General features: G+C 61.1%; 55 protein-coding genes and 7 pseudogenes (2 of these 62 cut by a window edge). 38 read left to right on the top strand and 24 right to left on the bottom strand.

Annotation, left to right across the window (positions count from 1 at the left end):
• The 11 genes from IB263_RS31935 to nuoG form a co-directional block, all read left to right on the top strand.
• Positions 1-17: the end of a hypothetical protein gene (locus tag IB263_RS31935; RefSeq protein WP_029742542.1), read on the top strand. It extends 238 nt beyond the left edge of the window; only the last 17 of its 255 coding nucleotides appear in the window; its start codon lies beyond the left edge, outside the window; the stop codon is at positions 15-17.
• Positions 10-1,785, top strand: coding sequence for a Na(+)/H(+) antiporter subunit D (locus IB263_RS31930; RefSeq protein ID WP_192439502.1), 1,776 nt, complete (start codon positions 10-12; stop codon positions 1,783-1,785). Before IB263_RS31935 ends, IB263_RS31930 begins: the two co-directional genes overlap by 8 nt.
• A gap of 8 nt (positions 1,786-1,793) precedes the next feature.
• The gene (locus tag IB263_RS31925; RefSeq protein WP_192439501.1) at positions 1,794-3,269 is read left to right on the top strand and encodes an NADH-quinone oxidoreductase subunit M; all 1,476 of its coding nucleotides are present in this window, start codon (positions 1,794-1,796) and stop codon (positions 3,267-3,269) included.
• Positions 3,266-4,705, top strand: coding sequence for an NADH-quinone oxidoreductase subunit N (locus tag IB263_RS31920; protein ID WP_192439500.1), 1,440 nt, complete (start codon positions 3,266-3,268; stop codon positions 4,703-4,705). Before IB263_RS31925 ends, IB263_RS31920 begins: the two co-directional genes overlap by 4 nt.
• A 151-nt stretch (positions 4,706-4,856) precedes the next feature.
• A complete protein-coding gene (locus IB263_RS31915; protein ID WP_029742550.1) occupies positions 4,857-5,222 on the top strand; it encodes an NADH-quinone oxidoreductase subunit A in 366 nt (121 codons plus the stop codon).
• Positions 5,210-5,713 carry an NADH-quinone oxidoreductase subunit B family protein gene (locus IB263_RS31910; protein WP_034796776.1) on the top strand — a complete coding sequence of 168 codons (504 nt, stop codon included), beginning with the start codon at positions 5,210-5,212 and terminating at the stop codon, positions 5,711-5,713. Before IB263_RS31915 ends, IB263_RS31910 begins: the two co-directional genes overlap by 13 nt.
• Positions 5,710-6,246, top strand: coding sequence for an NADH-quinone oxidoreductase subunit C (locus IB263_RS31905; protein WP_113135616.1), 537 nt, complete (start codon positions 5,710-5,712; stop codon positions 6,244-6,246). The genes IB263_RS31910 and IB263_RS31905 overlap by 4 nt, the downstream gene beginning before the upstream one ends.
• Before the next feature lie 82 nt (positions 6,247-6,328).
• Positions 6,329-7,543 carry an NADH dehydrogenase (quinone) subunit D gene (gene nuoD, locus IB263_RS31900; RefSeq protein WP_192439499.1) on the top strand — a complete coding sequence of 405 codons (1,215 nt, stop codon included), beginning with the start codon at positions 6,329-6,331 and terminating at the stop codon, positions 7,541-7,543.
• A gap of 16 nt (positions 7,544-7,559) precedes the next feature.
• A complete protein-coding gene (nuoE, locus tag IB263_RS31895; RefSeq protein ID WP_192439512.1) occupies positions 7,560-8,072 on the top strand; it encodes an NADH-quinone oxidoreductase subunit NuoE in 513 nt (170 codons plus the stop codon).
• A 2-nt stretch (positions 8,073-8,074) separates the two neighbouring features.
• Positions 8,075-9,340, top strand: a complete 1,266-nt coding sequence (gene nuoF / locus IB263_RS31890; protein WP_192439498.1) for an NADH-quinone oxidoreductase subunit NuoF — start codon at positions 8,075-8,077, stop codon at positions 9,338-9,340.
• Positions 9,341-9,368: 28 nt separating this feature from the next.
• Complete coding sequence (gene nuoG, locus IB263_RS31885) at positions 9,369-11,945, top strand: NADH-quinone oxidoreductase subunit NuoG (RefSeq protein WP_192439497.1); 2,577 nt, start codon at positions 9,369-9,371, stop codon at positions 11,943-11,945.
• 60 nt (positions 11,946-12,005) lie between these two features.
• Here the strand turns inward: nuoG and IB263_RS31880 are convergent, their stop codons facing one another.
• From IB263_RS31880 to nuoH, 3 genes are all read right to left on the bottom strand, one after another.
• Positions 12,006-12,446 carry a CBS domain-containing protein gene (locus IB263_RS31880; RefSeq protein WP_029742557.1) on the bottom strand — a complete coding sequence of 147 codons (441 nt, stop codon included), beginning with the start codon at positions 12,444-12,446 and terminating at the stop codon, positions 12,006-12,008.
• 37 nt (positions 12,447-12,483) lie between these two features.
• The gene (locus IB263_RS31875) at positions 12,484-13,050 is read right to left on the bottom strand and encodes an NADH-quinone oxidoreductase subunit I (RefSeq protein WP_192439496.1); all 567 of its coding nucleotides are present in this window, start codon (positions 13,048-13,050) and stop codon (positions 12,484-12,486) included.
• Positions 13,051-13,182: 132 nt separating this feature from the next.
• Positions 13,183-14,169: an NADH-quinone oxidoreductase subunit NuoH gene (nuoH, locus tag IB263_RS31870; protein WP_192439495.1), complete on the bottom strand. Its 987-nt coding sequence runs from the start codon at positions 14,167-14,169 to the stop codon at positions 13,183-13,185.
• 107 nt (positions 14,170-14,276) lie between these two features.
• Between nuoH and IB263_RS31865 the strand changes: the two genes are divergently transcribed.
• Together IB263_RS31865 and IB263_RS34860 are read left to right on the top strand one after the other, a co-directional pair.
• Positions 14,277-14,480, top strand: a complete 204-nt coding sequence (locus tag IB263_RS31865) for a hypothetical protein (RefSeq protein ID WP_143556375.1) — start codon at positions 14,277-14,279, stop codon at positions 14,478-14,480.
• 139 nt (positions 14,481-14,619) lie between these two features.
• A complete protein-coding gene (locus tag IB263_RS34860; RefSeq protein WP_192439494.1) occupies positions 14,620-15,090 on the top strand; it encodes a biotin/lipoyl-containing protein in 471 nt (156 codons plus the stop codon).
• A gap of 290 nt (positions 15,091-15,380) precedes the next feature.
• On the opposite strand, the pseudogene IB263_RS31855 reads toward IB263_RS34860, so the two are convergent.
• Positions 15,381-15,559: pseudogene (locus IB263_RS31855) on the bottom strand (IS110 family transposase); the annotation flags it as partial.
• Between the two features lie 174 nt (positions 15,560-15,733).
• Between IB263_RS31855 and IB263_RS31850 the strand changes: the two are divergent.
• The 3 genes and pseudogenes from IB263_RS31850 to IB263_RS31840 all read left to right on the top strand — a co-directional run.
• Positions 15,734-15,961, top strand: a complete 228-nt coding sequence (locus IB263_RS31850; RefSeq protein ID WP_246802735.1) for a type II toxin-antitoxin system HigB family toxin — start codon at positions 15,734-15,736, stop codon at positions 15,959-15,961.
• Positions 15,962-15,978: 17 nt separating this feature from the next.
• Positions 15,979-16,359 carry a type II toxin-antitoxin system HigA family antitoxin gene (locus IB263_RS31845; RefSeq protein ID WP_089045263.1) on the top strand — a complete coding sequence of 127 codons (381 nt, stop codon included), beginning with the start codon at positions 15,979-15,981 and terminating at the stop codon, positions 16,357-16,359.
• 345 nt (positions 16,360-16,704) lie between these two features.
• A pseudogene (locus IB263_RS31840) lies at positions 16,705-17,031 on the top strand (molybdopterin cofactor-binding domain-containing protein); the annotation flags it as partial.
• A gap of 101 nt (positions 17,032-17,132) precedes the next feature.
• Here the strand turns inward: IB263_RS31840 and IB263_RS31835 are convergent.
• Both IB263_RS31835 and IB263_RS31830 read right to left on the bottom strand, forming a co-directional pair.
• Positions 17,133-17,279 (bottom strand): hypothetical protein, encoded by a 147-nt coding sequence (locus IB263_RS31835; RefSeq protein ID WP_246713249.1) that lies wholly within the window; start codon positions 17,277-17,279, stop codon positions 17,133-17,135.
• Positions 17,280-17,314: 35 nt separating this feature from the next.
• A complete protein-coding gene (locus IB263_RS31830) occupies positions 17,315-18,286 on the bottom strand; it encodes an MBL fold metallo-hydrolase (RefSeq protein WP_089045264.1) in 972 nt (323 codons plus the stop codon).
• 137 nt (positions 18,287-18,423) lie between these two features.
• Between IB263_RS31830 and IB263_RS31825 the strand changes: the two genes are divergently transcribed.
• Positions 18,424-19,320: a LysR family transcriptional regulator gene (locus tag IB263_RS31825; protein ID WP_192439493.1), complete on the top strand. Its 897-nt coding sequence runs from the start codon at positions 18,424-18,426 to the stop codon at positions 19,318-19,320.
• 218 nt (positions 19,321-19,538) lie between these two features.
• Here IB263_RS31825 and IB263_RS31820 read toward each other — a convergent pair whose 3' ends face one another.
• The 5 genes and pseudogenes from IB263_RS31820 to IB263_RS31795 all read right to left on the bottom strand — a co-directional run bounded on the left by IB263_RS31820 (position 19,539) and on the right by IB263_RS31795 (position 25,190).
• Positions 19,539-19,865 (bottom strand): hypothetical protein, encoded by a 327-nt coding sequence (locus IB263_RS31820; RefSeq protein ID WP_089045265.1) that lies wholly within the window; start codon positions 19,863-19,865, stop codon positions 19,539-19,541.
• Positions 19,866-19,924: 59 nt separating this feature from the next.
• Positions 19,925-20,605: a type 1 glutamine amidotransferase domain-containing protein gene (locus IB263_RS31815; RefSeq protein WP_029742572.1), complete on the bottom strand. Its 681-nt coding sequence runs from the start codon at positions 20,603-20,605 to the stop codon at positions 19,925-19,927.
• A gap of 216 nt (positions 20,606-20,821) precedes the next feature.
• Positions 20,822-22,048, bottom strand: a complete 1,227-nt coding sequence (locus IB263_RS31810; RefSeq protein ID WP_089045266.1) for an alanine racemase — start codon at positions 22,046-22,048, stop codon at positions 20,822-20,824.
• A gap of 41 nt (positions 22,049-22,089) precedes the next feature.
• Positions 22,090-23,969 (bottom strand): annotated as a pseudogene (locus IB263_RS34855) (ABC transporter ATP-binding protein).
• A gap of 267 nt (positions 23,970-24,236) precedes the next feature.
• Complete coding sequence (locus tag IB263_RS31795) at positions 24,237-25,190, bottom strand: LysR family transcriptional regulator (RefSeq protein WP_029742574.1); 954 nt, start codon at positions 25,188-25,190, stop codon at positions 24,237-24,239.
• A 123-nt stretch (positions 25,191-25,313) separates the two neighbouring features.
• Here IB263_RS31795 and IB263_RS31790 point away from each other — a divergent pair, with 123 nt between their 5' ends.
• From IB263_RS31790 to IB263_RS31740, 11 genes and pseudogenes are all read left to right on the top strand, one after another.
• The gene (locus IB263_RS31790; protein ID WP_060607567.1) at positions 25,314-27,242 is read left to right on the top strand and encodes an ABC transporter substrate-binding protein; all 1,929 of its coding nucleotides are present in this window, start codon (positions 25,314-25,316) and stop codon (positions 27,240-27,242) included.
• Between the two features lie 77 nt (positions 27,243-27,319).
• Positions 27,320-28,357, top strand: coding sequence for an ABC transporter permease (locus IB263_RS31785; protein WP_371814286.1), 1,038 nt, complete (start codon positions 27,320-27,322; stop codon positions 28,355-28,357).
• Positions 28,354-29,226, top strand: coding sequence for an ABC transporter permease (locus IB263_RS31780; protein WP_192439491.1), 873 nt, complete (start codon positions 28,354-28,356; stop codon positions 29,224-29,226). Before IB263_RS31785 ends, IB263_RS31780 begins: the two co-directional genes overlap by 4 nt.
• A 33-nt stretch (positions 29,227-29,259) precedes the next feature.
• Positions 29,260-30,936 carry a serine hydrolase gene (locus tag IB263_RS31775; RefSeq protein ID WP_192439490.1) on the top strand — a complete coding sequence of 559 codons (1,677 nt, stop codon included), beginning with the start codon at positions 29,260-29,262 and terminating at the stop codon, positions 30,934-30,936.
• Between the two features lie 2 nt (positions 30,937-30,938).
• Positions 30,939-32,033, top strand: coding sequence for a pyridoxal phosphate-dependent aminotransferase family protein (locus IB263_RS31770; protein WP_192439489.1), 1,095 nt, complete (start codon positions 30,939-30,941; stop codon positions 32,031-32,033).
• 371 nt (positions 32,034-32,404) lie between these two features.
• On the top strand, positions 32,405-33,205 hold the full coding sequence (locus tag IB263_RS31765; RefSeq protein WP_192439488.1) for a M55 family metallopeptidase: 801 nt from the start codon (positions 32,405-32,407) through the stop codon (positions 33,203-33,205).
• 187 nt (positions 33,206-33,392) lie between these two features.
• Positions 33,393-34,079: a reverse transcriptase domain-containing protein gene (locus IB263_RS31760; RefSeq protein WP_246811138.1), complete on the top strand. Its 687-nt coding sequence runs from the start codon at positions 33,393-33,395 to the stop codon at positions 34,077-34,079.
• 57 nt (positions 34,080-34,136) lie between these two features.
• A pseudogene (gene repC / locus IB263_RS31755) lies at positions 34,137-34,381 on the top strand (replication initiation protein RepC); the annotation flags it as partial.
• Positions 34,382-34,515: 134 nt separating this feature from the next.
• Complete coding sequence (locus IB263_RS31750; RefSeq protein ID WP_192439510.1) at positions 34,516-34,905, top strand: antitoxin Xre/MbcA/ParS toxin-binding domain-containing protein; 390 nt, start codon at positions 34,516-34,518, stop codon at positions 34,903-34,905.
• Positions 34,902-35,420: an RES family NAD+ phosphorylase gene (locus IB263_RS31745; RefSeq protein WP_082572912.1), complete on the top strand. Its 519-nt coding sequence runs from the start codon at positions 34,902-34,904 to the stop codon at positions 35,418-35,420. The genes IB263_RS31750 and IB263_RS31745 overlap by 4 nt, the downstream gene beginning before the upstream one ends.
• A gap of 244 nt (positions 35,421-35,664) precedes the next feature.
• Positions 35,665-35,871 carry a cold-shock protein gene (locus IB263_RS31740; protein ID WP_029742584.1) on the top strand — a complete coding sequence of 69 codons (207 nt, stop codon included), beginning with the start codon at positions 35,665-35,667 and terminating at the stop codon, positions 35,869-35,871.
• A 126-nt stretch (positions 35,872-35,997) separates the two neighbouring features.
• On the opposite strand, the pseudogene IB263_RS31735 reads toward IB263_RS31740, so the two are convergent.
• Positions 35,998-36,291, bottom strand: a pseudogene (locus IB263_RS31735) (transposase); the annotation flags it as partial.
• A gap of 7 nt (positions 36,292-36,298) precedes the next feature.
• Between IB263_RS31735 and IB263_RS31730 the strand changes: the two are divergent.
• The 3 genes and pseudogenes from IB263_RS31730 to IB263_RS31720 form a co-directional block, all read left to right on the top strand.
• Positions 36,299-36,442: pseudogene (locus IB263_RS31730) on the top strand (IS256 family transposase); the annotation flags it as partial.
• 168 nt (positions 36,443-36,610) lie between these two features.
• Positions 36,611-37,312, top strand: a complete 702-nt coding sequence (locus IB263_RS31725) for a DUF938 domain-containing protein (RefSeq protein ID WP_192358035.1) — start codon at positions 36,611-36,613, stop codon at positions 37,310-37,312.
• Positions 37,313-37,434: 122 nt separating this feature from the next.
• A complete protein-coding gene (locus IB263_RS31720; protein ID WP_113188837.1) occupies positions 37,435-38,586 on the top strand; it encodes a sulfite oxidase in 1,152 nt (383 codons plus the stop codon).
• 38 nt (positions 38,587-38,624) lie between these two features.
• Here the strand turns inward: IB263_RS31720 and IB263_RS34850 are convergent.
• A pseudogene (locus tag IB263_RS34850) lies at positions 38,625-39,075 on the bottom strand (pyrroline-5-carboxylate reductase); the annotation flags it as partial.
• 109 nt (positions 39,076-39,184) lie between these two features.
• Between IB263_RS34850 and IB263_RS31710 the strand changes: the two are divergent.
• From IB263_RS31710 to IB263_RS31685, 6 genes are all read left to right on the top strand, one after another.
• Complete coding sequence (locus tag IB263_RS31710) at positions 39,185-40,183, top strand: LacI family DNA-binding transcriptional regulator (RefSeq protein ID WP_192439487.1); 999 nt, start codon at positions 39,185-39,187, stop codon at positions 40,181-40,183.
• A gap of 41 nt (positions 40,184-40,224) precedes the next feature.
• Positions 40,225-41,529, top strand: a complete 1,305-nt coding sequence (locus IB263_RS31705; RefSeq protein ID WP_246811136.1) for a sugar ABC transporter substrate-binding protein — start codon at positions 40,225-40,227, stop codon at positions 41,527-41,529.
• Between the two features lie 73 nt (positions 41,530-41,602).
• Positions 41,603-42,535 carry a carbohydrate ABC transporter permease gene (locus IB263_RS31700; RefSeq protein ID WP_192439486.1) on the top strand — a complete coding sequence of 311 codons (933 nt, stop codon included), beginning with the start codon at positions 41,603-41,605 and terminating at the stop codon, positions 42,533-42,535.
• The gene (locus tag IB263_RS31695) at positions 42,528-43,421 is read left to right on the top strand and encodes a carbohydrate ABC transporter permease (RefSeq protein ID WP_034800691.1); all 894 of its coding nucleotides are present in this window, start codon (positions 42,528-42,530) and stop codon (positions 43,419-43,421) included. The genes IB263_RS31700 and IB263_RS31695 overlap by 8 nt, the downstream gene beginning before the upstream one ends.
• Positions 43,422-43,423: 2 nt before the next feature.
• Positions 43,424-45,130 (top strand): GH32 C-terminal domain-containing protein, encoded by a 1,707-nt coding sequence (locus IB263_RS31690; RefSeq protein ID WP_192439485.1) that lies wholly within the window; start codon positions 43,424-43,426, stop codon positions 45,128-45,130.
• Between the two features lie 13 nt (positions 45,131-45,143).
• Positions 45,144-46,190, top strand: a complete 1,047-nt coding sequence (locus IB263_RS31685) for an ABC transporter ATP-binding protein (protein ID WP_060529609.1) — start codon at positions 45,144-45,146, stop codon at positions 46,188-46,190.
• A 531-nt stretch (positions 46,191-46,721) separates the two neighbouring features.
• Here the strand turns inward: IB263_RS31685 and IB263_RS31680 are convergent.
• From IB263_RS31680 to rocF, 5 genes are all read right to left on the bottom strand, one after another.
• Positions 46,722-47,015 carry a hypothetical protein gene (locus tag IB263_RS31680; protein ID WP_060517231.1) on the bottom strand — a complete coding sequence of 98 codons (294 nt, stop codon included), beginning with the start codon at positions 47,013-47,015 and terminating at the stop codon, positions 46,722-46,724.
• Between the two features lie 212 nt (positions 47,016-47,227).
• Positions 47,228-47,638, bottom strand: coding sequence for a type II toxin-antitoxin system VapC family toxin (locus IB263_RS31675; RefSeq protein ID WP_192439484.1), 411 nt, complete (start codon positions 47,636-47,638; stop codon positions 47,228-47,230).
• Positions 47,635-47,868, bottom strand: coding sequence for an AbrB/MazE/SpoVT family DNA-binding domain-containing protein (locus tag IB263_RS31670; protein WP_060644268.1), 234 nt, complete (start codon positions 47,866-47,868; stop codon positions 47,635-47,637). Before IB263_RS31670 ends, IB263_RS31675 begins: the two co-directional genes overlap by 4 nt.
• Before the next feature lie 190 nt (positions 47,869-48,058).
• Positions 48,059-49,120: an ornithine cyclodeaminase gene (gene ocd, locus IB263_RS31665; protein WP_034800695.1), complete on the bottom strand. Its 1,062-nt coding sequence runs from the start codon at positions 49,118-49,120 to the stop codon at positions 48,059-48,061.
• A 28-nt stretch (positions 49,121-49,148) separates the two neighbouring features.
• Entirely contained in the window at positions 49,149-50,069 is a 921-nt protein-coding gene (gene rocF / locus IB263_RS31660; protein ID WP_034800696.1) for an arginase, read from the bottom strand.
• Positions 50,070-50,187: 118 nt separating this feature from the next.
• Here rocF and IB263_RS31655 point away from each other — a divergent pair, with 118 nt between their 5' ends.
• Positions 50,188-50,625 (top strand): Lrp/AsnC family transcriptional regulator, encoded by a 438-nt coding sequence (locus IB263_RS31655; RefSeq protein ID WP_060517223.1) that lies wholly within the window; start codon positions 50,188-50,190, stop codon positions 50,623-50,625.
• A gap of 271 nt (positions 50,626-50,896) precedes the next feature.
• On the opposite strand, the gene IB263_RS31650 is transcribed toward IB263_RS31655, so the two are convergent.
• From IB263_RS31650 to IB263_RS31625, 6 genes are all read right to left on the bottom strand, one after another.
• Entirely contained in the window at positions 50,897-51,658 is a 762-nt protein-coding gene (locus IB263_RS31650; RefSeq protein ID WP_192439483.1) for an amino acid ABC transporter ATP-binding protein, read from the bottom strand.
• A gap of 62 nt (positions 51,659-51,720) precedes the next feature.
• On the bottom strand, positions 51,721-52,401 hold the full coding sequence (locus IB263_RS31645; RefSeq protein WP_192439482.1) for an ABC transporter permease: 681 nt from the start codon (positions 52,399-52,401) through the stop codon (positions 51,721-51,723).
• Between the two features lie 4 nt (positions 52,402-52,405).
• Entirely contained in the window at positions 52,406-53,077 is a 672-nt protein-coding gene (locus tag IB263_RS31640; RefSeq protein WP_060517218.1) for an ABC transporter permease, read from the bottom strand.
• Entirely contained in the window at positions 53,074-54,456 is a 1,383-nt protein-coding gene (locus IB263_RS31635) for a M20/M25/M40 family metallo-hydrolase (RefSeq protein ID WP_192439481.1), read from the bottom strand. Before IB263_RS31635 ends, IB263_RS31640 begins: the two co-directional genes overlap by 4 nt.
• A 61-nt stretch (positions 54,457-54,517) precedes the next feature.
• On the bottom strand, positions 54,518-55,297 hold the full coding sequence (locus tag IB263_RS31630; RefSeq protein ID WP_034803209.1) for a transporter substrate-binding domain-containing protein: 780 nt from the start codon (positions 55,295-55,297) through the stop codon (positions 54,518-54,520).
• Between the two features lie 46 nt (positions 55,298-55,343).
• Positions 55,344-56,203, bottom strand: partial view of an aminotransferase gene (locus IB263_RS31625; protein ID WP_192439480.1) — the 3' portion only. 274 nt of this gene lie beyond the right edge of the window; the window shows 860 of its 1,134 coding nt (coding positions 275-1,134); the start codon falls outside the window, past its right edge — the gene reads right to left on this strand; its stop codon occupies positions 55,344-55,346.

Genomic DNA, 56,203 nt, shown 5'->3' with positions numbered 1-56,203 from the left:
AGGACTACTATGATTGACTTCGTCCATCCCGGCATCCTGTTCATTCTCGGCGCCGTGCCAATCCCGTTCCTGAAGGGATCGGTCCGCAAGGTCTTTCTCGTGCTCGTTCCTGCTCTGGCCATCGTCGCGGTGTTGACGATGGAGCCAGGCAGTTATGGCGCGGCGCGCGTCTTCGGGCAGGAAATCCTGTTTGCAAAGGTCGACAAGCTCAGCATCGTCTTTGCCACCGTCTTCACCATCATGGCGCTGATCGGCATGGTTTACGCGCTGCATCTGCCGCGGGCAGGTCAGCATGTGGCGGCCTTCGTCTATGTCGGCAGTGCGCTCGGTGTGGTGTTTGCCGGTGACTATCTGACCCTCTACCTCTTCTGGGAGGGCATGGCGTTCGCCTCTGCCTATCTGGTCTTCGCGCAAGGGGGCGAACGCGCGATCCGTGCGGCCTTCCGCTATCTGATGGTGCACGTCACGGGCGGCGTCGCTCTGCTTGGTGGCATCGTGCTCCACGGGTTCGCCGCCGGTTCGTTGCTCTTCGGTCCGATCGCCGGAGGCGGTGCCGCGGGAGCAATGGATATTGGCGGCTATCTGATCCTTGCGGGCTTTTTGTTGAATGCCGCGGTGCCGCCGCTGAACGCCTGGCTGACGGACGCCTATCCCGAAGCGACCGTTACAGGGGCGGTGTTCATGAGCGCCTTCACCACCAAGACGGCCGTCTACGTGCTGGCGCGCGCATTCCCGGGGACCGAGCTTCTCGTCTGGCTCGGTGCTGTGATGGCACTCTACGGCGTCATCTACGCGGTGCTTGAGAACGACTGTCGGCGGCTGCTTGCCTATCACATCGTCAGCCAGGTGGGTTACATGGTGGCGGGCATCGGGATCGGCACTGAAATGGCGGTAAATGGAGCCACCAGCCACGCCTTCGCACACATCCTTTACAAGGCGCTTCTCTTCATGGGGGCAGGGGCGGTGATTGAGGTCACCGGACGGCGGAAACTGACCGAGCTCGGCGGGCTCTACAAAACCATGCCGCTGACGGTCGCGCTCTATATGGTTGGCGCCTTCGCGATCTCAGCCTTTCCGTTCTTCTCGGGTTTCGTCACCAAGTCGATGGTGATCGCCGCCGCCGGTCAGGATCACAGGGCACTCGTGGTTCTGGTACTCACGATGGCATCGGCAGGCACGTTCCTGCACACGGGCCTCAAGCTACCGTACTACATGTTTTTCGGGCCTGATCGAAAGCTGGAGGCGCGCGAGCCGCCCAGTAACATGCTGGTTGCGATGGGTATGGCGGCACTGCTTTGCATCGCGATTGGTGTGTTCCCGGGACCGCTCTATGCGCTCCTTCCCTATCCGGTCGCCTTCGAGCCCTATACGGGCGCGCATGTCACCGAGAGCCTCAGTCTGCTGATGTTTACCGCACTGGGCTTCGTGCTCTTCCTGAAAGCGCTCGATCCGGAAAATACCATCAGCATCGATACGGACTGGTTCTACCGCAAGGGCGCGCGAGCCTTCCTGTGGCTCGCCGAGAAACCGCTGGCGCGATACGAAAAGGCAGTGAGCAATGTGTCCGACGCTCTGGTCCTGCCGCTCCTGCACGGGACGGCGCGCGCCGGACTGCGGGTGGATCTAAATGGCGTCGATGCGGCGGTGAACGGGCTTGCCCGCGCCATCCTTGCTGGCGGCGGCGCGTTGCGGCGGTTGCAGACCGGCATGGTCACCCACTACGCGCTGGCGATGATCGCCGGCGTGATCGCGGCGATCACTGTTTTTGCCGTCGTGTGGCAGTAGGGGGTGTGATGGCGTTCCCGCTGCTCAGCCTGATCGTCTTCATACCTGCCGCCGGGGCGGCGGTCGTGATGCTTCTGCGCAGCGACGAGGCGGTGCGGTGGGCAGCGCTCGGCTTCACCTTGCTCGACGTGGCGCTCGCCATTGCGATGCTGTCCGGTTTTAATACCGCAAGCTCAGAGATGCAGTTCGTCGAGAAGCACCCGTGGGTGCCGGAGCTTAGCATAACCTTTGCGCTCGGCGTCGACGGGATCAGCGCGCTCTTCGTGTTCCTGACCGCGCTTTTGGGCTCTGTCTCGGTGCTCGCCTCATGGGTCGCCATCGACCGCAAAGTGAAGCAGTTCATGGTCTGCCTGCTCGCCATGCAGACCCTGATGTTGGGTGTATTCACGGCGCTCGACCTGTTTCTGTTCTATGTCTGCTGGGAGGCGATGCTGATCCCGATGTATCTGATCATCGGGGTCTGGGGCGGCGATGGCCGGGTCTATGCGGCGTTCAAGTTCTTCCTCTACACCCTGGCGGGCAGCCTCCTGTTCCTGATCGGCGTCATCGTTCTTTACTTCGAGGGTGGCAGGACGTTCGACATCCTCGCCTTGATGGCACTCGACCTGCCGTTCGACATTCAATCCTGGCTGTTTTTTGCCTTCCTCGTCGCATTCGCGGTCAAGGTGCCGATGGTCCCGCTCCATACCTGGCTGCCGGACGCCCATGTGCAGGCTCCGACGGCCGGCAGCATCATCCTCGCCGGTGTACTCCTGAAGATGGGGGCCTATGGATTTCTGAGGTTCTCGCTGCCGATGTTGCCGGAGGCTTCAGTCTATTATTCGACCTTGATGATGGCTCTCTCGGCACTCGCGATCGTTTATGGCGGGCTGCTTGCCTTGGCGCAGGACGACTTGAAGAAGCTGGTGGCCTATTCCAGCATCAGCCATATGGGCTTCGTGACGCTTGGGATTTTCGCCCTCAACCCGCTCGGGCTTCAAGGCAGCATCCTGCAGATGTTCAATCACGGCGTGACGACCGGCGCGCTCTTTCTGTTCGTCGGCCTGATCTACGAGCGGACGCACACCCGCAGCATCGCCGACTATGGCGGCTTGATGAAGGTGGCTCCCGTTTACACCGGATGTCTGGCGCTGTTCGTGCTGTCGTCGATGGCGTTGCCGGGAACGAACGCGTTCGTGGGCGAGTTGCTGGTGCTATCGGGCGGGTTTGCGGCCAACCTCACCCTTGGCGCAGTCGCCGTATTGGGCGCGTTGCTGAGCGCGGCCTATCTGCTTGGCATGTATCGGAAAGTCGCTCTTGGTCCGCCGACCGTCGGCGCGCGGTTCAAGGTTCGTGACGTCAACGGCCGCGAACTGGTGGCGATCCTGCCGCTTGCCGTCTTCGTGCTTTGGGTCGGGTTCTACCCCAAGCCCTTTCTCGCCATCATCGACAGCTCGGTCACGCATCTTTTGCAGCAGGTCCACGACAGGGGGAACGGCCCATGACCGCCGCAGCGCTCCTTGCGTCGATCCTTGTAAGCCTGCCCGAAATCATCGTGATTGTCGGGTCCTCAATCCTGTTGATTGGCGGGCAACTCTTGCCGAAGGGAAAGGACGCTCTTCTTGTCTGGGCGTCGATCGGTGTGGTGCTGGTCGCTGCGGTGGCGACATTCACGCTGTCAGGAGGGGCCGAGCCGGCCTATGCGGGCATGTTCGTGGCCGACCCCTTCTCCATCTTCTTCAAATCGCTGTTCTACCTGTCGATCCTGCTCACGTTCCTGCTCTCGCGAAATTATGCCGATATCGAAGGGATCGGCGGCAGCGAATACTATGTGCTGCTGCTGCTTGCGCTTGCCGGCATGATGATCATGGCGTCTGCGACCGATCTCCTGTCGATCTATGTCGGCCTCGAACTGATGGTGCTGTGCACCTACGTGCTGACCGGCTTCCTTCGGCGTGAACAACGCTCAAACGAGGCGGCGCTCAAATACGTCATCCTTGGCGCCGTCTCGACCGGGATTTTTCTTTACGGCGTCTCGCTGGTCTATGGCCTTACCGGTACGACGCAACTGGACCGGATGGCGGCGGCAGTCAGCAATGATCCGCTCGATCCGGGTTTGCTTTTGGCGGTGGTCTTCATTGTCGCCGGACTGGTCTTCAAGATCGGCGCAGTGCCGTTCCACATGTGGGTGCCGGATGTCTACGAGGGTGCCCCGACGACGATTACCGCCTTCATGTCTGTCGGGCCCAAGGCGGCAGGCTTCGCGGTGATCCTCAGGGTGTTCCTCAACCCGTTGGTCGCAAGCTCCAACGTCTGGATCATATTGGCCGTTATCGCGGTGGTGACGATGGCGCTCGGAAGTTTCGTGGCGCTGGTGCAGGATAACTTCAAGCGCCTGCTCGCCTATTCCAGCATCGCCCATGCCGGCTTTGCCATTTTGGGCATCGTGGCCGGCGGTGCAGACGGGATCGCCAGCGTGATGCTCTACCTTCTGATTTACACCTTCATGAACCTCGGCATCTTCGGCGCCGTCATCATGATGCGCAACGGCAATTTCTCGGGTGAAGTCATTGAGGACTATTCCGGCTTCGCCAAGCTGCATCCGGGGCTGGCGCTGTTGATGTTGCTCTATCTGTTTTCGCTGGCGGGCATTCCACCGACAGCAGGCTTCTTTGCAAAGTTCTACGTGCTGGTCGCGCTCGTCGAGCGTGGTTTCGTCCTTTTGGCCGTGATTGCGGTGCTCCTGAGCGCCGTCGCCGCCTATTTCTACATTCGCATCGTGATGGTGATGTTCATGCGCGAACCGGTGCGGGCGTTCGAGCCAGCCCTGACGCCCCTGGTCGGTGCCGCACTCGCCGTCACCGCCGCCGGCACGATTGGCATCGGCCTGTTTCCGGCGTGGTTTCTGAAGCTCGCCCAGCAGTCGGCCTTCGGCGGCTGAGCGATCGCATTTGCATTGGCCTATCCGACAGAATAAACTAGCAGTTTAGGAAAGGAATGCCCTTAGCCGCCTACTGGGCGGCCGCGTTACCGGCCCGAAAGAGCCGATCGCGGCTTGAGCAACGCCCCCGATGGTGACCGGGCTGCGCGATATGTCTGCAGCGGATTTCCTGCCGGTTCTTTTCATGATCGCCGGAATTGTTCTGGTGGTGGGGGCGACGCTTTTTGTTTCCTCGCTACTGCGGCCGTCCAATCCCTATCCCGAAAAGAACATGCCCTATGAATGCGGCATGGACCCGGCAGGCGAGGCAGCCGGGGGACGCTTCAGGGTCCAGTTCTTCATCCTCGCGATCCTCCTGGTCGTCTTCGATGTCGAGGCGATGTTTCTCTTCCCCTGGGCAGTCGTCCTCAAAGAGATTGGTCTCGTCGCTTATCTCGAAATGTTCGTCTTCATCGTGCTGCTTCTCGTGGGTTTTGCCTACGCCTGGCTGAAGGGAGCGCTGGAATGGGAGGAGTAGGAAACACGATCCAGGATAGCGTACTGTTCACCACGGCCGAGAGCGTCATCAATTGGAGCCGAAGGTCGGCCCTGTGGCCCGAGACCTTCGGCATCGCCTGCTGTGCCATCGAAATGATCTCGGCGGGGTGCGCGCGCTACGACCTCGACCGGTTCGGCGTGGTGTTTCGCCCTTCGCCGCGGCAGTCCGATGTGATGATCATCGCCGGCACGGTGACCCGGAAGTTCGCGCCCGTCGTGCGCCGGCTTTACGATCAGATGCCGGAGCCGCGCTGGGTGATCGCCATGGGGACCTGCGCCATTTCAGGGGGCGTCTACAACACCTATGCGGTGGTGCAAGGGTCTGAAACCTTTGTGCCAGTCGATGTCCATGTGCCCGGCTGTCCGCCACGGCCCGAGGCGCTGATGCATGGCTTCCTGCTATTGCAAGAAAAGATCAAGAAGTCCCGCGCGCTCGCCGGAACACCTCTCGATCGGGTGGGGGCATCATGAGTGTCGAACCGTCTCTCAATCGCGCCTTGATCCTGGAGCGCTTCGGGGAAGCGATCGAGGATCTCGGAACTGCGCATGGCATTGATGTCTTTGTCGTTCCACCCGAAAAGATCGTCGAGTTCTGCCGGTTCCTGAAGGACCAGCCCGAGTTCAGGTTCAACTTCCTTTCCGACATCTGCGGCGTTGACCATTATCCCGAAACGCCGCGCTTTGAGGCGGTGTACCATCTCTATTCGCTGCCCAACCGGTGGCGTGTCCGCATCAAGTGTCGGCTTGGCGATCCGCCCGAGGTTGCCTCGGTCACCGGGGTCTGGCGCACGGCCAACTGGCATGAGCGCGAGGCCTGGGACATGTATGGCATCCGGTTCCAGGGGCATCCCGATTTGCGCCGGATCTATATGTGGGAGGGCTTCGAGGGCTTTCCCCAGCGCAAGGACTTCCCGCTTAAGGGGTACAAGGACAAGCTGAACCCCTTTGGGGCCGAAGGTCCGCCGCCGACCCAGCCCGACCTCGCCACGCGGAACATTCCATAGGAGGAAAGGTGCGGGCGGTTTCCTTTTGGACCGATCCGAAATCACATGAACCACGGAGACCGATCGATACCGGAAAGTTGAGATGACCGAAGTCACCGAGCTCACGAGGCCGGAAGGAGAAGCGCTCAACAGCAAGGAAGTGCTTCTCAATCTCGGACCCCAACACCCCAGCACCCATGGGGTCCTCCGGCTCGTGCTCGAACTGGACGGCGAGTATGTCAAGCGGGTGGACCCCCATATCGGCTACCTGCATCGCGGCACGGAAAAACTGGCAGAAAGCTTTACCTATACGCAGATTTTCCCGCTGACCGATCGGCTCGACTACCTCTGCCCGCCCTCGAACAACCTGGCCTTCGCGCTCGCGGTGGAGAAGCTGCTCGGCATCGAGGCCCCGATCCGGGCGCAATATATCCGCGTGATGATGGCGGAACTCGCGCGCATCTCCGGTCATCTTTTGATCACCGGCGCGCTGCCGATGGATCTCGGCGCCATGACCGCGCTGCTTTACGTCATGCGCGAGCGCGAAATGATCATGGATCTCCTCGAAATGGTCACCGGTGCGCGCATGCACACCTCCTTCTGCCGGGTCGGTGGGGTGCGCGAGGACCTGCCTGACGGGTTCTTCGCAAAGATCAGGGAGTTCTGCGACATCTTCCCAAACCGGATCCGCGACTATGAGCGGCTGCTCGAAGACAACCGGGTGTTCCTCAAACGCACCCAAGGGATCGGCGTCATCACCGCCGAAGACGCCATTGATCTCGGGCTCAGCGGTCCGAACCTGCGTGCTTCCGGTGTCGACTGGGACATCCGTCGTGACGAGCCCTACGAGATCTACGACCGGATCGATTTCAATGTGATCACGCGCGACGAAGGCGATTGTTATGCGCGCTGGCGCTGCCGGGTCGATGAGATGCGCGAAAGCATGCGGATCATCGAACAATGCATTGAGCAGATGCCCGAGGGGCCGTTCCAGGTCGACATGCCAACGATTGCCTTCCCCGTCGACAAGGAACGGGTGCATTGCTCGATGGAGGCCCTGATCCAGCATTTCGACCTGTCGGCCTATGGCTTCAGCGTGCCGAAGGGCGAGGTCTATTCGGCAATCGAAGCGCCCAAGGGGGAGCTCGGCTTCTACATCATCAGCGACGGGTCGCCGAAACCGTTCCGCATGAAGGTCCGGGCACCCTCGTTCGTCAACCTTCAAGGGGTCTTCGGCGTCACGAACGCCCGCTATCTGGCGGACATGATCGCCGTGCTCGGCAGCCTCGATCCTGTGATGGCGGAGGTCGACAAGTAGCGGAGATTTGGACGTGATGGCGATGCGCGAGAAGATCGAACAGGCGGCGGCGCGGTATCCCGACCAGCGCTCGGCGATCATGCCCGCACTTTTGATCGCGCAGCGCGAACATGGCCATCTGCCCGGCCCGGTGCTGCAAGAGGTCGCCGACATCCTCGGCGTCGAACGGATCTGGGTCTACGAGCTCGCAACCTTCTACACGCTCTTCCATACCGAGCCAGTGGGCAAGTTCCACCTGCAGCTCTGCGACAATGTCTCCTGCATGCTGCGGCGATCCGAAGATCTGCTGACGCATATGGAGGACGTCCTTAGAATCAAGAAGGGCGGCACGACCCCCGATGGGTTGTTCACGCTCTCGACCGTCGAATGCCTCGGCGCCTGTGAAATGGCTCCGGTCATGCAGGTCGGCGACGACTATCACGGCAATCTCGACATCGAGCGGATCGACGCACTGCTTGCCCGGCTGCGCGCCATGGTGCCTGACACGGCCGGCGCCGATCTCGCTGCCGTCGAACGGCAGGGGGAATAACCATGTACGAACCGGTTCTTCTGAAGAATGTGAACGTGCAGGATGGGCATCTTCTTTCCACCTATGAGGCCGGCGGCGGCTACCGAGGGCTTGCGAAAGCCCTCAAGGAACATACGCCCGACGAGATCATCGATCTTATCAAGCGGTCGAACCTGCGTGGCCGGGGCGGAGCAGGGTTTCCGACCGGCATGAAGTGGAGTTTCGTCCCCAAGCGGGCCGACAAGCCGAAATATCTCTGCTGTAACGCCGACGAAGGGGAACCTGGCACCTTCAAGGACCGTATCGTCATGGAGCGCGACCCGCACCAGTTGGTCGAAGGCATGGCGATCAGCGCCTATGCGATCGGGGCAGAGGTCGCCTATGTCTATGTTCGCGGCGAGTATGTGCTGGCGATCAGGCGGCTGGAACAGGCGATCGCCGAGGCCAAAGCCAAAGGCTATCTCGGAACGCGGATACTCGGCTCGGACTTCAATTTCGTCGTCCACGTCCATTGCGGTGCTGGTGCCTACATCTGTGGCGAAGAGACTGCGATGCTTGACTCGCTCGAGGGCAAGAGGGCGCAACCGCGCCTGAAACCGCCGTTCCCGGCGGTTGCGGGGCTCTATGCCAGCCCGACCGTCATCAACAATGTCGAGACGCTGGTCTGCGTACCGCATATCGTGGCGCGGGGCCCTGACTGGTTCCGAGGTATTGGACCGGAGAAGAGTCCCGGCCCGAAGCTCTATTGCGTAAGCGGGCAGGTGCGCATGCCCGGCCTCTACGAGCTTCCGATGGGGATACCGCTTCGAGAACTGGTCGAGGACCATGCCGGCGGGCCGCCGGCCGGTCGCAAGATCAAGGCGGTAATACCAGGTGGTGTTTCCGCACCGGTGATCCCGGAGCCGGGGCTTGACGTCGGAATGGACTTTGACTCGCTTGCTGCTGCCGGCACGATGCTGGGTTCGGCAGGCGTGATCGTCGTCGACGACACGACCTGCATGGTCAAGGTCGCCACCCGCATCATCGAGTTCTTTCACCACGAGTCCTGCGGCAAGTGCACACCCTGCCGCGAGGGGTTGAACTGGGTTGTGAAAGTGCTGCGCCGGATCGAGGCGGGCGAGGGCGCTCCCGGCGACATGGAGCAGCTGGACATGCTCTGCAAAGGCATTTTCGGCAATACGTTTTGTGCTTTGGGTGACGGTGCTGCGATGGGGTTGCGGGCCTCGCTTGCGCATTTCCGCGAGGAGTTCGTCGCCCATATCGAGGAGCGGAAGTGTCCGTTCCACTGAGGAGCGTTCTAGCGCGGGCGAGTAGGTCATGGTGAGCGTTACGATCAATGGGCAAACACTGGAAGTTGCGGCAGGCTCGACTGTGTTGCAGGCCGCTCAGCGATTGGGCATCGAAATTCCGACCTTCTGCTACCTGAAGCGCCTGCCGCCGCTTGCCTCCTGCCGCATGTGTCTCATCGAGATCGAGGGACTGCGGCGGCTACAGCCGTCCTGCGCCACAGCCGTCACTGAAGGCATGGTCGTGCGAACGGACACGCCGCTGATTGATGAAACACGTTCGTCCATGCTCGACATGCTGCTTGCCAACCACCCGCTCGACTGTCCGATCTGCGACAAGGGCGGCGAGTGTGAGCTTCAGGACATGGTGATGGCCTATGGCCCGGGGAGAAGTCGCTTTCATGATCCCAAGCGCGTTTTCCATTCTCGCGACATTCGCCTGAGCCCGGTCGTCATCATGAACGTCAACCGCTGTATCCAGTGCCAGCGCTGCGTGCGCATGTGCGAGGAGGTCGTTGGCGCGGTCGCCCTTGGCACCGTCGAGAAAGGCATGGATACGGCCGTCACCGGCTTTGAGGGCAGCCTTGCCAGTTGCGACCAGTGTGGCAACTGCATCGAAGTCTGTCCGGTCGGCGCGCTGATGAGCTTTCCCTATCGCTATAAGGCTCGGCCCTGGGATCTCGCCGAGGTCGACACGATCTGTCCGCATTGCGGCACGGGATGTCAGCTGACCGTTGGCGCGCGCAAGGGCGAATTCATGCGTGTCCGGTCCAAGGAGGAACACGGCGTCAACCGCGAAACGCTCTGCGCACGCGGCCGTTTCGGCCTCGACTTCATCGAAGGGCATGATCGGATCAAACGCCCGATGATCCGCCGCGACGGCACCCTTGTGCCGGTTTCCTGGGACGAAGCAGGAGACTATCTGCGCCGGCGGTTAGCAGCGGTCGAAAGCAAGGCTTCCGGCGGAGTTGTCTCGCCGCGCCTGCCCAATGAAGTGCTCTATCAGTTCCAGAAGCTCATGCGCACCGTCTTTGCGACCAACAACATCGACTGCTCGTCGCGCTGGTCCACACCCTTCGACGCGCTTGCCCCGCTGATGGCAGGCTACGCCCGTGCACCTTTGACGGAGGTGATCGGCGTCGACCGCGTGCTTGTCATTGCGGGCAACGTGACCGAGGAAAACCCGGTTACCGAGTATCTGCTGCGGGATGCCGCCAGGCGGCGCGGGACTGGATTACTGATGATCTCGACGCGACCGTCCCGCCTCGACGCCGATGCTAAGGCTGTGGTTCGTGTGCCGCCCGGCGGAGAGGCCGCGAGCCTTGCAGCCGTGGTTGCCGGACTTGCTGCGGCCGCCGGCGAGAAACTGTCAGGTGACGCTCTTGCAGAGATCAAAGTGGCAGTCGGCGGCCCGGTGGCTGGCAATGGCGGCGATGGACCGGATCGTCTGGCCGCAGCACTTAACGAAGGCGGCACTGTCACCGTGCTTGTCGGTGTCGACCTCCTGAGATTGTCAGACGCGCGGGGAGCGTTGCAGCAGCTCACCAATCTCTTGCAACTGCTTCGCCTCCTCGGCAAGACCCCAGCATTGCAGTTCCTCTTCGACCGCGCCAACCAGCTGGGCGCCTTTGATATGGGGGCTCTGGCGGGCGGTTTGCCGGGGCTGCAGCCGGTTGTCGACGAAACGGCGCGCGCCGCGCTTGCCCGGAACTGGGCCGCCGAAATCCCTGATGGGCCGGGTGCTGATCTCGACGCGATGCTGGATCTCTGCGCCGCTGGGCAGATGGGCGCGCTCTACCTTGTCGGAACCGACCCCCTGATCGCCTATCCGGACAGAGAGTTCGTGGCGCGGGCCCTTGGTGCTGCTGATCTCTTGATCGTCCAGGACAGTTTCCTTAACGAGACGGCCGCACTGGCCGAGGTCGTCTTGCCAGCGGCGGGCTACGGTGAAGAGCCCGGCAGCTTTACCAACAACGAGGGTCGCATCCAAAAGGTCGCCAAGTTCCGGGAACCAGTCTTTGAGGCGCGGGGCAATCTCGCTATCTTCGATTTTGTCGCAGCTGAGCGCGGCCAAGTATTGCAGCCTTCGACGCATGTCGAGGTCTTCGATGAGATCGCCCGGCTGATACCGGCCTATCAGGCGCTCACCTGGACCGGACTTGGTGCCGACGGTGCCTTCACGAAAGAAGGCCCGACGCCACCGGCGGAAGCCTTCCATGCGCCGCCGACCGTTTCGCAACCGCACGACGGGCTCGTGCTCGTCACCGGCAACTGTCTGTTCCACAATGGCTATCTGACCGAGCGTTCGGAGATCCTGAACACGGTCGCCAACGATCCTTATGTCGCGATGAGCGCTGAGGATGCGGCTAAGCTTGGCCTTTCGGACGGCGACCAGGTGGTCGTTTGTTCAACCCGCGGTGAACTGGTAGCGCAGCTCAAGGTCGAAAAGCCGTTTCCCAAGGGTCTTGTCTTTGTTCCCGAAAACTATCGGTCTCTTCGCCTCAACAGCCTGATGAGGCGAGGTGAATACCCGTGTCCGGTTAAGGTTCACAAGGCAGAAACAGCGCACGCAATCGAGGGCACGAACCGGGTCTGGCGTGGAGCATGAGGATGTGCGCGCGAGGCGCCTGCAAGGCCCGCGTCCCGACCTGTGGGCGCAAAGCCACTCTCAGTGGTAGCCGGCCCCGGCAATGTATTCGTGCAGATGCCGCTCCGTGCGCTGCGCCTCGTCGAGCCGGTGCTTGACCACGTCGCCGATGCTGACGACGCCGACAATGGCCTCCTCCTCAATGACCAGCACATGACGTGTCCGTCTCTGGGTCATGATCGACATCACCAGGGGCAGCCCATCGACAGCCGAACAGATCGCCACGTTGCGGTTCATGATCTCGGCGACCGGCATCAGCGCTGCCTCTGGCCCGTATTCCGCAAGCGCGTTGCAGCAATCCCGTTCCGAGACCGTGCCCATGTACCTTCCGGGCGCGTGGCTGACGACCACGAAGCCGATATTGTTGTCACGAAAGAGCCGCAGTATCTCCACCATCGCCTGGTCGGGAGCAACTGCGATCACTCCAGCACCCTTATCCTTCACGATTTCACCGACAAGCATCTGAGCCTCCTATCTGCGCGCCCCGGTTTGCTGCTCCTCACGTTCGCCGGATATTGCGCCACCAGTTGTATCCGCGCGGTTCGCTCGTTTCGACCAGCACGTCCTCATCGGTATTCAGGCGTGCGGCGACGACACCACCGCCGGTCATTGCCTTTCCAGGTTTTTCGAGCAGATCGTCGCGTCCGATCACGAGGTCGCGTGACGAAAAACTCGAGAATTCGTATTGCTGGCCAAGTGCGATGGCGTCCGCAGGGCAGGCGTCTTCACACAGGCCGCAGAACAGGCACCGGGCCGTGTCGATCTCGAATTTTGCTGGGTGTCGGTTGCCGTTTTCGTCCTCGTAGGGGACGACTTCGATGCAGTCGCAGGGGCAGATGCGAGCGCAAAGCTCGCACGCGACACACTTGATCTCGCCCTCTTCGTCGCGTTTGAGGAAGTGATGCCCGCGATAGCGCGAGTAGGGGAGCCACTTCTCCTTGTCCGGATACTGCATGGTCACCGGCTTGGAGAACATATAGCCAAAGGTCAGCGCAAAGGCGCTCGCCAGATCCGCAAAAAGCGCCCAGCCGATCCATGTTCCAGCTCTGTCGACTACGCGTGACATCGTCGCGCCGTTCTACAGCGGCGTGCGTCTATTCCAACGCGGTAGGGTCGCTGTAGTCCCTTCGATTGCTGCACGCATCTTCGTCAGATCGACACCGAACCTAGAAGGCGCGTGGACAAGCCGCCCTGGCTCCTAAGTGAAAGCAATACCAGTGATAATTATGTTCGCCATTGACAGAGGAAGCAAGACTTTCCATCCGATCGCCATCAGTTGGTCATAGCGATAGCGGGGCAAAGTGAAACGGAACCACATAAAAACATAAATGAAGAATGCCACCTTGAGCGCAAACCAGACAAGCGGCGGCAGCGGAATGAGAATACCGTTCCAGCCGCCGAAAAACAGGATGACGGAGAGGACCGATACCAGGAGCACGATGACGTATTCGCTGACCATGAAGAACGCGAAACGGATACCGCTGTACTCGGTATGGAACCCTGCGCCGAGATCCCCTTCCGCTTCGGCCAGGTCGAAGGGAATGCGCTGCGCTTCGGCCAATCCGGCAACGAAGAAGACGAAGAACCCGATCGGCTGATAGACGATGTTCCAGAGATCGCTCTGGGCGCGCACGATGTCCACCAGGCTCATCGACTGTGCGAGCATCACGACGCCGATGACTGCGAAACCCATGGGGATTTCGTAGCTGATCATCTGTGCGCAGGTCCTGAGGCTACCGAGAACGGCGTATTTGCTGTTGGCGGCCCAGCCGCCGAAGATGACGCCATAGACCTCCAGACCGATCACCGCGAAGACGAAGAGCAATGCCACATTCAGGTTGGAGACGTAGAGCGTGATCTCTGCATTGAGCACTGAGACGGTCTCGCCGAAGGGGATCGCGACAAACACCACAAAGGGCGGAGCGAGCGCCAGGATTGGCGCCAGCTTGAATAGGAAGCGATCTGCCTCTGCAGGGATATGATCCTCTTTCGTCAGGAGCTTGATACCGTCAGCCACTGGCTGCAGCAGGCCGTGCCACCCCACGCGCATCGGACCCATGCGCTGCTGCATGTGGCCGGCAATCTTTCGCTCCAGCCAGGTCAGCGGCAAAGGCAAGAGTAGAAGCATTGCGATGAGCAATGCGATCTTGAGGGCGATAAGGCCAAGGGCGACGAGAAGTTCCATGATCCGCGGCCATCTATTCGACAGGCAGAAACGTGACTGGGCCCGACCCGGCTTACCCTTTAAGCGGGTCCTTCCAGTTTTCTCCATGTTCTCACGAAACGGCGGCCGTGGACAGGCTGCCGTTTCCTGTTCTGGGATTGGCGGCGAATGCCGAGTTCGTCAACGCGCTGATTAAGCTGCGGGCAGGTATCGACATTCCCGGTGGACCGCCGGAATTGATCGTTCATGTTCGTGAAGCTTTCATCGCCAGAAACCGGGGATTGGGTCCAACGCCTGCGCCGGTGACCTTCGTTTCGTGGGGAAAACAATGATCTGCAAAAGATCAAGACGCTTCTCGATTTTGTCGGGCGATCGTGTGTCTCGGAGCTGACAGTCAGCGATGCAGACACGACTGTCGTCATTCGCAATCCGGCCCGTCAAGCCGCGGTCAGTCTGGAAATCTCGGCCCCTGTGAGGGCAAAGCCTTCGGCGGCCGAGCCGGCAAGGTTGAATGATCAGGCGCAAGGGCAGCTTGTTCGCGCTTCGACCTCGGGCATCGTGCATCAGTCAAGCGGTCCGGGATCCACTCCAATCGTCACGGAAGGCAGCCAGGTGGAGGTGGGCCAGGCTCTGTGCATCGTGGAGGCGATGAAGGTCTTCACGACCATCTCAATGCGCGCCTGTCCCATCCGTCAGAGATCCGCCTCGATGACGCCGGCGATCTTCGAGTATCCTCCGAATGTTGGTAAGTGCTGCAAGCATCGTTTCCGACATTCTTATCTCCTCGGATTAGGTCCGAAGAATCACATGGTAGCCCTTGTGTATCAAGGCTACCGCTGTCTTTGGTTGTCTAATCGCTCCCCGCAAATCAAGTCTTTTTGGCATTATTTCACTATGGCCATTTGCTCGGCTTGTCGCACGTGGCCGCCGGATTTTCGATGAACAACTGCGTAGCATGGTCGTTACGTAGGAATACTTCTTTGAAGTACGTTTGCCAGGAGCACGGTTGTCTTCGCGGTCGGCAACTGAGGCCGCCGCAGTATGGGTTTCGCTGGATGGGTCTTCCAATGTTGATAACGCAGTTCAAGACGTAAACCCTTGCTGCAACCAAATACGCGGAATAACCCGACCCACGTCCCGGCAAGGACGTCTCGATGCATCCGAAGCAATGACGCAATTCTGATAGCTCCTTGACTTACATCACTGCGCTCCCGACGTTTTTTATCATCAGTTCAGGCGGTTGTGCCGATAGTTCTCTCAAAGAGCTGCCCAGTCTTTAGCATCGTGTGCATGATGACGGCGAGCTTTCTCGCCACAGCAATCACCGCCCGCTTGAAGCCGATCCTTTCCCTCAGCTTCAGGCCCCATCTGCATGGGCTCGGGTCAGGATAACCCCAGCCGCTTCGTACAAGAATCTTATCAAAGAATGACTCGCAACAAATTCCCGAATTGGGAACCTTGCGCTTGTTTCCAAATTGGGAATCCGTCAAATAGGAGTTCAAGTGAGCGTTATCGCTAAATCTGCGCTGGTCCGGTTTTGGGATAGCCTACCCAAAGGAGTCCCAGAGAGACCGCGCGAGCCGCAATGACGGAATGGTACACCACCGCATCGAAGGCAAGCTGGAGTAATTTCAGCGAGCTAAAGAAGACACTTAACTCAGCTGATCTGGTGGCCGGTAACACGGTTATCTTCGACGTCGGCGGCAACAAGTATCGCATCGTGGGGCTCGTCGCTTTTCGGTCAAAGCGCATTTTCGTACTGTTTGTCGGGGCACACGCCCAGTACGATGCGATTGACGTCAAAGACCTCTGACGTGAAAGGAAGTCGAGATGTTGGATTTGAAAGCTTTTCGGACGCTTCAGAGTGAGGCTGAGTACAACGCCGCATTGAAGGAAGTTCGGCCGTATTTCGAGAACGAGCCCGATGAAGGCTCTGAGGAAGCTGCGCACTTTGATGCGCTGGTTCTTCTAATCGAACAGTACGAGGGCAAGCACTATCCGATCCCGACGGCGAGCCCGGTTGAGGTGGTGAAATCGGTGATGGCTGCGAATAATTACACGCGCGCCGATCTCGTGGCGGTTATTGGCTCGAAAGCACGGGCGGCCGATCTTCTGAACGGCAAGCGGGAAATCAATCTGGATCAGATTAGAAAGCTCAGCAAAGAATGGAACATCCCGGCTGGTTCACTGATCGGCGAAGTGGCGGCCTAAGGATTCCGACTAGGCTCGACCCCATCAGTCCGATCGACCCGGCGAGCAACGTCGTTGATGCGCTCGGTTACGACCCGAATCATTCAACCCCGGACGATCGAATTCGTTCTCTCAAATTCGAGTCCTGCCGGGCCCACCATACCACCATACTGAGCGCTAAACGGCCATTCAGAGCCGCGGACTCCTGTACCGGCGCCGTCGAGCCCTTCCCAATCGTCAGACATCAGCGTCTTCCTTCGCGGTGGCGCACAATGCACGATTGCACTCAGGAGGGAAAGAGCGACTCGGTCACTGTAGAGGATACGGCCGATATATCCGGCGTCGTCAAACCCGAGCCAGTCGAAATCGGTCGGCTGCGGTCTGGCGATCAATCCGGACCAGGTCCGCGCCCAGGTGGAGGGCGGAATCGGCTTTGGGCTGGGTGCGATACTTGGCGAGGAGATCACGCTGACGGACGGCAAGGTCGATCAGAGCAATTTCGACCTTTACACGCCCCTCAGAATTGATGCGATGCCAAAGGTCGAAGTTCACATCGTCGCCTCCGCCAATCCGCCCTCCGGCATAGGCGAGCCCGGCGTTCCGCCCATCGGCCCCGCAGTCGCCAACGCCGCCTACAGGGCGCTCGGCAAGCGGATCCGCGTCATGCCATTCGTGAGATCGCTCAACACGTGAGCTCGCATGCCCGGCCGGCCGCATGGCCGGTTGGGCATGGGGCCAGACCTTCGGCGGTCACGCGGGTGGCAGAAAACCGTCGCGCGCGCCGATGAGGCCGTTTATGCCGAACCGAGGCGCTGGCTCTGCGCAGTTTCGTCTGCGTGAGCGCGCGCGCCGATCCGCGCCCACTGCTCCGCGCTGCCATAGTGCTCCTGTGCGGCCGCTACGGAGGGCGTCGTGGCGATACCGAGATATCTGCTGCTCATTCCGTTCCTAACTTTCTAGACCGCCGTAGCTAACTTCAATCCTGTAGGGCCCAGTCGGCCACCTCCCAGCGCATCTGGCCACGGTCGGCGACGACACGGCCGAGCCCTGGGAAGGGCATGTGCGTGGCGGCGATGAGTGCGCCTTCCGAAGCGGCGCGAGGGAAAAAGCGGTCGCGCATTGCCTTGGCCGCTGCCCGGTCCTGCTCGAACAGGAAGAACACGTCGGTCGCCCCCGGATGCACGACCGGAAAGATCATGTCCGAGGCCATGATGAGGCTCTTTCCGTCATCTTCGACCCGCACGCCGATATGGCCGGGTGTATGGCCGGTCAGGTCGACAATTGAGACGCCGCGCACAATTTCGCGTTCTCCGTCAATCGCCTGGAGTTTCGGGTAGAGGCGCACCACCTCCTCCGCCATCTTAAAGCTGGTTTGCAGATAGTCGGGCGCGCCGCTGCGCTTGGCCGGGTCGGTCCAATGGGTGACGTCGCGACGATCGATGTAGAGCTCCGCCTTTGGGTAGTTGTTCTTGCCTCCGGCGATCAGACCGCCCATGTGGTCCTGATGCATATGCGTTACGATCACCGCGTCGATCTGGTCAAGCTGCAGGCCAAGCGCACCAAGCGCCTGCGGCAGTTTGCCGGTCTGACCGATCGAGCCCGCTGCACCGGCATCGATCAGGATGCGGCGCTCGCCATCATCGATGAGATACTGGTTGAAGAGGAACCGCACCCCGCTCGGCCGGGCGGTGAACTGAGCGACTGCCGCCTCCTCCACCTGGGCCGGCGCGCGTCCCGGAAAATAGTCGAAGGGCATATCGGCGTACCCGTCTGTCAGCGCCGTCACCGTGAAGCGACCGATGCGGATCTGCGCCAGCGGCGTAATGCTGACCGGCGTGTTGGGGGTATTCTGCGCGGCGGCAGGGGCCGGTGCGCCACTGATCAGTCCTCCCCCGAGGAGGCCGAGAGGAAGAGCGCTTGCAAAGGCACGACGTGAAAGTTGAGGCATGACGTCTTTCTCCTGATCATTGGCAATACGGGGAGCCGGCCGGCGTCCCCTGGATCGACGCAAAAGCTAGGATATCCGAAAGCAATAGGGTATCCTGCCATTTCTGGAACTTTCCTCTCAGTTTCCGGAAGGATACGATGGATCGGTTTGAAGCGATGTCGGTGCTGCTGGCGGTGGTGGACGCCGGCAGCCTCTCGGCTGGATCGCGGCGATTGCATGCACCGCTCGCCACGGTCAGCCGCAGGGTCGCGGATCTTGAGAAACACCTTGGCGTGCGCCTGGTCGTGCGCACCCGCCGCGGCCTCTCCTTGACGGATGAGGGGCGCAGCTTCGTCGCCGCGTCACGTCGTATTCTGGAGGAGCTGGACGCGGCGGAGCGGCAGGCCAGCGGCGATTATGGCGCGCTGCGTGGAGGGCTGCACGTGACCGCACCGATTGCCTTCGGCGAGCGCCATCTGCTGCCAATAGCTCTGGAGTTCCTGAAGGAGCAACCCGATATCAACCTGCGTCTGACCCTCGCCGATCGTCAGCTAAGTCTGGCGGACGAGCACGTCGATGTGGCCCTGCGGATCGGACACTTGGCGGACAGCGCGCTTATCGCAACGCGCGTCGGCGCCGTCCGACGGGTGATCTGCGCGAGCCCCGACTATCTTGCCCGCCGAGGCGTTCCGCTTCAGCCGGAAAACCTCAGCCACCATGATGGCATAAGCTTTCAGGGCTTTGCGACCGCGCCGGAATGGCGCTACCGCCGGGACGGCGCGGCCTTTGCCATCGAGCCGCGCCCCAAATTCGCGGTCAATACGACGGAGGCTGCCATTCAGGCTGCAATAGCCGGTATCGGCATTATCCGCGTGCTGTCTTACCAGATCTCCGATCAGTTGCGCTCCGGCGCTCTGCACGAATTGCTGACGGACTTTGCACCGGAACCGCTACCTGTGAACGTTATCCATGGACCAGCCGATCCCCTGCCGCTGAAGGTGCGGTGCTTCCTCGACTGGATCGTCCCAAGCCTACGTGCTCAGCTGGCTTACTAGCGTCCCGCTTCAGGCGCACCCCGTTGATAGCAGTGAGGCGCACCGGTGCGAATGCTGCAAGATGCGGCTGTCCTTCCCTAAGTGCCTAACATGTCTATGCTCCGCAGCGCATCCTCAATATCTCCTTCGGCCTAGGTTAGGCCCCTTGGAAAACGTATGTGAGCGCTGAGAGGGGCCGTCATTTCTTTGGCGAAGACGTCTGGCGTGTGATCGTTCGGTCAAAAGCTCACGCGCGCGCCAATCTTCCCGCCGCCCGAGCGCGAACCATCGCCCTCGACGTTAAACAGCAGTGAGAAGTCGATATTCCAGTTGTCGTGGTTGGAGAGAGTGAGCCCGGCGGAGATCCTCCCGAACAGGCCTTCGCCATCAAGCGAGGCAAAGCCGATATCCGCGCCGATCGACGGTGATAGCGTTAGTCCGTTTTCGAGCCCCAGCGTTCTCTCGACATCGAACCCGACGCTGAAGCGGGCTTGTTCCTCTATGAAGCCCTTGAGATCGATTGTTTCGCCAAGGGAATTGGAGACGGAATAGTCCTCTGTCTGCAAGACACGCTCCGCCGAAGGCGGACGCTCTTTCTGGCGACGCGCCCCGATCCAATCTTCGATTACGGTTTCAAGGCGGCCAGGAGGGCTTTTGCCGTTTCGCCAGATGAGGCGGGATTCTGGCCGGTGATGAGCCGGCCATCGACGACCGTGTGGACGCCCCAGTCTTTAACCTTCGAGAAAACGGCGCCGAGACCGAGCAACTCATCTTCTACCAGGAAGGGCACGACCTCCGTCAAACCGACGGCCGCTTCCTCGGAATTCGTAAAGCCCGTGACCTTTCGCCCATTTACGAAAGGTGTGCCGTCCGGGTTCTTGACGCGGTGCAGAACGCCGGGTGCGTGGCATACAAGGGCAATCGTCTTGCCCGCCGCAATGAAGGCTTCGAGCAGCTTGATCGAGTTTCCGTCCTCGGCGAGATCCCACATCGGACCGTGACCGCCGGGATAGAAGACGGTGTCGAAGTCCCCTTGGTTGACGCTGTCGAGGCGAACCGTCTCGGCGAGCTGGGCCTTGGCTTCCCGGTCTGCCTTGAAACGCCGAGTGAGGTCGGTCTCAAACATCGGTTCATCGCTCTTCGGGTCGAGCGGCGGTTGGCCGCCCTTGGGTGATGCAAGGGTGATTTCGGCTCCGGCATCCCTAAAGACGTAATAGGGAGCCGCCAGCTCTTCGAGCCAGAACCCTGTCTTCTTGCCGGTGTTACCGAGGGTGTCGTGCGAAGTGAGGACCATTAGGACTTTCATGGATCATATCCTTTACACTGGAGGCGTAGATTTGAAGTCCGATCAGCCGCGTCGGCTTCTCGATGCACTGATATTGGCGTCGCAATGATATTTGGGAGATCTAGGTCTCACAATCCAGCTTTCCATCTCGATGATGGACGAAGGAGCGAGAACTTCAGCTCGCTCCCGGGCGGCGATTGATCGCCGCCCGGGTGGCCGAAAAGGCTGGTGCGCCCTTCAGGTCTGACCGTTGCGGGCGTCGACCGGCAGGCTGGCTGCAGTGCCATCCGCGCGCGCCAGGACGAAATTGTCGAAGTTGGCGATCGAGGCGCAGGAGTGGTTGGGGAACACGCGCACGCGACTGCCGAGCGGCAGGGCGCGCCCGGAATGGGGGACGAACCCGTGTTCCTCGGACAGTCGCTCGAGCGTCCACCGGCCGGTTTCGCCATCGCCTTCGGCGCTGACGACCGTGCCGAACCCTGCGCCACCCATGCCATGTGCGCCGCGATCGGAGCTCATGGACTTCGAACCAGCGTCGATGATGAAGTGCGCCTCGTTCGACGCAACGACGCGGGCGACGACTGAAAGCGCGAGGTCGTCGGCGGTACAAATGCCAAGCCGAAGGGCGGTGCCGTCCAGAAAGACGTAGTTTCCGGGACGGATGCAATCGACTTCCCGGGGCAGCGGTGCACCGAGGCAAGTCGGCGTTGCGCCGACGGAAATGCAATCGACGGCAATTCCGCGTTGCCGAAGCCGCTCGGCGAGGCCGGCGAGGGCCTCGGCCTCGTCGTGGGCGATCTTGGCCAGGGCATGGGGCTCAGGAGCCGCGTAGGCATGTCCGGCGTGCGAAAGCAGTCCGGAAAATCGCAAACCGGGGGCGCCGGCGATGCTTGCGCACAGTTCAGGCGCTGCCGGGTCATCGGGTTTGAGGCCGACGCGGCCGAGGCCAACGTCGACCTTGAGGAACACGCCGATCTCGATGCCGTGCCGGCTGGCGGCCTGCGACAGCGCATCGACACCTGTTTGGCTCGCCGCAATCGCGCGCAGTTCCACGCCCCGCGCCTTGACCGCAGGCAGAAGGCCATCGAGCGACGCCGCGTGGACGATGGGATAGGCCAGGATGATCGACGGAATCTCGGCTTCGGCAAAGACCAGCGCTTCGCTGGGCTTGGAGGCGGTGATACCGCGCGCACCTGCGGCAAGCTGCTGCCGGGCGATGTGGAGGCTCTTGTGCGTCTTCACATGCGGAAACATCACCACGCCGGCTGCATCGGCGCGTTGCTGCATGGCCTTGATATTGCGGGTGAGCCGTTTGTCGTCGACCTCGATATAGGGTGTCGGTCGCTCGGCGGCCGCTGGACGCAGGAACATTGCGGCCGTGGTCCCGCTTGCGCTGTCGCGGATATCTGTCGACGCCATGCCGGCAGCGCTCGCAGCCGGTTGCGTCACTTCGAAAGTGCTCATGTTGGGATACTCTGATCTGGAACGGGGTATAGCGGCTACTGTCAGGCGGTTGCGACCTGGCGCACGTAGTGGGTCGATGAGATCTGCCGCATCGGCAGTTCGCGAGGCACGAAGTCCGGCGCACGCACCGCACTCGGAATTTCGTCGGACATCGGCTGGCGCCCTTCCGGACGGCGCGTCGGATCGGCAATCGGCACGGTCGATAGCAGCTTGCGGGTATAGGGGTGCTGCGGATTGCTAAACACCGAGCGGCGATCGCCGATCTCGACGATTTCGCCGAGATACATGACCGCAACGCGGTGAGCGATGCGCTCCACCACCGCCATATCGTGGCTGATGAACAGAAGAGCGATCTGCATCTCGCGCTGCAGGTCCATGAGTAGGTTGATCACCTGCGCCTGGATCGTCACGTCGAGCGAAGCGACTGCTTCGTCGGCGACGATGAGACGCGGGTTGAGCGCAAGCGCCCGGGCGATACAGATGCGCTGGCGCTGCCCGCCGGAAAATGCATGCGGATAGCGCTCGAGATGCTCAGGCGAAAGCTCGACCTTTGCCAGAAGTTCGGCAGCGCGGGCGCGCATGTCCCCGGTCGAACCAAGCTTGTGGACCCGCATCGGATCCATCAGCGACTGCTCGATCGTCATGCGCGGGTTGAGCGAAGAAAACGGATCCTGAAAGACCATCTGCGCTTCGCGCCGAAATCGCGCGAGGACAGGGCGCGGCGCGCCGATCAGTTCGGTTCCATCAAAGCGGATGGAGCCAGAGCGCGGTCGATCGAGCTGCATGAGCGAGCGGGCGACCGTCGACTTGCCGCAGCCGGATTCACCGACCAGCGCCAGGGTCTCACCGGGAAAAATGTCGAAGGAGACGTTCTCCACCGCATGCACCCGGCCGGAGACGTGGCCGAACAGCCCGGCCTTGAGATCGAAGCGCGTCACCAGGTTTCGCACCTCGACGAGTGGGCGAGGGGATTGCGTCATATGAGCCGGCGCGTTCATTCTGTCGCCTCCGCGGGCTGCCGCTCCGGTTCGAACACCAGCAGCGGAAATTTCTCCGGCGCATCCTTGTCGGCCATGCTGCCGAGGCGCGGCACGGCGGAAATCAGGGCGCGCGTGTAGGCATGTTTCGGCTTGGCGAAGATGTCGTAAACCGAACCCGTTTCGACGATTTCACCCTTGAGCATCACACAGACCCGGTCTGCGACTTCCGCGACGACGCCCATGTCGTGAGTAATGAACAGCACCGACATGCCGATTTCGTGCTGCAGGGCGCGAACCAGATCGAGGATCTGCGCCTGAATGGTCACGTCGAGCGCGGTCGTCGGCTCGTCGAGGATCATCAGCGACGGGCGGCAGGCGAGCGCAATAGCGATCATGACGCGCTGGCGCATGCCGCCGGAGAGCTGGTGAGGATACTGGTCGAGCCTGCGTTCCGCATCGGGCACACGTACTAGCTTGAGGGTGTTGAGCGCGATCTGGCGCGCTTCCCCGGGTGTCTTGTGCTGGTGATGGATCACCGCTTCGGCAATCTGGTCGCCGACGGTAAAGACCGGGTTCAGGCTCGACATCGGGTCCTGGAAAACGATCGAGATGTCTGCGCCACGAAGGGCTTCGACCCGCTTTTCCGACAATGTCGCGAGATCGGCGACCTTACCGTCCTTCAAGCGCATCAGCACCCGCCCGCCGGTAATCGCCGCGCCGTCATACTCGGTCAAACGCATGATCGTCATGGCGGTCACCGATTTGCCGGATCCGGACTCGCCGACCAGCGCAACTGTCTCGCCGCGCGCGATGCGGAAGGAGACGCCTCGCACCGCGCGCAGCTGTGAGCGGGTGCCGGCCGCGAAGGAAACCTCAAGATCTTCCACGGATAGGATGACATCCTCGGGCAGTTCAGGGGGCGCGGATTTAGACAGGAACATCAGCACATAGACCCGATTTCGAGGGGACGTTGCCCTATCAGGTCTCGCAACGGGGTTGCCTCCTGTCAATATGCTCGGGTGGCGGAGAACTCCCTGCGAGGCAGGCCGTCAGTGCCCGGGCGGCACGCAACCGGCTTTTGTCCGTGCCGCAAAACCGAGTGAAATCAATGTGTCGCGAATGTGGCAATCGAAACTATGCGCTTTCTGCATCGTGTCGCCTGTCTTCGCATATGGCCTCGGTCAGGCGATTTGGGTTATGACGGTGCCTCAGGCGGCGTCGATGCCGGCATCGAATCCGTTCTTGTACTGTGGCAATGCCGCACACTGCTTGAGATGCTGCCACAACCCATCGCTGTCGGCGCTACCAGGGCCCGCGCGCCTGAAGATACGGATCTCCATTTCGAGCGACATCTGTGGTCCGCCGATCTGGACGAGGCGGCCTTGGCGCAGGGCTTCCGCCACACAGATCTGCGGCAGCCAGGCGACGCCACGCCCGGCGACGGCCATGTGCTTCAGGCCATCGGCGAGGCCCGACTGGTAGACGATGCTGAGATTGAGCGGCCGACGCCAGCGCGACTGGATCAAAGTCGCCAGCTTGCCGATGTAGCCGTCGCTCCAGGAATAGGCGAGATAAGGGATCTCCGTGCTTTCGGGCCCGTCGATGTCGAACAGCGGTCGGCCGCTCTCGTCGGCTCCCGACACCAGGATCAGCCTGTCCTTGCCGATCTGCAGGGATTCGAACGGGCCGCCTTCCAGCACAGGAGGGCCATCGGGATGCACATAGGTGATGGCAAAATCGCACTGGCCCGAACACAGATGATCGATGCTTTCAAGGAAGTCGGCGGCATGCATGCTGGTGCGAAGCGGTATCCGCGATATCAGCGGCGAGCCGATCCATCTCGGGAAAAAATACATCGCCAGCGTATGCAGCGAGGTAAATGTCAGCATGGCCGAGCTTTCGCCGGCGACATTGCGGCAATCGGTGCGCAGCCTGTAGGCCTCACGCACGAGACGCTGGCAACCCGGAAGGAACATCGTTCCCGCCCGTGTCAGTTGCACGGGATAGGTGCTGCGGTCGATCAAGTCCGCGCCGATCCAGTTCTCAAGCGATTTGATGCGGCGACTGAAGGCCGGCTGCGAAATGTTGCGCGCAGTCGCCGCCGTCGAAAAATTCCGCGTGGCGGCGATTTCGAGAAAATCTTCAAGCCATTGCAGTTCCATGCCGGCCCTCATGCGTGATTTGCATAGTCTATCCTAATTACACATTGGACAGACCTGCAAGCGCTCTTCTAGCCTCCCCTATAACGAGAAGAAAACTTCCGCCTCCACCAAATGGGAACAACGATGAAACGCACCTTAGCCCTAGCTCTGTGCTTGGGGCTCGGCATCGCGGCTGCGCCCGCTATGGCCGAGACCAAGAACCCCGGCACTTTCGTCTTCATGTGGACCGACGACATCCAATCGTTCGATCCGGCCTATATCGCCAACACGCCGAGCTCTTACGGCGCTCTCAACATCTACAGTCGGTTGTTGAACTTCAACGGCTCGAAGATCTCCGAGTTCGTGCCGTCGCTCTCGACCGAAGTACCGTCGCTCGAAAACGGCCTCATCAAGCAGGCGGCCGATGGCTCGGTAAGCTATACCTTCCCGATCCGAAAAGGCGTTTCAGCCCACAAGGTCGGGATCAAGGGCGCCGACGGCAAAGTCACCTGGGAATACTACGACAAGCTGACTGACGCCCAGAAGGCGACGATCGAGCCGGGTTACGGCCAGATCACGCCCGAAGACGTACGCTACTCGTTGCTGCGCGCCATTCTTCAAGGCCAGTCGTGGATGTCGAACGCGATCACCGAGGTGATCACAGCCGGCAAATATACCGACATCGCCAAGTGGGTTGAGGCCGAAGGCGAGGTGAAATCCATCAACGACGCCAGCCCCGAGATCCTGCGCAAGGTCTATGACCAACTCGCGTCGCAGATCGTCGTCGATGGCGATAATCTCACGCTCAAGCTGCCCAAGTCGTTTCCGGCCACGCTTGGGGTGATCGCGCTGCCCTTCGGCACTTCGGTCGTCGACAAGGAATGGGTTGCATCGGTCGGCGGCTGGGATGGCTCGGGCGACACCTGGAAGGCCCACTACCGTCCGGAACTCGGCGCCAATCCGCTGTTTGCGGAAGAAAATGGCACCGGGCCGTTCATGCTGGAAGAGTGGGACCGGACCGACCGGCGCATCACGTTGAAGCGCTTCGACAATTACTTCATGGGCCCCGCCAAGCTTGAGCGCGTGGTCATGCGCACGGTGCCGGAATGGACGACGCGGCGCCTGCAGCTTCTGTCCGGTGACGCCGATTTCGTCACGGCACCCGTCGAGTTCATCGATGAACTCAGCAAGACTGAAGGCGTCAAGGTCATTGACGGCCTGCAGAAAGTGTTCTCGCGCGGCATCTTCTTCGCCTGGCCGCTCGACGACAACGACAATCCGGCGATCGGCAGCGGCAAGCTCGACGGCGCCGGCATTCCGCCGGACTTCTTCGCCGACATCGACGTGCGCAAGGGTTTCAACTACGCCCAGAATTACGACGCGCTCCTCACCCAGGTGCTCCTCAACAAGACCGTGCAGTCTCGTGGGCCGACGGTTCGCGGCATCATGGGTTACCGCCCGGATTCACCTGTCTACAGCTACGATCCCGCCAAGGCCGAAGAACACTTCAAGAAGGCATTTGACGGCAAGCTCTGGGATACCGGCTTTGCCTTCACCGCCTATGTGACCGAAGGCAACCCGCAGCTGACGGCGGCACTCTCGGCGCTGCAGCAGGGCCTGTCGCGCATCAATCCGAAGTTCAAGATGCAGATCCAGGCTCTGCCGTGGGCATCCGTTTCGGACAAGCTCAACAACCGCGAAAAGCCGGCAGCACCCTTGACGGTGATGGGTTGGGGTCCTGACTATTCCGATCCGGGTGGTCCGCTCGGTGCCGCCAGCTATTACCTCTCGCCCACGGGTCTCGTCGGCGGCATGGTCGGCCAAGGTTATCGCGACCTGATGGCGGAGAAGTTCAAGCCGCTCCTGGATGAAGCCTGGGCATCGGTCGATCCGGCGGTTCGCGAGCCGATCTACGCCAAGCTGCAGGAGATGTCGTACGAATACGCCACCACCCAGTTCCTCTGGGAAGATTTCGGCTACGTCGTCACCCGCAGCAACATCGACGGCTATGTCGACAACATGATCCTCTACGGCGCCTGGGACTTTTACCCGGTCACCAAGGCCAACGACTGATTGGCGAACGGCATGTCGGGCGGCAAGACCGCCCGGCATGCCTTTTCTCTTTTCCCTGAAATCGGAACGTGTGAACCGTGCTGAACTACGCACTCAGACGACTGATGATGCTGCCGATCGTCCTCTTCGCGCTGTCGTTGATGATCTTCGCGCTGCAGATGTCGCTTTCGCCGACACAGAGACTGGCGGCCTATGCGCCGTCGCCGGATTATCTCAAGGGTGGTCAGGAGAGCATCCGCCGGATGATCGAGCAGTACGGGCTCAACGATCCCTTCTACATTCAGTACGGCCACTGGATCGGCGGCGTTCTCAGCGGCAATCTCGGCTGGTCCGAGACCGCGCGCCAGCCGGTGTCGACGGCGCTGATGTCGCTGTTTCCGGCGACGCTGGAGCTGGTCGTGCTCGCCTTCGTGCCCTGTCTGCTACTCGCCGTCTACCTCGGCTCGCGCGCCGGCGTCTATCTCAACCGCTGGCCGGACCATGTCATCCGCATCTTCACCATTCTCGGCTGGTCTTTTCCGGTTTACGTCTTCGGCCTCTTGATGCTGCTGATCTTCTATTCGGCGCTTGACTGGTTTCCGCCCGGCCGGCTCAGCCAGTGGGCGCAAACCGTGGTCAGCTCCGGCGATTTCGTGCGCTACACCGGCGCCAATACTATCGACGCGCTGCTCAACGGCAACCTGGCGATCTTCGGCGATGCACTTCGTCACCTTGCGGCTCCCGTCATCACGCTGACCTATGTCAACGTCGCCAGCATGACGCGGGTGATGCGCACCTCGATGCTGGAAACGCTGCGCCAGGACTACGTACGCACCGCCCGCGCCAAGGGCCTGCCGCGCCGCGTCGTCGAATTGCATCACGCCAGGCGCAACGCGCTTCTGCCGCTTGCAACCATCGCCGGCATGGAACTCGCCGTGATGATGGGTGGCGTGGTCATCACCGAGACCATCTTTGACTACGCCGGGCTCGGCCAGTTCGCCGCCAAGACCGCTGCCAATCTCGACTTTCCCGCAGTTCTCGGCTTCGGCCTCTATTTCGCGGTCGTCCTGGTGCTGATGAACCTGGTCGTCGATCTCATCTATCCGTTGCTTGACCCGAGGGTGAAGACGCAATGAAGTTTCTTCGTTACCTCGCACGAAATCCGGTGTCGCTGTTTGGTGTCGTGATCCTCCTCGCCTTCGTGCTGATCGCCGTCTTCGCGCCCGTTCTGGCGCCGCCGCAAAGCTTCCAGCTTTCTCCCTACGACACACCGCGAGCCGGCTTCCTGGCAACGCCGCAACCGCCTTCGCCGGAGGCCATATTCGGCACCACGCAAGGTCAGTACGACATCTTCTATGGCGTCGTCTGGGGTACGCGCACGGCATTCAAGATCGGGCTGGGGGTCGTGGCGATCTCCGTGCTGATCGGCACGGTCGTCGGCGCTGTCGCGGCCTATTACGGCGGCGTCGTCGAGGAAGTGCTGATGCGCATCGTCGACGTGTTCATGGCCGTGCCCTTCCTGATCGCCGCGATGGTGCTGACGGCGTTGCTCGGCAAAGGCATCGTGCCCATCACGATCGCGCTGACGACGTTCGGCTGGATGAGTTATGCCCGTATCGTTCGAAGCGAGATCCTGAGGATCCGCGAGATGGATTACATCCACGCAGCCAGGAGCTACGGCGCCAGCGATCTCAGGCTGATCGTCCTGCATATCCTGCCCAACGCCATGTTTCCGGTGCTGGTTCTCGCGACGATGGCGACCGGTTCCATGGTGCTGTCGGCCTCAGCGCTCAGCTTCCTCGGCGTTGGCACCGAAGAAGGTTATGCCGACTGGGGCCAGTTCATCGCCTATTCGCGCAACTGGATCGTCGGTCAGCCCGGCAATCCCTTCCAGTTCTGGTACACGCTGGCCTTCCCCGGCGCGGCCGTCTTCTTCTTCGTACTGTCGTGGAACCTGGTCGGCGATGCGCTACGCGACATGCTCGACCCACGCCACGCCCATTGAGACCCAATCCCTTACGACCAAGGAGCATTTTCCATGTCCTCTCTGTCTGCTGCTTCCATCGAGCTGTTCGAGGATCTGATCCGGTACGAGGTCGAGGACAAGGCGATCCCGTCGATCTCCTACGCCCTCGTCGACCGAGACGGTGTGCTTGCCGAAGGCCATGTCCAGCGCCATGACCGCCATTTCGACATGGGCAAGGACACGTGCTTCCGTATCGGCTCGATCACCAAGACCTTCACCTCGCTGGCGATCATGCAACTGGTCGAAAAGGGCCTTGTCGATATCGATGCCGACGTCTCGACCTACCTGCCCGGATTTAAGCCGGTGAACCCGTTCGCTGGCGCCGAGGGCGGGCCTCACGGCTCGGTCATCAGCCTGCGCAAGCTGATGACCCATACGGCCGGGCTCGTGCGCGAACCGAAGAGTGGCCACTATCTCGACGCGACCCGTCCTCCGCTGGAAGACACGGTCGACGAGCTCGCCAGCTCGACCTTGAAGCAGGATCCGAGCCTCGGGGTGATGCATTACTCCAACGCCGGCATCGCCGTCGTCGGTCGGGTGATCGAGGTCGTCACCGGCCAGAGCTATTCCGACTATGTCGCTGCCAACATTCTGAAGCCGCTGGGCATGGACAGTTCCTCCTGCGGCATGGCGCCGGGCATTCGCGAGCGGCTTGCGCCGGCCGACATGTGGACGCTCGACGGCGATACGCCGGCGCCGGTGTTCAGCCTGGGCGGCTCGCCGGCCGGCAACATCTTTTCCACCACGGGGGATATGGCACGCTACGCCCAGTGCCTGCTGCGCGGCGGCTTTGACGCTGCCGGCAATTCGATCATCTCGCCGGCGTCGCTGCGTGAGATGTGGACACCGTTCGGTAAACGTCCGGCCGGCCACGACAAGACGCTCAACGGGTATGGCCTGTGCTTCGGTGCCGGCGACGTCGACGGCTGGACCTCGGTCGGCCATGGTGGCGCCGTCTATGGTTATGCTTCGCAGATGATGCTGTTGCCTGCCGCCGGCGTCGGCGTGCTGATCTTTGCGACCCTTGATTTCGCCAACCAGATCGCCTCGCGGCTCGGCGTCGACGGCGTGCGCATCGTTCTTGCCGAGCGCAAGATGGGCAAGATGCCCGAGCGGACACAGCGTCCGCCGGAGATCCCCGAAGCGCAGTTCAAGGCCTTGCCGGGCTATTACCGCGACGACGCCACGCAGGAGATCGTCGAGGTCAAATCCAAGGACGGCAAGATCTACCTGATGGGCGAGGGCGTTCCGCACCGGATCCGTCCGGTGGCGGGCAACGATTTCGTCATCGACGGTCGCATCTACGGGCGCGGCGCGGACTATGCCCATATGAACCTCTCCTTCCCGGCAGCCGGCAAGCTCGCCTGGCGGGATACAAGCTGGACACGCATAGAGACGCCTGAGGACGAGACCGTGCCCGACGCCATTGCGCCGCATCTCGGCGAATATGGGCCGGACTTCAACATCACCTACCTGACCTACAGCCATGGCGGCCTGAAGTGCCTGATCGAGTACTTCTGCACGCACACATGCGAACCGGTCGAGGAGGGACGCTTCCGCATGCATGGGCGGCTTTACGAAGACGAGATCCTCGAACTTGATGCCGTCGACGACAACGGCAAGAGCGGCATCCGCGTCGGGCCGATGTTCCTGGCGCGACGCAGCCCGTCCCAGGCCGAAGCGGCGTGACCATGACCGCTCCAATCAAGATGGAGTCACCTCTTGGCGCCCGCATGTCCATCGGCGGGCGCGAGGTCGACTATTATTGCGGCACGTCGTACTTCTGCCTGCATGGCCACTCCGAAGTGATCGAGGCGGCCTGCGAAGCGACGAGGCGCTACGGCATGGGGCCGGGGACGCTCGCCCATATGCAGGTCTATGCCGATTTGCAGGAGCGGTTGCGCGACTGGTTCGGCACAGACGAGGTCGTCTACATGATTTCCGGCTACACCAGCCCCATGGTGTTGCTGCAGGGGCTGCGCGACGAATTCGATGTCATCCTCATGGATTGCGCGACGCATTACAGCACCCGTGACGCGATCCCGACGCTCGGCAAGCGGGTTCACGAATTTCGGCATGCCGATCCGGAGGATCTTGCTGCGCAACTGTCGTTGCATGTGAAGGCGGGCGAGCGGCCGGCGGTGCTGACCGACGGCGTCTTTCCGTCATCCGGACGGTTGGCGCCACTTGGGGATTACCGGCAGGCCATGGCCCCCTATGATGGTGCGCTGCTCTGCATCGACGATTCCCACGGTGTCGGCGTTCTTGGTGAGACCGGCCGCGGATCGCTGCAGCACGCGGGGCTCGAAGGCGAGGGCAACTATCTCGCCGGCACGATGAGCAAGGCGTTCGGCGCGCTCGGCGGCATCGTTCCCGGTAGTGCGGATTTGGCCGCCAAGATCGCGGGCAATGCGATGATCATGCGTGGTGCCTCGCCGGCGCCACCGGGTCTTGCAGCCGCTGCAGCCGCATCGTTGCGCGTTCTGCAGGCGACACCGGAAAAGCGCGCCAACCTCGTTCGCAACGTCAAGCATATGCGCAGCGGGTTGCGGACCCTCGGGTTCGACGTTGCCGACACGCCGGTACCGATCGTCACCATCAAGGGCGTCACCGACCTCGAACAGCTGCGCGATCGTCTGGCGGAGCGCGACATCATCGTCAGGGTGCAGCAGCCTGGTGGTTATTCCGACGCGTCAGATGTTGCGACCATGCGGCTTGCGGTGTTTTCCGAGCACACGGCCGATCAGATCGAACGGCTCCTGCAGTCGATGGGCGAACTTCTCTAGACCTGCGTGTGGAGTTCTCACCGACGTTGGCGTCGGCGAGAACTCCGCGCTAGCGACCGTGCACGCACGCCTGCTCGTGAGGGAGTTATCCATAACCGATTGAAATCTCGGGAGTTAGGCGATTCTTGCATGGAGTTTTGCCCAAATTGAATTGGCCTGTGGCGGCGAGCTGCACCAATGTTCCGTTAAACGACATGCAAATCGCCGATCACCGGTCAGACGTGCCTCGCCGATAACCAAGTCTGCCAAAGTGGCCGCTGAAGCCCCCGCGGTTGGCGGCGCCCATCGCGTTGGTTGGCCTTCGCGATGCCTGCCTGAAACGACCGCATCTATCCCGCTCTTCCCGATTTGACCGATAGAGGAACCCACCCATGAAAGTTTTCATCTCCGCTGACATCGAAGGCACCGCAGGCATCGCGCAATGGGACGAAGCCGAGCGCACCCATTCCGACTGGACCGAATTTCGCGCCCTGATGACCGCCGAGGTGGTCGCTGCCTGCGAGGGCGCGCGTGCCGCCGGTGCGACGGAAGTCGTGGTGAAAGACGCCCATGACAGCGGTCGCAACCTCATCCTCGACCGCCTGCCGGACTATGTCCGCATTGTGCGCGGCTGGTCCGGCCATCCGGATGCGATGATGTTCGGCCTCGATGCCGGCTTCGCGGCCGCGCTCTATACGGGCTATCACTCCAAAGCGGGCAGCGAGGCAAATCCGCTCGCCCATACCTCCACGATGCGCATCTCGCGCCTGCTTTTGAACGGAGAGGTCGCCTCGGAATTTACCGTCAACGCGCTCTGTGCCGCCGGTTACGGTGTACCGTCGGTCTTCCTTGCCGGCGATGCCGGTATTTGCTCTGAGGCGCGGGCGATGGTGCCGGGGCTGAAGTCCGTGGAAACGCTGGAGGGTAAAGGTCGTTCGACGACGTCGATCTCGCCTGCTTGGTCGCGCCGGCTTATTCGTGAAGGCGTGGCAGAAGCGCTGTCCGGCGATTTCACTCAGGTGCTGCCGTCCAGGGCCGAGCGCTACGAAGTGGTGATCGAGTTCAACAATCCGACAGATGCCTATCGTGCCGGCTGGTATCCCGGTGCATATGCGCACGGTCCTCGCGCCGTCGCCTTCAAGCATGCGGATTTTGCGGAGATCCTGCGAGCGCTGGTCTTCCTGAAAGCCTGATCAAGGGCGGGTCCCGTGCCTGGACGTCGCAGGATAGAGCCACTGGCCTTGATAGGTAGCAACGCGCCGAAACGGGCGCTTTCCGACCGTCACGCCGCCCTCGCTGGACGAAGCTGGCTCAACCTTGTTGCCTGGCTAGCAGCGCGTTGCCTCCAACAAAGGTGGACGCACGGCCGGGGTTGACGGGATGACGGTGGGACGTATCCGAAACAGGAGTGAACATCGCTTCCTGGTCGATCTTCAAGCTGATCTGCGCAGTGGTGCATATCGGCCAAGTCCGGCCAGACGCAAGCTCATTCCAAAGGCCGGGAAACCGGGGCAATTCCGACCCTTGGGCATCCCCACCATCAGAGACCGCGTCGTACAAGGCGCGGCCAAAATCCTTTTGGAGCCGATCTTCGAGGCGCAATTCTGGCATGTCTCTTATGGGTTTCGACCCGGCAGAAACACCCACGGCGCCTTGGAGTACATTCGTCGGGCAGCCTTGCCGCAGAAGCGGGACAAGGACACTCGGCGAAACCGGTTGCCATATCCTTGGGTTATTGAGGGGGACATCAAAGGATGCTTCGACAATATCAATCATCATCACCTGCTCGAGCGGATGCGCAAGCGCATCGGTGATCGACGAGTGGTGAGATTGGTCGGATTATTCCTCAAGGCCGGTGTTTTGACTGAGGATCAGTTCCTCCGGACGGACGCCGGTACCCCTCAGGGCGGGATCATCTCACCTTTGCTCGCAAACATCGCCCTTAGCGCGATCGAGGAGCGATATGAAAGGTGGACCTATCACCGCAAAAAGACCCAAGCCCGTCGCAAAAGCAACGGGGTGGCGGCAGCGGCGAGCGCCCGGGACAGCGGTCGATTTGATAACTGAGTTCAGCAACAGATCTTCACCAAACACCTGCCGCAGCCGGACCTTCAGGTAGGTGGGATGAGTAGGCGAGTGGTGGTCCGATCGATGCTGGGCGTCAGTCCAAGCGCCTACCAGGACGCCTGCGAGGCGATGGGGCCGGAAAATGCGGCTGCGACAATGGCCTGTATTCTCGAAAGGGCAGGGCACATCAACTCGGCCGGCGGATATCTGCGCAATCTGACGGACAAGGCGCGGAGTTTTCGCTCGGGCCGGTGTTGATGGCTCTGTTGCGGGCGAATCCAGTGGTTGCTCGAAGCGCCTAGCGAACGGCTCTTTGGGGGTGGCAGTGGCTTGAAACTTCTCGCTACCCCGGCGAATGTCGTAGTCGCTTGCGTTACCGTCAATAGAGTCATATATTTCGCACAATAAATGAGTTGCTGGATATGGCGGAATGATCATGCCTCAGGTTCTGAAATCTTTAGAGCACAGCGGTCCCTTGGTGCTGTCCTATATGGATCGCTCGGGAAAGATCGCTGTGGAACGGGTCGCAACCGGCTTCGGCATGTCTAAGAGCCAGTTGGCCGAGACGGCGGGGCTATCCCGCGAAACACTGTATAGAAGTGAACGTAGCCTGGGCGCGAAAACGCAGAGCCGTCTTCGGGAAATGCTGGAGATTATCAGTCGTGTCTCAGATTGGGCCGGTGGTAAGGAGCAGGCAATGGCTTGGTACCGGGCCCAACCTCTACCAGCTTTTGGCGGGCGTACGCCCGAGGCTCTCGTAAAAGACGGCAAGGCCGCGGCGGTGCGAGATTACCTCGATCATATGGCCCTAGGGGGCTTCGCTTGAGGTTTGTGGGCAATTGTTACCGTGCGCACGATCCACGCTGGGCTTTCAAACCGGTTTCAGGAGATGGCGCGGCTATAAGAGGCGCGCGGTTCAACCCAAAAGGCGTGCCAGCTCTCTATCTCGCCCTTAGTGTGATGACGGCGGTAAAGGAAGCCAATCAAGGGTTTGCCCATCGCATCGACCCTTGTGTACTTTGTTCCTACGATGTCGACTGTGATGACATTACGGATCTTGCTTCTGAAGTTGGTCGGGCCTCGAATTCCGTTTCGGTGGAGGAAATAGCCTGCAGTTGGGCCACCACGCTTTCCGAAGGAAGGAGACCCCCATCCTGGTCGATATACGATCGACTCAAGGCGAGGGGCACGGCAGGCATCATAGTACCCAGCTTTGCGCCCGGCGCCGAAGAGGGAGATCGAAATCTGGTGCTTTGGAACTGGGGCCCCAACCTGCCGCATAAAGTGCAGGTACACGACCCAAGTGGTCGGCTTCCGAAGGATCAACTGTCCTGGGATTAGGCGCATCGGCGCAATTAACGCGTTCAGGCCCTTTACGACTGCGTCTTGATCTTGCAGCCATATTACGCCCGCTCTACCGTGCTTACAGCAAAGGTAAGCAACCAAGATCCGGAATTTTGGTCCGGTGCGATAGACGCGACAGCTCGCATGCTTTTCGTTGACGCCGGAACCGTCTACTAATGTGAGCGTACCAGTATCATTCGAGCCTATCGGTCCGACACGACGATGATCAAAGGAGGATACTTTGGCAACCGGTACAGTAAAATGGTTCAACACAACAAAAGGCTTCGGTTTCATCCAGCCGGATGACGGAACTGCCGATGTGTTCGTCCACATTTCCGCGGTAGAGCGAGCTGGTCTACGCGGACTCAACGACGGCCAGAAGATTACCTATGAGCTGGTGAAAGACCGCAAGTCCGGCAAGATGTCGGCGGACAACATCCAGGCCTGAGCGCATTGCGATTCTGCAGCTTACTGCATGCAGTGTTTGCTCTGCTCCAGCGGTGCCTCTTGGCCGGAACCCGCCGGTATGACCGGCGCTTTCAGGTGATCAGCCGGGCCGCGCGACCTTGTTTTCGCTCAAATCGGTCGGCGTATGGTCGATCTGGCAGACGTCGAGTGGGTGCGGTGCGTGGATATAGCCTGGTCGCGGTTTTAACCGCAGCAGGTGCTTTGGATTGGCCGACCGCTTTCTGGCGATCTCTTCAGGCGAAAACAGCGCCGGGATGCGCCGGGCAATGGTGACATAGGACGGCAGGGCAAGACCAGCCTCTTCACAGCGCGCACGGATTTCGGCGACGACCGGTGCGAGAGGAGGCGCCTCGAGCGTCAGCCATTGCTCGCGCAGTGTCTTGCTGATGATTGCCTCGATGCCTTCTGACGCCATCGTCCGCCTCGTCGGCGCGATCCTGCTCGAGCAGAACGACGAATGGGCTGTCCAACGCGCCAGATACATGACGCTGGAAACCATCAGCCAGATGAGCGATGATCCGCTCATCAGCCTGCCAGCCGTGGCGCGCTGATCATCCCGGCCCATGCCGGAGAACGCGGCGACCAAAGCCGCCACTTACACCACTCCCTGGGACATGATCCCGAACGTAGCACCGACGACCCTTTGTAAGTCCGCAATCCTTGATTTCAGTCATTTCAGCTATAAGGTGGAGGCATTGCCCAAAGGGGATTACAGGCCAATGCTCCCAGAGAAGAAGGACCGTTCGCCTGTTGCGCTGGAACAGCGCGACGTCAGCGCCGACCAGCGCATGTTCTCACCTTCCGCTGCGCGAAATTCGGCGCCGATCCTCGCGGTCCTACAACGTGTCCTTCCAACACGTGGCACCGTGCTGGAGATTGGATGCGGGACCGGTGAGCACGCCGTGTGTTTTGCGGGGGCAATGCCAGACATCACCTGGCAGCCGAGCGATCCGGATGCCGACGCCCGCGTCAGTACGTCTAGCTGGATCAAATTCTCAAGGCTGAAGAATGTGCTGGCACCGCGGGATATTGATGTGTGCTCAGGACAATGGATCGTCGAACAAACGGGGCATTTTGACGCCATCTTATCGATCAATATGATCCACATCGCGCCATGGACGGCAAGCTCAGGATTGTTCGAAGGAGCTGGCCGTTTGCTTCACGATGGTGGGCTTCTCCTTCTCTACGGTCCCTTTATGCGCGACGGCGTACACAACGCCCCCTCGAATGCTGCTTTCGACGCCGCTCTAAAGGAGCGCAACCCATCTTGGGGTGTGCGTGATATCGCTGACCTTGAACAATTGGGTGAGGCCGCTGGACTTGTTCTCCGCGAGACGATCGAGATGCCTGCCAACAACATGTCGCTGGTCTTCTGCAGAGGTACTGTCTCAACGACAAGCCGGCGCGAAAGAGAGATGTGACCATGCAGTAAGCTGCCGTCCGAGATCGATGCTCGAAACGTGCGGTATAGGCGAGAATGCGGCCGAAGGCGGAACGCGACAGGCGCACTGCGCGGGGTGTGATCTAACCGGAACCCGCCGGGATGGATACCGAGGTTGTGCTTTTGGAAGGAGAGACGAGAACGATGCCGACACCAGAGCAACCCAGCCTGATAGTTCGACAAAAATCCCCACAGAATACCGAGTTTCCATTTGCGTCGCTCTCCGATTTGCTGATCCCAACCGAGCTGTTCTTCGTGAGAAACCATTTCCCCTCGCCGGACCTCGATGCGCGAGACTGGAGATTGCGCGTTGACGGGGCGGTGGCGCGGCCGCTCGAACTTGATCTCGACAGCATCAAGGCGATGCGGAGCACGACCTTGACTGCCGTCGTCGAATGCGCCGGGAATGGCCGCGTCTACTATGTGCCACCGAAGGAGGGGTTGCAGTGGCAGAACGGAGCCGTCGGCAATGCTGCGTGGACAGGAGTTCTTCTCAGCGAGATATTGGAAATGGCGGGCGTTAAGCCTAACGCGCGTGAGGTCCTGCTTGTGGGCGCAGACAGCGGCGTCGTCGACACGAACAAAAAAACGGCTTCTCCTGGCCCCATCGCTTTTGCGCGTAGTCTACCGCTTGAGAAGGCCATGGCGCACAGCACGATCCTTGCCCATTCGATGAACGAGGAGCCGTTGACGCGCGATCACGGCTACCCGCTGCGCGCGGTTGTGGGTGGCTGGTTCGGCATGGCTTGGGTCAAGTGGATCACCCATATCACGGTTTTGGAACAACCATTCCTTGGCTACTGGCAAGCGCGTGAGTACTTCCGTTGGGAGCGCAACCTCGGGGAACCGAGCCTAGTCCCCCTCACGGAGATGGAGGTCAAAGCGCAGATCGCGCGACCCGTGCAGGGCGCGCGTCTCATCGCCGGCCAACCCTATCGAATTTTCGGAGCCGCCTGGGGCGGCGAGGCTGCTATCCGGCAGGTTCAGGTCTGCACCGAAGATGGAAGTGGCTGGCGCGAGGCAAGCCTCCTCGAGAAAGAACGTCCTTTTGCATGGCGCTTGTGGGAGTACACGTGGACCCCTGAAAAGGTGGGGCAATACAAACTGCGATGTCGCGCGATCGATGCGGCGGGGCGCGTGCAGCCCGACCAGCAGCGTTCCGACTTCGAGAGCTACGCGGCCAATTGGATCGTACCGGTGGAGGTTACGGTCGTTCCCGAGCCGCAGACCTATGAGGAGGAATTCGTGATCTAATCAACCGCATGGGGAGAAATGGCGGCGAGTGTCACCTGTTAGCGGTTGTGGATCCGCTCGAACACTCTGCCGAGCGCTCGCGTCAGCGCTTGGGTTCCGCCCCTTTCGTCGAAGTCCCGGAACATCTGTTCGTTGGGGCCGCTCTTGGTGGCAAACTCGCGGCTCATCTCGACGAAATCGACATCCTTGCCTGCGTGAATTGCCGCTTCAGAAAGGCCGGCAAACAGGGGCGCGAGATAGGCGCAGCCCTGGCAGGCCATTTTGGGCGAGCCATTCTGTCGTGCGGTGCAGGATGCTGAAATAGGTGGCCATCAAGGCGCTGGCTGCGGCGAGAAGGTCATATTCCACCTTGCTCTCCCATTCGACGGCGTTGTCGAGCACGTCGAAGATCGCCGCCGTCGCTTGGTCCCCAGGGAAGACTGCCGTGACGCCTTGGCCACGGGCAACGAAGGGCAGAGGGGTCGCTTGGGTCAGATGGACGCCTGCGACGAACCAGCGGTTTGTCGGCGAAGTCACAAGGACCCGTCGGCTCCGCTTGACAAAAGACCGTGGTTTAAACTATAGGGTAATCGATAACCCAACGGAGTTCAGGAGCATCGTGGCAATCTCGCTTTCTGACATTGCGGAGCGTGCAGGCGTCTCGGTGAAGACGGTCTCCGGCGCATTGCACGGCGGCTCCGCGCGCATGTCGGACGATACCCGCCAGAAGGTGAAGGCGATCGCCGAGGAACTGGGTTACGTGACCAATCTCGCCGCGCGCGGTGTGCGTCAGGGATGGCTACCGCTGGTCGGCGTCGTTTCTGATGGCCTCATCACTTCGCCGTTCGCCACCGAAATCGTGCGCGGGCTCGATGGTGCTGCGCGCAGTGCAGGCATGGCAGTGTTTGCCGTCAACCACAGCAGCGGACAGTCAATCGGCTCCGTGGTCGACGAGGTGCAGCAGTTCCGGCCGCGTGCCGTTGCCTATGCCGCCATGTACCACAAGGACGTCGATCTGCCGCCGGCACTCGCGGGCTCCGTCGGCGTGATGATCAATTGCCGCGAGGCCTCCGGGCGCGTCACGTCACTGGTCCCCGACGAAGAAGGTGGGGCGCGCGAGATCGTGCTTTACCTGCTCGCCTCTGGCCGCCGCCGCATCGCCTTCATCAACCTGCCGGGTATCCTTGCCGGGGCGCTACGAGAGAAGGGTTTTCGCGCAGCCCTTGAAGAGGCCGGCATCGAACCGATTGGTGTGCTTCCGGCCGTGCGCCGCAGCGTTTATAGCGACCGCGCTCCGAGCCTCGTCGCGTCGCATGTCGAGACATTGCTGGCCGCCGGTCAGCGGCCGGACGCGATCCTGTGCGGCAACGACCGTGTCGCAATGGAAGTCTATGCGGCTCTAGCGCGCGCCGGCCTTAAAATCCCGGACGACATTGCGGTGGCCAGCTTCGACAACCAGGTCGAGCTCGCCTCGCGGCTGGATCCGCCGTTGACGACGATGGCCCTGCCGCACCGCGCGATGGGGCGCCTGGCCATGGGGATCCTGCTCGCAGGGGAGCCTGAGCCGCCGCATCTGCGAAAGCTGCCGTTTCATCTGGTCGAGCGGGCATCGGTCTAGCAACCAGCATTCTTGTCGAATTGAATAGGAGGAGAAGATCAATGACGACTTATTTGGGTAATCGTTTACTTAGTGCGCTTTTCGCGTCTTCTGCACTCTTGTGGAGCGCCGGTTTTGCAGAGGCAAAATCCGTCATCCATGTGATGCACCAGGGCGATCCGGGTTGGGTGAAGGCCTATGGCGACGTCGCCAAGCGCTTCGAGGCAGCCAATCCCGATATCGACGTCGAGATGATCTACGCGCCACACGACGCCTATAACGAGAAGTTCAGCGCAGCCGTCATGGCCAAGCAGTTGCCGGACGTGATGGAACTCGACGCTCCGTTTCTCGCCAACTACGTCTGGTCGGGCTACCTGCAGCCCATCAAGCCACTCGTCGACAAGGATGTGCTCGACGACATGACCGGTTCGAACATTGCCCAGGGCACCTACCCGATCGACAAGGACCTCTATGCGATCGGCCTTACCGACTCCTCGGTCGTACTCTACGGCAACAAAAAGTATCTCGAAGCCATCGGTGCACGCATTCCGAAATCCGTCGACGATGCATGGACGCGCGAGGAGTTCGAAGGCTATCTCGAAAAGCTCTCCAAGCTCGATGGCGTGAAGTGGCCGATCGACACGTTCCGCGGCTACGGGATCAAGACCGAGTGGATTACCTATGCCTACGGCCCGCTGCTCGAAAGTGCGGGCTGCGACCTGATCGATCGCAAGGCTTGGAAGGCGAGCGGCACGCTCGACAGCGAAGCCTGCGTCAAGGCGCTGGCGATGATGCAGACCTGGGTGAAAAACGGCTGGGTTGTTCCGACCTCGTCCGGCACCAACCAGTTCTATGCAGAGGGGCAGCCGGCAGCGCTTGCCATGGGTGGGCACTGGTTCTACGCCGAAGCTGCCGCTGCGATGAAGGACAACATCGTCGTCATGCCGCTGCCGAAGATCGGCGAAAAGGGCGTCAGCCCAAACGGCACCTGGATCTGGGGCATCTCGGCGAGCTCCGAAAACCCTGAGGCCGCCGGAAAATTCCTGAGCTTCCTTCTGAAGGACAAGAACTATCGCGACTATGCAAAGACCCAGTCGGCCTATCCGGGCCTGAAGAGCTTTGCGGCAGAATCCCCGCTCTACGCTGAAGGCGGGCCGCTTGCCGTCGCCTTCGAGCAGGCCTCGAAAACCGCCGTCGCCCGTCCGCCCCACCCGGCCTATCCGACGATCACCTCGGCCTTCATGCAGGCGGTCGACAAGATCTTCAATGGCGGTGATGCGCAGGAGGCACTGACGGCTGCGGCCAAGAAGATCGATCAGGACATCGAGGACAACGCCGGCTACCCGCCCTTCGACGAGCAGCAATAGGGCGAATTTTGCAGGGCCGTCCCGCTGGCCGGCCCCGCGCGATTTCGGGAGGATGAGCGATGAGGAGGAGACCATGACCTTGCAACAGACGTCTACGGCCGCGCTGCCACGCCCCGCCAGGCGGCGCGACCGGCAGCGGTTCTGGCAGGAGGTCGCGATGATCGCACCGGCCGTGCTGCTGCTCGCCATCTTCCTGATCACGCCGTTTCTTCTATCCTTCTGGACGGCGATGACCAATCAGCCGCTGGTGCCGCGTCCGACGCCGGTGCGTTTCGTCGGCCTCCTGAATTTCCAGCGGGTGTTCGCCGATCCGCTGTTCTGGACGTCGCTCTGGAATGTCACCCGCTTCACCGCTTGGGTGCTGCCGGTTCAGTGCGGTCTTGCCTTCCTGACGGCGCTGCTGCTGCACCAGAAGCTGCCGATGCAGAACCTTCTGCGCGGAATGTTCTTTCTGCCGGCGATTACATCCATGGTGGTCGTCTGCGTGATCTGGGGCACGTTGTTCCAATATCCGAGCGGTCCCCTCAACCAGATCGTCGGTTTCCTGTCCGGCGGCATGATCCAGCCGATTGACTGGCTCGGCGACCCCAATTGGGCAATGTTCTCGATCGTGCTGCTCTCGGCCTGGCAGGCCTATGGCTTCCAGATGATCATTTACCTCGCCGGCCTGCAGGGCATTCCCGAGGAACTTTATGACGCGGCCCGCATCGACGGCGCGAGCGCGTTTCGCCGCTTCTGGCACGTCACCATGCCGGGCCTGCGTCCGACCCACGTCTTCGTGCTGGTCATCACTACGATCCAGGCCTTCAAGCTCTACACGCAGGTTGCGATCCTGACCCAGGGCGGACCGAAGGAAAGCACGGAGACCGTCGTGCACTACATGGTGCGTGCCGGCTTCGAGGAACAGAAGCTCGGATACGCATCCGCCGTCTCCGTCATTCTCTTCGTCATCGTTCTTCTGATCGCGCTTCTCCAGCGCAAACTCCTGAGGCGCTTCGATGTCTGATCTCGTGCTCAGCCAGCCAGCCCCGCTGGCGATCCCCCGCGGCAACAGCAAGACGGGCCTGCGTGTCGTCCAGACCGTCTGCATCTTCATCATCGCTCTGGTGATGATTTCGCCGCTCTTCATGCTGCTGATCGCCAGCCTCAAGGATGACCGTTTCCGCATCCTTGCGGACATGGGCAGCTTCCGCGCCTTCTGGGTCAGCGATCCGACCCTGTCGAACTACCGCGAGATCGCCAATTTCTCCGGCGAACTTGCCTATGGTCGCTACCTCGTCAACTCGCTGGTGATCCTCGTCGTCACCGTCGTGTCCGGGCTGATCATCAATTCCATGGCGGGCTTCGTTCTCGCCTGGGGGTCGCTTCGCGGCAAGGCGATCCTGCTCGCCCTCGTGGTCGCGCTCTACGTCATCCCGCAGGAAAGCATCATCATGCCGCTCGTCGTGATGATGTCGCGGGTGGGCCTGACGGATACGTTTGCCGTGCAGATCCTGCCCTGGGTGGCAAGCCCGCTCTATGTCTTCCTGTTCTACCAGTTCTTCGCCCAGCTACCGAAGGAACTCTACGAAGCTGCGGAGATGGATGGAGCGTCGGCGTTTCGCATCTACCGGTCGATCTACATGCCGCTCAGCCTGCCGGCGCTTGCGACGGTCTCGATCCTGATGGGGATCGAGAGCTGGAACCAGTATCTGTGGCCGACGCTGGTCACCCAGACCGACTATGCCCGGCCGATCTCCGTCGCGATCGCCACCTTCTTCGGACAGGACAGCATTTACTGGGACCGCGCCATGGCCGCGTCCGTGCTGATGATGATCCCTGTCCTCATCCTTTACCTCGCCTTCCAGCGCTGGTTCGTAAGTTCGTTCGTCGGCTCCGCCGTGAAAGGTTGATTATGACTTCGCAGACAAAACCCGCGAGCCCCGTGCTTGAAATCGTCGAGGCCGAACTCCCGGCCGGGACCGTGCTGCATCTCTGGCTGAAGGCGCGCAAAATTGGCGACGAGGCAATACTGTCCGTCACCTTAGACCGCAGTGAGATTGCCGGTCCGTCCACGCGCCGCGCCGGGGAGTTCGAATTCTTCGCGGTGACGCTCGGGACGACTGGCCGCACGGTGCTTGCCTATGATGCGGAAACAACCGCGCTCTCCGTCGCCTATGCGTTCCACCCGCAGACGGTAATGGAGGAGGGGATCCGCGTCCTCCATTGCGACGTCCGCACGGCGCCGCCCGAGGTTCCCGGCAGCTACCATTTCCGACCGCCCTTCGGCTGGATGAACGACCCGAACGGCTTCGGCCGGTTCAAGGGTCTCGGTCATCTCTTCTACCAGCACTATCCGCATCGCTTGCGTTGGAACACCATGCACTGGGGCCATGCGGTCTCGAAAGATTTGATCCGCTGGACGCACCTGCCGATGTTCCTGTTTCCGGCGGACCACCTGTCGGAAAAGGACGATGGCCGTGGCGGCGCCTTTTCCGGCTCGGCCGTCCCCGTCTCCGGGCCGGACGGGGACGACATCCGGGTCTTCTACACCGAACACGTTCGCGACCGGGAGCCGGAGGAGCAGATCCAGCTCTCGGCCGTCAGCCGAGACGGCATCGTTGCCGGCCCGTCCGAGGTGATCCTGCCTATCCGTCCGGAGGGTCTGAACCTCACGACTGATTTCCGCGATCCCTATGTGTTCAAGGGCCCGGACGGCCGCTGGAAGATGCTGCTTGGCAGTCGCGACCGATCGGGCGGTGTCGTCCTGCTTTACGAGACGGCGGATCTGCAGGGTGCCACGGGCTGGACCTTCCTCGACATCATCCATCGCGAGGACGGTTTCGGCATGACCGCAGCGGAGTGCCCGTGCATGCTGCCGGTCGGCGGCATGGCGGATGATCCGGAGACCCGCTGGGCGCTGATCTTTGGCCTGCTCACAAGCCGTGACCCGGCCACCGGCCGGCGCAACCTCACATCCGTCACCGTCGGCCGCTTCGACGGCCGGGCGTTCACGGCCGAATTCGAACAGGAACTGGATTTCGGCTCCGACGCCTACGCCTTCCAGGCCTTCGTCGACGGCGACGAACCGGTCGGCATCGCCTGGCTTGCCAACTGGACAGACTTTTCCAAGAAGGACGATTTCCCGACGGCGATGACCTTGCCGCGTCGCGTGCTTCTCGATGGGGGTGCCGTGTTGACGCCGCCGGTCGCGGCAGTCGAAAGCCTGCGCCACAGGCTGCTCGATGAAACAGCCCTTGCTGCGGGCGAAACGGTTCCACTCGAAAGCGGTGCGGTTGAGATCGTGCTTGCACTGCCCGAGGCCGGCGCGGCTTTCGAGCTCGTCCTCGATCACCCGGATGTCGCGCTTGGCGTCAGGCTCGATGACGAGGGCCTTGCAATCCTCTTCGATGCCGGTACCGGCAAGCCGCCACCGCGATATCTGGCGTCAGGCGCCAGACCTTCGCAGCTGCGCATCTTCCTCGATGCGGGCTCGATCGAGGTCTTTGCCGACAACGGCCGCTGGACAGGCACCAAGCGCATTCCGGGATTTGCCGCCGCGCGATCGGCAAGGCTGACCGGCGCCGTGACGGGCGCGAAAATCTGGCAACTCAAGATTTGAGGGAGGAAGAAAAATGGCATCGGTAGCGATCGACCGCGTTCTGAAACAGTATGGCGCAGCCTCAGTCATCCACGGCGTTTCCGTGGACATTGAGGATGGAGAATTCGTCACGCTCGTCGGACCGTCCGGCTGCGGCAAGTCCACGCTCCTGCGCATGCTTGCGGGGCTCGAGGACATCAGCGGCGGCGAAATCCGCATCGATGGGCGCGTCGTCAACGACGTCGCACCCAAGGAGCGCGACATCGCCATGGTGTTCCAGAGCTACGCACTCTATCCGCACATGACGGTCAAGGAGAACATGGGCTTCTCCCTGAAGCTCCAGGGTCGAGACAAGGCGACGATCGATAAGCTGGTGAAGGAGGCCGCCGGAATTCTTGCGCTCGAACCATTGCTCGACCGCCTGCCCAAGCAACTCTCCGGTGGCCAGCGCCAGCGTGTCGCCATGGGCCGCGCCATCGTTCGTCACCCCAAGGTATTCCTCTTCGACGAGCCGCTGTCCAATCTCGATGCTAAGCTGCGCGTGACCATGCGCAGCGAGATCAAGGAATTGCACCAGCGGCTCGGCACGACCATCGTCTACGTTACCCACGACCAGATCGAAGCCATGACCATGGCCGACAAGATCGTCGTCATGCGCGCCGGCCGCGTGGAGCAGATCGGCAAGCCGCTCGACCTCTACGATCGCCCGGGCAATACCTTTGTCGCCACCTTCATCGGCTCGCCGTCGATGAACCTCTTTGAGGGCAACGTCGGTGATGGCGGCTTTTTCATTGACGGCGGTGTTTCCCTGCCGCTGCCGGCGTCGCTGGGTCACGGTGAGGCACGCACCTACGGCATCCGCCCGGAAGATCTGGAGATAGCCGAAACCGGCATACCGGCAACCGTGCTGACCGTCGAGCCAACCGGCGCCGAAACCCACCTTCTGGTGCGCGTGGGCACGCACACGGCGGGGGTCGTGCTGCATCGCCGCGTGGACCTGAAGCCTGAGGAGCAGATTTATCTCCAGCCGAACAACCAGAAGATCCATCTGTTCTGCGCCGAAGGAGCCCGGGTCAACTGATCCTTTGGCCCCCAATTGAGCGTCGACAAACCGTGATTGCTTCGCGTCAGTCTATGCCGCTTCGAGCTTCTTCGCGCAGCGAAGCAGCATGCCGTAGAGGTCACGCGGTTCGTCGGGATCAGCGAGGAGGTCGAGTTCTGTGAACATGGCACCCCCGGCATCAATCGGCCTATCGGCGTGCAGGTCGCTGGTAACTCGAACGGCAACTACGTCGAGCGTCGCGCCCCGTTCGTCGAGGCGAACTCTGTCGGCAACACTTCGGTTGGCTTTGGCTTGAGTGGAGGGAAGCTCACCCTTGCGCCTCGGCCTTTCGAGCCGCGCGCGTCCAAATTCGTCGTCAGCTTTCGACCGCAAGAGCCGGCTGACCGGGATCGCTGGCGGGCGGCGGCACCGACAAATCGGCAATCGGCAAGGAGTCTTTACCTAACACGCCCTTTGCCGACTAACAGATGCCATCCGGCTGCGGATCACTTGCTCGGTTAGAAATGCTAGGGATGTTCGATTGGGCTTCGAAAGATAAGGGGCTCCTGCCTACCAGCGCGCCCGAACGCCACTCGTCGAAGAAAGGCCCAGGTATAGGCCGATGCAAAATCCGATAAGCGCGGCCGTACTGACGATTGTCGTTGCTGTTCCGGGATTTTCCCGCGCGGCCTCTATTGCGCCCTGTCCTTGCTGTCGGACCGTCTGGGCTGCGTTCCTAGCTATTCCAGAGGCGCCTTCAGCCGCAGAATTGATCCCCTCACTCACAGCTTGCTTCACCTCCGCGATCTGCGATCGCAATTCGGCGATTTGATCTTCAATCGATTGCTGGTTCACACCAATCATCTTCCACCTCCTGGTTTGTGAACGCAAAACCGTTGAGCTGCGAGAATGTTCCAGCAACGGGGAGTGGGGTCGCCGCCTGTCCCTGACTCTCTGCTGAAGTGCGGCAACGCACAGTATTCCTCCCGCGTTTGCGCAACGCGTATCTTCCGGTTCTGTGCATTTTTGATCGCATAACGTATCGACGGGAACTGAGCCTCCCATGAGCAGCTTCATCAGGTCGGCAAGTTCGGCGCAATCAGCGTCAACGTTGGGAAATAGGTGCGGTAACGGCCGACGTCGCGTGTGAGCAGCGAAATTCCGCTAACCGCTGCGTGCGCACCGATGAAGAAATCAGGGAGCACCCCTGTCCGCGTTCCGCCTGCTTTGCGATATCGTGTGAAAACCTTGCTCGCCAGAAAGAGGGCCTCACGCGGTACCGCCGTCAACTCCAACCCCGCTTGATCAAGCAAGCCGTCAACGTCTTCTATCCGATCGTAGCGGACGGAGAGTTCGGCGTAGACGATGTCGTTGATCCAGATTGCTCCCCCGAGGCTTGCGGCTTCCAGCTGGGCTATCGACCAATCGGCCCAAGTTGGATCATCGGTAACGACGTCGAGAAGGACATTCGTGTCTACGAGTATCACGGTTCGCCACGCGTAAGCGCCATGATCGCGTCAGTGTCGAGGCCCTTGCCCGCATGCCCTCGTAGTTTCGCGAAGCGGCTGGGCGGCTGCTTTTTCGTAGCATGGACGAGGACAACGCTTCCATCTGAAGTGCGTCGGAAGTCTATCTTGCTTCCAGGCACGATACCCAAGAGATCGCGCACAGGCTTGGGAATTGTAATTTGTCCCTTGGATGTAACTGTCGTCGTCATGGCCGGACCTGTGTAAGGAATGATTTATCCAAGGTATTACTTTTTGTCGCGGTTTTCAAGGAATTGGGTAGTAAGTTCGATTCCCTTCAAGGCGCTCAATTGGCCTCTATCAGGCTGCTTGGCGACTGACGCCCAGCGTTCCCCGGCTTGACCGTCGACAAACCGGGGAACGTGATTACTTCGCGTCAGTCTATGCCGCTTCGAGTTTCTTCTCACACCGCAGAAGCATGCCGTAGAGGTCACGTGGCTCGTCGGGATCAGCGAGGAGGTCGAGTTCTGTGAACATACCGTGTTCGGCAATCTGGTCCCGGACGTAGCGGAGGGCGGAGAAGTCCTCGATCGCAAAACCGACACTGTCGAAGAGCGTGATCTGATCCGGGCTCTTGCGGCCCTCTGTCTCGCCGGTCATGACCTGCCAGAGTTCGATGACGGGGTGCTCGGCCGGCAGCTGCTGGATTTCGCCTTCGATGCGTGTCTGCGGCGGATATTCGACGAAGATGTCCGAGCGCAGCAGAATGTCCTTGCTGAGTTCGGTCTTGCCGGGGCAGTCACCGCCCACCGCGTTGATGTGGACACCGGGGCCGACATGGTTGTCCGATAGGATCGTCGCGTACTGCTTGTCGGCGGTGACCGTGGTGATGATGTCTGCGCCTTCGACCGCCTCTTCGACTGAGGTGCATTCTTCAATGGTGAAGCCGAGGCCCGCGAGGTTGCGTGCGCATTTCCGGGTGGCGGAGGCGTCGATATCGTAGAGGCGAAGCTTGTCGATGCCGAGCAGCGACTTGAAGGCGCGAGCCTGGAATTCGCTCTGCGCACCATTGCCGATGATGGCCATGGTCCGGGCATTCGGCCGGGCGAGGTACTTCGCCGCGACCGCGGACGTTGCCGCAGTGCGTAGCGCGGTCAGGATCGTCATTTCGGTCAGCAGCATCGGGTAGCCGTTGCCGACATCCGAGAGCACGCCGAAGGCCGTCACGGTCTGGCGGCCATCGCGCGTGTTCTTCGGGTGACCATTGACGTATTTGAAGCCGTAAAGCGTTCCGTCGCTGGTGGGCATCAGCTCGATGACGCCTTCCTGCGAATGGGAAGCGACGCGCGGGGTCTTGTCGAAGACCGGCCAGCGGCGGAAGTCCTCCTCGATTGTGGCCGCCAGGTCCGTCAGGAACCGGTCGATGCCGACCTTCAGAACCAGTTTCATCATGTGGTCGACGCTTACGAACGGAACCACGTTCAGTTTCGGATCAGTATTCATTTTTCCTCCAACCAAAGAACAATCGAAATCAGCCAGTGACAGTCGGGCGATCCATCACCCGCTTGCCCATCAGGCTGGCGACGAGATCGACGAGCAGCCGAGCGGTCTTGCCGCGCTCGTCGAGGAACGGATTGAGTTCGACAATGTCGAGGCTGGTCACCAGCCCGCTGTCATGCAGCATTTCCATGATCAGGTGCGCCTCGCGGAAAGTTGCTCCTCCCGGTACCGTGGTGCCAACGGCCGGCGCGATGTCCGGCTCGAGGAAGTCGACATCGAAGCTGACATGCAGGAGGCCGTTTGCGGCCCGGACCCGTTCGATGAAATTGCGGACGAGGACGGCCACGCCATGCTCATCGATTACGCGCATGTCGTGCACCGTGATGCCGGTGGTGCGAATGGCGGCCTTTTCGGCGGCGTCAACGCTGCGGATACCGATCATGCAGACGTTTTGTGTGGCAACGGGATGGGCAAGCGCAGGGAAGAAGCCATCGAAACCGGTCTGGCCGGTATAGTAAGCGACGGGCGTGCCGTGCAGGTTGCCGCTGACCGTCGTTTCGAGAGTATGGAAGTCGGTATGGGCGTCCAGCCAGAGCACGAACAGCGGCCGCCCGAGTTCGGCGGCTCGGCGTGCGAGACCCGGAACGGTGCCCGCGGAGATGGCGTGGTCGCCGCCGAGGAAGATGGGCATGCCTGCCTTGCTGTGTTCGTAGGCAGCAGCAGACAGCGCTTCGACCCAGGCGACCGTTTCGCCGAGGTGATGGACGGCCTTGTTCGGATGGGGCATCTCGTCGAACGCCCGCGGGCTGAGATTGCCATTGTCCTTGACCGAATGGCCCAGTTCTTCCAGTGCCGTACGAAGGCCAGCGATGCGCAGGGCGCTCGGCCCCATCTCGCAGCCAAGCTGCCCTGCCCCGATTTGCAGGGGCGCGCCGATGAGCGTGCAGTCCATAGTGTACTCCCGTTTGTTTTCATGATTATAAAAGTCATCGATGGCGGATTGAACATTGAATTTTGGCATATCGAGATGCTAGTTTGACCAAATTGATAAGAACGGAATCCAAATCGGCATGGATGCTCTCGACCAGAAGATCGTGATGCTGTTGCGCGGCAATGGGCGTCGAAGTGTCTCGGACCTCGCGCTGGAAACGGGCGCCTCGCGGGCGACCGTGCGGGCGCGCATCGAGCGGATGGAGCAGGACGGGACCATCCTCGGCTACACGGTGATGCTGCGTGCCGATGCGCTTGAAGATGTCGTTCGTGGGGTGATGATGGTTGAGATCGAGGGCCATGTGACCGATCGGGTGATCCGCACGCTCGGCGGCTTTCCTGAAATCTCGCAGATTCACACGACGAACGGCCGGTGGGATTTGCTGGTGGAACTCAGCGCATCGAGCCTGGCCAACTTCGATGCCGTGCTGCGCAAGATCCGTCTCGTGCCCGGCATTATGGGCAGCGAGACGAGCCTTCTTTTGTCCACGCCGCGGTCGACGAGGGCGAAGCTCTAACCTGACGAGCGTCTACCTGGAAACTCACGTCGACGGGTGTCGCTGCGGCTGGCGCGCCGCGTTTTCCTGCAATGGGTTGGCGCACCGGCGGCACAAGCGCCGGCGACAATCATCGAGCGCTTTGCCACCTTGAGGATTGCGACGGCTTTGTCGATAGCCATCCGGTCGCGGCCGGGCCCCGGCCGACGAATGATCGGCCGGGGTAATTATGACATCGAGCGGGGCTCGACAAGAACGGGCGCGGACGCGCGGAATGGTGCAATGCCGTCGGTCAGTGCAGGATCTGGCTGAGGAACAGCTTGGTGCGCTCGTGCTGCGGATTGTCGAAGAACTCGGCCGGCGAGTTCTGCTCGACGATCTGGCCCTGGTCCATGAAGATCACGCGGTTGGCGACCTGGCGGGCGAAGCCCATTTCGTGGGTCACGCACAGCATGGTCATGCCTTCTTCGGCGAGCGACACCATGGTGTCGAGCACTTCCTTGACCATTTCCGGGTCGAGCGCCGAGGTCGGCTCATCGAAGAGCAGGATCTTCGGCTTCATGCACAGCGAACGCGCGATCGCCACGCGCTGCTGCTGACCACCGGAGAGCTGGCCCGGATACTTGTTCGCCTGCTCGGGGATCTTGACGCGCTTCAGGAAGTGCATCGCCAGTTCCTCGGCCTGCTTCTTCGGCATCTTGCGCACCCAGATCGGCGCAAGCGTGCAGTTTTCGAGGATCGTCAGGTGCGGGAAGAGGTTGAAGTGCCGGAACACCATGCCGACTTCGCGGCGCACTTCATCGATCTTCTTCAGGTCGTTGGTGAGCTCGATGCCGTCGACGACGATCTTGCCCTTCTGGTGCTCTTCGAGCCGATTGATGCAGCGGATCATCGTCGACTTGCCGGAGCCCGACGGGCCGGCAATGACGATGCGTTCACCCTGCTGAACATCTAGATCGATGTCCTTCAAGACGTGGAAAGCGCCGTACCACTTGTTCATGCCGGCGATCTTGACTGCTGACTTTGACATTTTTTCTCCTCCAGAAGTGTGCATTGGCTGCGCCGCGCGGAAGACGTTCTCCGCTTGCAGTTCTCGTGACTGACGATCGTGTTGGCTTATCGGCCTGGGATGGCGAACCTTGTTTCGAGCCCCTTGAAGACCGGACCGAAGGCGGCGCCGATCAAGAGATAGATGGCACCCGCGATCAGGAACGTTTCGAATGGTGCATAGGTCTTGGCGACGAATACGCGGGCTGCACCGGTCATTTCCATGACCGTGACCGCGCTGGCGAGGGTCGACCCCTTCATGACGAGGATCAGTTCGTTGCCGATGCTTGGCAACACGGCGCGGTAGATCTGCGGCAGGACGACCTTGATCAACAGGACGTATTTTGCCAACCCGAGGGCTTTCCCGGCTTTCCACTGCCCTTTGGGCACCTGCCGGATTGCACCGGCCAGGACCTCAGCCGAATAGGCGGCCGAGTTGAGGGCGATCGTCAGGACGGCGCAGTAGACCGGGCTACGGAGGATGGGCCAGAGGACGCTCTCGCGAACGGCCTCGAGCTGTCCTAAGCCGTAGTAGACAATGAAGAGCTGCACGAGAAGCGGGCTGCCACGGATGACGAATGTGTAGGCAGACGCCGGAAGCCGCAAGCACCTTGAGGGAGAGGACAGAGCCAGGGCGACCGGCAGCGCGAGCACCTGTCCCACGAGGAAGCTCGCCAGGGTGATGATCAGTGTCAGAACGAAGCCGTTCTTGATGGTGATGAAAGCGGGAAGAAAAAGATCCAATGACATGGGACTACCGCAGATGAGTGGTCAGGCGCTGGTTGTAGGCATTGATGAAGAGCGTCGAGACGCCGGTCACCAGCACATACAGCGCCGCAGCCGTAAGGTAGAAGGCGAGGGGCTTGTGGGTTGCGCCGGCCGCGACGACGGATTTGCGCATCAATTCCTCGAGTCCGACGATCGAGACCAAGGCGCTCTCCTTCAGGATCACGAGCCACTGATTGCCGAGGCCGGGCAGGGCTCGGACCATCATCTGCGGCAGGACGATGAGCCGGAACGCTCCGGGCCTGCGAAGGCCGAGAGCGAGTGCCGCCTCCCATTGACCTGACGACACCCCGACCAGTGCGCCGCGGACGATCTCCGTCAGATAGGCGGTCGAGACGACAGTCAGCGCTGCGATGCCGGCGGTGAGAGCATCCACTTCGACATAGACGCCGAAAAGACCGGTCAATAGAACCGTGCCGCCGTAGAAGATCAGGAAGATGACCAGCAGTTCCGGCAGACCCCGAATGAGGCTGACGTAACCGGCGATGACCTTGCGAACCGGGGCGGATCCGTAGACCGCGGCCGGTGCAAGCACGACCGCGAAGATCAGTCCAAGGACAAAGCTTCCGACGGCGACGGAAAGCGTGACGAGGAAGCCCTGCAGGAGCTGGGGAAAATACTGGACAACCGCCTCGATCATGACCCGGTCTCGCGTTGCTGGTAACCAACGTCTGCCGCCGATCCGCACTGGCTGGCGAGCGCGGAGAAGAAGTCTGCGGAGAAGCCGATCATCTGGTGGAACTGGTCGATGAGGATGTTCTCATCGGGAGAGTGCAACATTGCGCCATGGTGCGTGATGCCCGCACCGAAAAGCGTGGCGCCGAGCTGATGCACGAAGGGGTGCGCAAGCCCCGAGGCTGCCGAACTCGGCTGAAGGATGGCAGGCTGGCCGAACCACTTTTCCAGCAACTTCGCCCCGAGCTTGACGGCCCAATGCGACGGATCGCTGCGAACACCCAAGACCTCGGCGTCGTGAACGATCAGCTCGATATCGTAAAAGCCGTTGTCGTCCAGGTGCAGGCGTACCAGGACAGCGACGGCTTTGGGGTTCTGTCCAGGGACGAGACGAAAATCGAGCTTGGCGGTCGCGGTCGCCGGCAGAACCGTCTTCGTGCCAGCGCCCTCGTATCCGCCATGGATACCGTTGACGTTCAGGCAGGGTTCGAAGTTGAGGTGCTCGTAAAAGTTGCATGGCGTCACGGCGCCAAGAAGCTTTTGCCCCCCGGTTGCCGCCATTAAGTCTTCCAGCGGAAATGGGGGCGAAGCGGCAAGTTCGCTCGTCGCTCGATCGGGCTTGATGCCTTCGTAGAAGCCTTTGATCAGGACACGGCCGGCTGCATCGCGCATGGAAGCGACAGCAGAGGCCAGCCGCCATAGGGGATTATCGAATATGGCGCCGAGGCTGGAATGCAGATCAGCGCGTGCGGTGCGAACGCTCAGCTCGATCGCCAACACGCCCTTGAAGCCCATGAGGACCACCGGTCGGCCGCGTGTATCGACCTCCCCGAATTCCCACCAGCAGAGGTCAGCTTGAAGGCCTGGATAACGTTTCTCAAGGAAGCGTACGAGCGAAGGACTTCCGATTTCCTCTTCGCCCTCGACGATCCAGATCAGGCGAAAGGGTAAGGGGCCGGGGTGTCGTTCCCGGAACAGGCGCCATCCGGCAAGGCGGCTGACGAATTCACCCTTGTCGTCTGCCGCACCGCGGCCGAAGAGCGCGCCGTGGCGCTCCGTCAGGCTGAAGGGCGGTGCCGTCCAAAGATTGACAGGCTCTTCAGGCTGAACGTCGTAGTGGTTGTAGATCACCAGTGTGAAGGGGCCCTCGCCGATTTCTCCGGTTACGAACGGACCGACGTCCCCTGGCTCGATTGCAGTTTGGAAGCCGGCGTCGGCGAGAAGAGCGGCAACCTTATCGGCGCACGCATCGAGGCCTTCAACTCGGGCGCTGACGGAAGGGATCGCGACGAGGTCCGTCAGGTCTCGCTTCGCTTCGATCTTGATATGGTCTGGGAGTGTCATCGTCCAATTCCTCTCGCGAGGAGGCGGGCTTGCTCGCCCCCTCGCGTGGTTCATGTGTTCGTCATTTCTTGGAAATGTCGTAGCCGAACCACTTTTCGGAGATCGTCTTGATCGTGCCGTCGGCGAGCATCGCTGACACGGCCTCGTCAACCTTGGCGGCGAGTTCCGTGTTGCCTTTGGCGATGGCGACGCCCTGTCCCTTGCCGAATTCGGGGAAGTCCGCGCTGGTCAGGAGCGGGCCGGCATAGACCAACTTGTCAGCGCCACGATCCTTCACAAGCGGCTCCAGTGCGGATCGCTCCATCAGGCCGGCATCGATGCGTCCCGCGACAACGTCGTCGGCAATCTGGTCCGGGCGGTCATAGACGCGCACGTCCGCATCCGGGAAATGGGCGCGAACCACCTGCTCATGGGTTGTGCCGGTCTGCACGCCGATCGCGACCTTCGCAAGCTTGTCCTGCAGATCCTTGGCGGACTTCGCCTCGGCAACCAGGCTGCCCGCGGCAACGACCATCGCGTTTGGGGCGTCCGCGTAGGCGACGGAAAAGTCGACCTTCTGCGCCCGTTCCTCGTTGATTGAAACGCCCGAGATCACCAGGTTGAACTTACCGACCTGCAGGCCGGGCAGCAGACCGTCATAGGCCTGGTTCTGCCATGTACAATTCGCCTCGATGCGCTTGCAGATTTCGTTACCGACGTCGCGGTCGAAACCGACGACCTCGCCGGCGGCATCGACGGACTCCCACGGCGGATAATCTGCGCTCGTGCCGACCCGCAGATCTTGCGCACTGGCGACACTCGCTGCCAGCGAAATCGTCATGACGGCAAGCAATTTCTTCATGTTCACTCCCCTTTCGTTATGAGACATTGCATCTCCACCGCCCTGATCACGCGGCCGCGGTTTGATAGCCCTTAAGAAATTCGGACATGCGCTTCAGGCCTTCCTGAAGGGTGGTGCCGTTGTTGGTGAAGCCGATCCGGACGTACCCTTCCATGTCCATCGCGCTGCCAGGCGTCAGCATGACGCCGGTACGTTCCAGAAGCCGGATGCAGAACTCTTCCGAGGACATGGGCAGATCGTACTTGAGGAGTGCCGTGGTGCCGGATTTCGGTTTGATCCACGAGATCAACGGCTCGTTGTCGACCCAGTCGGAAAGCAAGGCGAGGTTGGTGCGCGTGATCGCCTGGCTGCGCGCAAGAATCTTGTCGCGGTTCTCCAGTGCAATGGCTGCGAAATGATCGTCCAGCATGCCGACGCTGATCGTGTTGTAGTCGCGATGGACGGAGACAGCATGGATCAATTCTACGGGAGCGACGATCCATCCAAGGCGCAGGCCGGCAAGCGCGAAAGTCTTGGACATGCTCGCGGTGCTGATGCCTTTCTCATAGAGGTCGGCGATCGACGCCGTCATTCCGTCGCCTTCCTGGTCCGTACCGCGATAGACCTCGTCACACAGGATCCACGCGCCGCAGGCGCGGGCAATCTCGACGATTTTCTCCAGATAGGCGCGATCCATCAGCGAGCCCGTCGGATTGTTCGGATTGTTGATGGCGATGAGTTTCGTGCCCGGTGTTGCAAGGCGCTTCAACTCTTCCAGGTCTGGCAGGAAGCCAGTCTTTTCCGTGAGCTTGAGGATTTGTACGTCGGCGCCGTAGCTTTCCGGGATGGAATAGTGCTGCTGGTAGGTCGGCAGGACCGAGATCACACGGTCACCCGGTTCGACCAGTGTTGCGTGCACCAGGGCAT

Source organism: Ensifer sp. ENS03 (genome assembly GCF_014852035.1).
GTDB lineage: Bacteria > Pseudomonadota > Alphaproteobacteria > Rhizobiales > Rhizobiaceae > Ensifer > Ensifer adhaerens.
Note: the sequence above shows the minus strand (reverse complement) of the source record. Positions and strands in the feature narration are given on the sequence as shown.

Coding starts and splice junctions, on each gene's coding strand:
- IB263_RS31725 (WP_192358035.1), top strand. CDS start 36,611: ATGCTCCCAGAGAAGAAGGACCGTTCGCCTGTTGCGCTGGAACAGCGC.
- IB263_RS31780 (WP_192439491.1), top strand. CDS start 28,354: ATGAAGTTTCTTCGTTACCTCGCACGAAATCCGGTGTCGCTGTTTGGT.
- IB263_RS31760 (WP_246811138.1), top strand. CDS start 33,393: ATGACGGTGGGACGTATCCGAAACAGGAGTGAACATCGCTTCCTGGTC.
- IB263_RS31810 (WP_089045266.1), bottom strand. CDS start 22,048: ATGAGCACTTTCGAAGTGACGCAACCGGCTGCGAGCGCTGCCGGCATG.
- ocd (WP_034800695.1), bottom strand. CDS start 49,120: ATGAATACTGATCCGAAACTGAACGTGGTTCCGTTCGTAAGCGTCGAC.
- IB263_RS31650 (WP_192439483.1), bottom strand. CDS start 51,658: ATGCACACTTCTGGAGGAGAAAAAATGTCAAAGTCAGCAGTCAAGATC.
- IB263_RS31830 (WP_089045264.1), bottom strand. CDS start 18,286: ATGCCTCAACTTTCACGTCGTGCCTTTGCAAGCGCTCTTCCTCTCGGC.
- rocF (WP_034800696.1), bottom strand. CDS start 50,069: ATGGACTGCACGCTCATCGGCGCGCCCCTGCAAATCGGGGCAGGGCAG.
- IB263_RS31645 (WP_192439482.1), bottom strand. CDS start 52,401: ATGTCATTGGATCTTTTTCTTCCCGCTTTCATCACCATCAAGAACGGC.
- IB263_RS31875 (WP_192439496.1), bottom strand. CDS start 13,050: ATGTCACGCGTAGTCGACAGAGCTGGAACATGGATCGGCTGGGCGCTT.
- IB263_RS31835 (WP_246713249.1), bottom strand. CDS start 17,279: ATGAGCAGCAGATATCTCGGTATCGCCACGACGCCCTCCGTAGCGGCC.
- IB263_RS31905 (WP_113135616.1), top strand. CDS start 5,710: ATGAGTGTCGAACCGTCTCTCAATCGCGCCTTGATCCTGGAGCGCTTC.
- nuoD (WP_192439499.1), top strand. CDS start 6,329: ATGACCGAAGTCACCGAGCTCACGAGGCCGGAAGGAGAAGCGCTCAAC.
- IB263_RS31775 (WP_192439490.1), top strand. CDS start 29,260: ATGTCCTCTCTGTCTGCTGCTTCCATCGAGCTGTTCGAGGATCTGATC.
- IB263_RS31845 (WP_089045263.1), top strand. CDS start 15,979: ATGTTGGATTTGAAAGCTTTTCGGACGCTTCAGAGTGAGGCTGAGTAC.
- IB263_RS31825 (WP_192439493.1), top strand. CDS start 18,424: ATGGATCGGTTTGAAGCGATGTCGGTGCTGCTGGCGGTGGTGGACGCC.
- IB263_RS31910 (WP_034796776.1), top strand. CDS start 5,210: ATGGGAGGAGTAGGAAACACGATCCAGGATAGCGTACTGTTCACCACG.
- IB263_RS31850 (WP_246802735.1), top strand. CDS start 15,734: ATGACGGAATGGTACACCACCGCATCGAAGGCAAGCTGGAGTAATTTC.
- IB263_RS31765 (WP_192439488.1), top strand. CDS start 32,405: ATGAAAGTTTTCATCTCCGCTGACATCGAAGGCACCGCAGGCATCGCG.
- IB263_RS31915 (WP_029742550.1), top strand. CDS start 4,857: ATGTCTGCAGCGGATTTCCTGCCGGTTCTTTTCATGATCGCCGGAATT.
- IB263_RS31685 (WP_060529609.1), top strand. CDS start 45,144: ATGGCATCGGTAGCGATCGACCGCGTTCTGAAACAGTATGGCGCAGCC.
- IB263_RS31695 (WP_034800691.1), top strand. CDS start 42,528: ATGTCTGATCTCGTGCTCAGCCAGCCAGCCCCGCTGGCGATCCCCCGC.
- IB263_RS31705 (WP_246811136.1), top strand. CDS start 40,225: ATGACGACTTATTTGGGTAATCGTTTACTTAGTGCGCTTTTCGCGTCT.
- IB263_RS31880 (WP_029742557.1), bottom strand. CDS start 12,446: ATGCTTGTCGGTGAAATCGTGAAGGATAAGGGTGCTGGAGTGATCGCA.
- IB263_RS31815 (WP_029742572.1), bottom strand. CDS start 20,605: ATGAAAGTCCTAATGGTCCTCACTTCGCACGACACCCTCGGTAACACC.
- nuoH (WP_192439495.1), bottom strand. CDS start 14,169: ATGGAACTTCTCGTCGCCCTTGGCCTTATCGCCCTCAAGATCGCATTG.
- IB263_RS31790 (WP_060607567.1), top strand. CDS start 25,314: ATGAAACGCACCTTAGCCCTAGCTCTGTGCTTGGGGCTCGGCATCGCG.
- IB263_RS31655 (WP_060517223.1), top strand. CDS start 50,188: ATGGATGCTCTCGACCAGAAGATCGTGATGCTGTTGCGCGGCAATGGG.
- nuoG (WP_192439497.1), top strand. CDS start 9,369: ATGGTGAGCGTTACGATCAATGGGCAAACACTGGAAGTTGCGGCAGGC.
- IB263_RS31670 (WP_060644268.1), bottom strand. CDS start 47,868: ATGACGACGACAGTTACATCCAAGGGACAAATTACAATTCCCAAGCCT.
- IB263_RS31930 (WP_192439502.1), top strand. CDS start 10: ATGATTGACTTCGTCCATCCCGGCATCCTGTTCATTCTCGGCGCCGTG.
- IB263_RS31720 (WP_113188837.1), top strand. CDS start 37,435: ATGGATACCGAGGTTGTGCTTTTGGAAGGAGAGACGAGAACGATGCCG.
- IB263_RS31795 (WP_029742574.1), bottom strand. CDS start 25,190: ATGGAACTGCAATGGCTTGAAGATTTTCTCGAAATCGCCGCCACGCGG.
- IB263_RS31750 (WP_192439510.1), top strand. CDS start 34,516: ATGCCTCAGGTTCTGAAATCTTTAGAGCACAGCGGTCCCTTGGTGCTG.
- IB263_RS31630 (WP_034803209.1), bottom strand. CDS start 55,297: ATGAAGAAATTGCTTGCCGTCATGACGATTTCGCTGGCAGCGAGTGTC.
- nuoF (WP_192439498.1), top strand. CDS start 8,075: ATGTACGAACCGGTTCTTCTGAAGAATGTGAACGTGCAGGATGGGCAT.
- IB263_RS31925 (WP_192439501.1), top strand. CDS start 1,794: ATGGCGTTCCCGCTGCTCAGCCTGATCGTCTTCATACCTGCCGCCGGG.
- IB263_RS31700 (WP_192439486.1), top strand. CDS start 41,603: ATGACCTTGCAACAGACGTCTACGGCCGCGCTGCCACGCCCCGCCAGG.
- IB263_RS31680 (WP_060517231.1), bottom strand. CDS start 47,015: ATGATTGGTGTGAACCAGCAATCGATTGAAGATCAAATCGCCGAATTG.
- IB263_RS31640 (WP_060517218.1), bottom strand. CDS start 53,077: ATGATCGAGGCGGTTGTCCAGTATTTTCCCCAGCTCCTGCAGGGCTTC.
- nuoE (WP_192439512.1), top strand. CDS start 7,560: ATGGCGATGCGCGAGAAGATCGAACAGGCGGCGGCGCGGTATCCCGAC.
- IB263_RS31635 (WP_192439481.1), bottom strand. CDS start 54,456: ATGACACTCCCAGACCATATCAAGATCGAAGCGAAGCGAGACCTGACG.
- IB263_RS31920 (WP_192439500.1), top strand. CDS start 3,266: ATGACCGCCGCAGCGCTCCTTGCGTCGATCCTTGTAAGCCTGCCCGAA.
- IB263_RS31770 (WP_192439489.1), top strand. CDS start 30,939: ATGACCGCTCCAATCAAGATGGAGTCACCTCTTGGCGCCCGCATGTCC.
- IB263_RS31690 (WP_192439485.1), top strand. CDS start 43,424: ATGACTTCGCAGACAAAACCCGCGAGCCCCGTGCTTGAAATCGTCGAG.